43 protein-coding genes and 1 pseudogene are annotated in these 45,479 nt (G+C 70.5%); 17 read left to right on the forward strand and 27 right to left on the reverse strand.

All coding sequences use genetic code 11. The features are described 5' to 3' along the window. The 3 genes and pseudogenes from ACFP6A_RS13825 to ACFP6A_RS13835 form a co-directional block, all read right to left on the reverse strand. Positions 1–473 (reverse strand): annotated as a pseudogene (locus tag ACFP6A_RS13825) (hypothetical protein); the annotation flags it as partial. A 201-nt stretch (positions 474–674) separates the two neighbouring features. Then, complete coding sequence (locus tag ACFP6A_RS13830) at positions 675–995, reverse strand: hypothetical protein (RefSeq protein ID WP_379604461.1); 321 nt, start codon at positions 993–995, stop codon at positions 675–677. A gap of 50 nt (positions 996–1,045) precedes the next feature. Further along, positions 1,046–1,336, reverse strand: coding sequence for a hypothetical protein (locus tag ACFP6A_RS13835; RefSeq protein WP_379604463.1), 291 nt, complete (start codon positions 1,334–1,336; stop codon positions 1,046–1,048). Between the two features lie 102 nt (positions 1,337–1,438). Here ACFP6A_RS13835 and ACFP6A_RS13840 point away from each other — a divergent pair, with 102 nt between their 5' ends. Beyond that, complete coding sequence (locus ACFP6A_RS13840; RefSeq protein ID WP_379604465.1) at positions 1,439–1,693, forward strand: hypothetical protein; 255 nt, start codon at positions 1,439–1,441, stop codon at positions 1,691–1,693. 230 nt (positions 1,694–1,923) lie between these two features. Here ACFP6A_RS13840 and ACFP6A_RS13845 read toward each other — a convergent pair whose 3' ends face one another. After that, entirely contained in the window at positions 1,924–2,658 is a 735-nt protein-coding gene (locus tag ACFP6A_RS13845) for a hypothetical protein (RefSeq protein ID WP_379604466.1), read from the reverse strand. Between the two features lie 859 nt (positions 2,659–3,517). Here ACFP6A_RS13845 and ACFP6A_RS13850 point away from each other — a divergent pair. After that, positions 3,518–4,549, forward strand: a complete 1,032-nt coding sequence (locus ACFP6A_RS13850) for a PIN domain-containing protein (protein ID WP_379604468.1) — start codon at positions 3,518–3,520, stop codon at positions 4,547–4,549. Positions 4,550–4,929: 380 nt separating this feature from the next. Here the strand turns inward: ACFP6A_RS13850 and ACFP6A_RS13855 are convergent, their stop codons facing one another. Genes ACFP6A_RS13855 through ACFP6A_RS13885 form a run of 7 tightly spaced genes read right to left on the reverse strand, consistent with a single transcriptional unit; the run spans position 4,930 to position 12,827 of the window. Next, positions 4,930–6,021 (reverse strand): Lrp/AsnC family transcriptional regulator, encoded by a 1,092-nt coding sequence (locus ACFP6A_RS13855; protein ID WP_379604470.1) that lies wholly within the window; start codon positions 6,019–6,021, stop codon positions 4,930–4,932. Further along, entirely contained in the window at positions 6,018–6,866 is an 849-nt protein-coding gene (locus ACFP6A_RS13860; RefSeq protein ID WP_379604472.1) for an alpha/beta fold hydrolase, read from the reverse strand. The genes ACFP6A_RS13855 and ACFP6A_RS13860 overlap by 4 nt, the downstream gene beginning before the upstream one ends. Positions 6,867–6,913: 47 nt before the next feature. Beyond that, complete coding sequence (locus ACFP6A_RS13865; RefSeq protein ID WP_379604474.1) at positions 6,914–8,089, reverse strand: M24 family metallopeptidase; 1,176 nt, start codon at positions 8,087–8,089, stop codon at positions 6,914–6,916. Beyond that, the gene (locus ACFP6A_RS13870; protein WP_379604476.1) at positions 8,086–9,012 is read right to left on the reverse strand and encodes an ABC transporter permease; all 927 of its coding nucleotides are present in this window, start codon (positions 9,010–9,012) and stop codon (positions 8,086–8,088) included. Before ACFP6A_RS13870 ends, ACFP6A_RS13865 begins: the two co-directional genes overlap by 4 nt. After that, the gene (locus ACFP6A_RS13875) at positions 9,009–9,971 is read right to left on the reverse strand and encodes an ABC transporter permease (RefSeq protein ID WP_379604478.1); all 963 of its coding nucleotides are present in this window, start codon (positions 9,969–9,971) and stop codon (positions 9,009–9,011) included. The genes ACFP6A_RS13870 and ACFP6A_RS13875 overlap by 4 nt, the downstream gene beginning before the upstream one ends. Before the next feature lie 19 nt (positions 9,972–9,990). Beyond that, entirely contained in the window at positions 9,991–11,616 is a 1,626-nt protein-coding gene (locus ACFP6A_RS13880) for an ABC transporter substrate-binding protein (RefSeq protein ID WP_379604480.1), read from the reverse strand. Continuing rightward, positions 11,613–12,827 (reverse strand): dipeptidase, encoded by a 1,215-nt coding sequence (locus ACFP6A_RS13885; protein WP_379604482.1) that lies wholly within the window; start codon positions 12,825–12,827, stop codon positions 11,613–11,615. Before ACFP6A_RS13885 ends, ACFP6A_RS13880 begins: the two co-directional genes overlap by 4 nt. A 162-nt stretch (positions 12,828–12,989) precedes the next feature. Between ACFP6A_RS13885 and ACFP6A_RS13890 the strand changes: the two genes are divergently transcribed. After that, complete coding sequence (locus ACFP6A_RS13890; protein WP_379604484.1) at positions 12,990–13,994, forward strand: ABC transporter ATP-binding protein; 1,005 nt, start codon at positions 12,990–12,992, stop codon at positions 13,992–13,994. 4 nt (positions 13,995–13,998) lie between these two features. Next, positions 13,999–15,033 (forward strand): ABC transporter ATP-binding protein, encoded by a 1,035-nt coding sequence (locus ACFP6A_RS13895; protein WP_379604538.1) that lies wholly within the window; start codon positions 13,999–14,001, stop codon positions 15,031–15,033. 54 nt (positions 15,034–15,087) lie between these two features. Here the strand turns inward: ACFP6A_RS13895 and ACFP6A_RS13900 are convergent, their stop codons facing one another. The 8 genes from ACFP6A_RS13900 to ACFP6A_RS13935 form a co-directional block, all read right to left on the reverse strand. Further along, complete coding sequence (locus ACFP6A_RS13900; RefSeq protein WP_379604486.1) at positions 15,088–16,209, reverse strand: S-layer homology domain-containing protein; 1,122 nt, start codon at positions 16,207–16,209, stop codon at positions 15,088–15,090. A 42-nt stretch (positions 16,210–16,251) separates the two neighbouring features. After that, positions 16,252–17,358, reverse strand: a complete 1,107-nt coding sequence (locus ACFP6A_RS13905) for a hypothetical protein (RefSeq protein ID WP_379604488.1) — start codon at positions 17,356–17,358, stop codon at positions 16,252–16,254. Further along, positions 17,355–18,656 carry a UDP-N-acetyl-D-mannosamine dehydrogenase gene (gene wecC, locus ACFP6A_RS13910; RefSeq protein WP_379604490.1) on the reverse strand — a complete coding sequence of 434 codons (1,302 nt, stop codon included), beginning with the start codon at positions 18,654–18,656 and terminating at the stop codon, positions 17,355–17,357. Before wecC ends, ACFP6A_RS13905 begins: the two co-directional genes overlap by 4 nt. Positions 18,657–18,854: 198 nt before the next feature. Beyond that, the gene (locus ACFP6A_RS13915) at positions 18,855–19,073 is read right to left on the reverse strand and encodes a transposase (protein ID WP_379604492.1); all 219 of its coding nucleotides are present in this window, start codon (positions 19,071–19,073) and stop codon (positions 18,855–18,857) included. A gap of 173 nt (positions 19,074–19,246) precedes the next feature. Beyond that, positions 19,247–21,712, reverse strand: coding sequence for an S-layer homology domain-containing protein (locus ACFP6A_RS13920; RefSeq protein ID WP_379604494.1), 2,466 nt, complete (start codon positions 21,710–21,712; stop codon positions 19,247–19,249). A 364-nt stretch (positions 21,713–22,076) separates the two neighbouring features. Then, positions 22,077–23,576 carry an S-layer homology domain-containing protein gene (locus ACFP6A_RS13925; protein ID WP_379604496.1) on the reverse strand — a complete coding sequence of 500 codons (1,500 nt, stop codon included), beginning with the start codon at positions 23,574–23,576 and terminating at the stop codon, positions 22,077–22,079. A 28-nt stretch (positions 23,577–23,604) separates the two neighbouring features. Next, positions 23,605–24,594, reverse strand: a complete 990-nt coding sequence (locus ACFP6A_RS13930) for an LLM class F420-dependent oxidoreductase (RefSeq protein ID WP_379604497.1) — start codon at positions 24,592–24,594, stop codon at positions 23,605–23,607. Between the two features lie 3 nt (positions 24,595–24,597). After that, positions 24,598–24,885: a hypothetical protein gene (locus ACFP6A_RS13935; RefSeq protein ID WP_379604499.1), complete on the reverse strand. Its 288-nt coding sequence runs from the start codon at positions 24,883–24,885 to the stop codon at positions 24,598–24,600. A 35-nt stretch (positions 24,886–24,920) separates the two neighbouring features. On the opposite strand from ACFP6A_RS13935, the gene ACFP6A_RS13940 reads away from it, so the two are divergent. Further along, positions 24,921–25,340, forward strand: a complete 420-nt coding sequence (locus ACFP6A_RS13940) for a CoA-binding protein (protein WP_379604501.1) — start codon at positions 24,921–24,923, stop codon at positions 25,338–25,340. Positions 25,341–25,381: 41 nt separating this feature from the next. Here ACFP6A_RS13940 and ACFP6A_RS13945 read toward each other — a convergent pair whose 3' ends face one another. Beyond that, positions 25,382–26,356 (reverse strand): LacI family DNA-binding transcriptional regulator, encoded by a 975-nt coding sequence (locus ACFP6A_RS13945; RefSeq protein WP_379604503.1) that lies wholly within the window; start codon positions 26,354–26,356, stop codon positions 25,382–25,384. Between the two features lie 158 nt (positions 26,357–26,514). Here ACFP6A_RS13945 and ACFP6A_RS13950 point away from each other — a divergent pair, with 158 nt between their 5' ends. The 9 genes from ACFP6A_RS13950 to ACFP6A_RS13990 all read left to right on the forward strand — a co-directional run bounded on the left by ACFP6A_RS13950 (position 26,515) and on the right by ACFP6A_RS13990 (position 35,670). After that, the gene (locus ACFP6A_RS13950; RefSeq protein WP_379604505.1) at positions 26,515–27,486 is read left to right on the forward strand and encodes a substrate-binding domain-containing protein; all 972 of its coding nucleotides are present in this window, start codon (positions 26,515–26,517) and stop codon (positions 27,484–27,486) included. Positions 27,487–27,579: 93 nt separating this feature from the next. Then, positions 27,580–28,290 (forward strand): ATP-binding cassette domain-containing protein, encoded by a 711-nt coding sequence (locus ACFP6A_RS13955; protein WP_379604540.1) that lies wholly within the window; start codon positions 27,580–27,582, stop codon positions 28,288–28,290. A gap of 9 nt (positions 28,291–28,299) precedes the next feature. Then, positions 28,300–29,304 carry an ABC transporter permease gene (locus ACFP6A_RS13960; RefSeq protein ID WP_379604507.1) on the forward strand — a complete coding sequence of 335 codons (1,005 nt, stop codon included), beginning with the start codon at positions 28,300–28,302 and terminating at the stop codon, positions 29,302–29,304. Continuing rightward, positions 29,301–30,338, forward strand: coding sequence for a phosphotriesterase (locus ACFP6A_RS13965; protein ID WP_379604509.1), 1,038 nt, complete (start codon positions 29,301–29,303; stop codon positions 30,336–30,338). Before ACFP6A_RS13960 ends, ACFP6A_RS13965 begins: the two co-directional genes overlap by 4 nt. Before the next feature lie 92 nt (positions 30,339–30,430). Next, complete coding sequence (locus tag ACFP6A_RS13970; protein ID WP_379604511.1) at positions 30,431–31,180, forward strand: glutamine amidotransferase; 750 nt, start codon at positions 30,431–30,433, stop codon at positions 31,178–31,180. After that, the gene (locus ACFP6A_RS13975; RefSeq protein ID WP_379604513.1) at positions 31,180–32,121 is read left to right on the forward strand and encodes a nucleoside hydrolase; all 942 of its coding nucleotides are present in this window, start codon (positions 31,180–31,182) and stop codon (positions 32,119–32,121) included. Before ACFP6A_RS13970 ends, ACFP6A_RS13975 begins: the two co-directional genes overlap by 1 nt. Then, on the forward strand, positions 32,118–33,047 hold the full coding sequence (locus ACFP6A_RS13980; protein ID WP_379604514.1) for a ribokinase: 930 nt from the start codon (positions 32,118–32,120) through the stop codon (positions 33,045–33,047). Before ACFP6A_RS13975 ends, ACFP6A_RS13980 begins: the two co-directional genes overlap by 4 nt. Beyond that, entirely contained in the window at positions 33,044–34,327 is a 1,284-nt protein-coding gene (locus tag ACFP6A_RS13985; RefSeq protein ID WP_379604516.1) for a M20 family metallo-hydrolase, read from the forward strand. The genes ACFP6A_RS13980 and ACFP6A_RS13985 overlap by 4 nt, the downstream gene beginning before the upstream one ends. A 152-nt stretch (positions 34,328–34,479) precedes the next feature. Continuing rightward, on the forward strand, positions 34,480–35,670 hold the full coding sequence (locus ACFP6A_RS13990; RefSeq protein WP_379604518.1) for an LCP family protein: 1,191 nt from the start codon (positions 34,480–34,482) through the stop codon (positions 35,668–35,670). 291 nt (positions 35,671–35,961) lie between these two features. Here the strand turns inward: ACFP6A_RS13990 and ACFP6A_RS13995 are convergent, their stop codons facing one another. The 4 genes from ACFP6A_RS13995 to ACFP6A_RS14010 form a co-directional block, all read right to left on the reverse strand. After that, entirely contained in the window at positions 35,962–36,705 is a 744-nt protein-coding gene (locus ACFP6A_RS13995; RefSeq protein WP_379604520.1) for a hypothetical protein, read from the reverse strand. Positions 36,706–37,441: 736 nt separating this feature from the next. Continuing rightward, positions 37,442–37,987 carry a 5-(carboxyamino)imidazole ribonucleotide mutase gene (gene purE / locus ACFP6A_RS14000; protein ID WP_379604522.1) on the reverse strand — a complete coding sequence of 182 codons (546 nt, stop codon included), beginning with the start codon at positions 37,985–37,987 and terminating at the stop codon, positions 37,442–37,444. Further along, positions 37,980–39,074, reverse strand: coding sequence for a 5-(carboxyamino)imidazole ribonucleotide synthase (locus tag ACFP6A_RS14005; RefSeq protein ID WP_379604542.1), 1,095 nt, complete (start codon positions 39,072–39,074; stop codon positions 37,980–37,982). Before ACFP6A_RS14005 ends, purE begins: the two co-directional genes overlap by 8 nt. A 500-nt stretch (positions 39,075–39,574) precedes the next feature. Then, positions 39,575–40,324, reverse strand: a complete 750-nt coding sequence (locus tag ACFP6A_RS14010) for an alpha/beta fold hydrolase (protein ID WP_379604524.1) — start codon at positions 40,322–40,324, stop codon at positions 39,575–39,577. A 99-nt stretch (positions 40,325–40,423) separates the two neighbouring features. On the opposite strand from ACFP6A_RS14010, the gene ACFP6A_RS14015 reads away from it, so the two are divergent. Genes ACFP6A_RS14015 through ACFP6A_RS14025 form a run of 3 tightly spaced genes read left to right on the forward strand, consistent with a single transcriptional unit; the run spans position 40,424 to position 41,850 of the window. Then, a complete protein-coding gene (locus ACFP6A_RS14015) occupies positions 40,424–40,951 on the forward strand; it encodes a GtrA family protein (protein ID WP_379604526.1) in 528 nt (175 codons plus the stop codon). A 51-nt stretch (positions 40,952–41,002) separates the two neighbouring features. Beyond that, positions 41,003–41,410: a nucleotidyltransferase family protein gene (locus ACFP6A_RS14020; protein ID WP_379604528.1), complete on the forward strand. Its 408-nt coding sequence runs from the start codon at positions 41,003–41,005 to the stop codon at positions 41,408–41,410. Next, entirely contained in the window at positions 41,407–41,850 is a 444-nt protein-coding gene (locus tag ACFP6A_RS14025) for a DUF86 domain-containing protein (protein WP_379604530.1), read from the forward strand. The genes ACFP6A_RS14020 and ACFP6A_RS14025 overlap by 4 nt, the downstream gene beginning before the upstream one ends. 220 nt (positions 41,851–42,070) lie before the next feature. Here ACFP6A_RS14025 and ACFP6A_RS14030 read toward each other — a convergent pair whose 3' ends face one another. From ACFP6A_RS14030 to ACFP6A_RS14040, 3 genes are all read right to left on the reverse strand, one after another. Beyond that, positions 42,071–43,306, reverse strand: a complete 1,236-nt coding sequence (locus ACFP6A_RS14030; protein WP_379604532.1) for an ATP-binding protein — start codon at positions 43,304–43,306, stop codon at positions 42,071–42,073. A gap of 3 nt (positions 43,307–43,309) precedes the next feature. Continuing rightward, positions 43,310–43,990, reverse strand: coding sequence for a response regulator transcription factor (locus tag ACFP6A_RS14035; protein ID WP_379604534.1), 681 nt, complete (start codon positions 43,988–43,990; stop codon positions 43,310–43,312). 33 nt (positions 43,991–44,023) lie between these two features. Then, positions 44,024–45,479, reverse strand: a 1,456-nt coding sequence (locus ACFP6A_RS14040) for an SCO7613 C-terminal domain-containing membrane protein (protein ID WP_379604536.1), incomplete at its 5' end; no start/stop codon positions are given.

The raw sequence follows: 45,479 nt of genomic DNA on the forward strand, positions 1-45,479 counted from the left end.
GCAGCCGCCTGGCGGGCCCGCAGACCCGAGATCGCCCGCTCGGTCGCCGCGACCAGCTCCAGCACCGCCCCGTCATCCAGGTCCGCCGGGTCCAGGTGGCCCAGCGCCGCATCCAGCTCCGGGCCGGGCCGCAGACCGGCGAGATACCGGCCCCACCCACCCTCTGGCACGCCCGGCGCGGTCAGCCCGGCCTCCGCCGGCACGATCGGGCCATCCGGCAGCGGGCGCGGCGCCTGGCCCGGCTCCTCGGGGGCCGCCGACTCACCCCCCAACGGGGCGGAGCCCAAGCCAGCACCCGCACCGCCGTCCGGGTCGGCATCCGGGTCGACGTGCCGGTAGGCGTGCGGGTCGACGTGCATGTCAACGTGCAGCTCGGCAGCCGGGTCCACGTGCACGTCGACGTCGAGCAGGGACAGTGCCGCCGCGGCCAGGACCGCGGCGAACCGGTCCTCCACCACCGACAACCCGGCCACGACACCCTCCCTCCGCCACTCGAACTAGTGTTCGAAACTGTAGAGGACGGCACCGACAGCCCGCAACCACGACCTCACATCCCTGTGGATGGCCGCTGCCGCCCCTGGTCATGCGGGTCTACGGCACCCACCCAGTGGCCATGCCCTCGGACGCTCCATCCCTCCCACAGGCCGTGAACGCCAGTACAGCGCCGAGTGCCGTCAGAAGGGTTCACGCGCTCCGAGTAGCTCCTCGACCTGGGCGATCAGTGACTCGGGACGTAGCTGGCTGGTGCGCCAGACGAAGTCCTCATCGATGTCGGGCAGCCGGCGATGAGCGAGATGGTTCCTGAGCCGCCGGAGCGTGTTCCAGGGTTCGTCCCGGTGCCGTTCAACGTCGACGGCTGCCGAGTACGCGACTGCTTCGTTGCCAACGGCGATCCAGAGCCGGTGAAGCACCCACCGGTGACGGTCGTCGGCGAAGTAGCGGTCGCGGCCGCCATCGTCACGAACGTCGATGATGCTGCCGAGCAGTTCCCGCATCTCCAGCAGTGCGTACCGGTCGCGCCGAGCCGGTCCTGGCCGTCTCGGCGTCACAGCGGGGTGGCTGCGAGCAGTTCCGGGCTCACGTTGTCGTGCTCGAGAACGCCATCGCTGTACAACTCGACTTCCGCTCCAACGAGCTCCTGAGCAGCCGTCTCGAAGGCGGCGACGTCGAAGAGATCCCGGTCCTCGCCGATGTGGCCAACCAGCCGGCCAGGTCCGGCGACCCGCAACTGACTGATGCCGTGCTGAGCGGCGAGCGACTGGAGCGCGACGGCGTTGGACCGCAGCACAACTTCCGTGGCGGCAGGCTCGTTACCTTCCCGAGCGATGGTGACCACGGGCCGAGGGTACTCCGACCGGCCAACGGCTGCCCCCGTCCCGTAGTGGCGTGCCCGGTAGAAGACCAACGTGCCGCGGGACAACACCGAAGGGCCGAGGCCGTGGACGCCGGCATCGTCTGGCTGATCGGCACCGCCGAGGACGTCGTCGTCGCCGAGGTCGAGCGACTGCTCACCAACGACGCCGCCCACGCGGCGACGGCCGAGGCGGTCAACCCTTACGGCGACGGCCGGGCCGCGGCGCCCTGCGCCGCCGCGATCAGGCAGCTGCTCGGATGGATGAGCGGTTGCCGGAGGTCAGCCCGCGATAGCCGCCGTCGCCTGACCGCGACATCGCTGCCGATATCGTCCGCTTAGGCAGCGGGCCTCCGTGAAGCCTAGAGCCTCCTCGACAAGCACGTCGTGGATCGACCAGCGATGCAGAGGTCGGTCGCCGCCGTGGACGCCGGTACCGTCCATGGTTATCGGGACCGCCACGGCGACGGCCGGGCCACCGTCCATTGCCTCGTCGCGATCGGGCACTCCCGGGTCGGGTCGACGCAGGTCGTGATGCGTAGACCAAAGCTCCAGCCGCTCGCTGCCCCGCCTCACTCGGCCACTGTCAGGGGCGCGACGTTTCGCCCCGACTCGGCCCTCCAGATCGAGTGGTCGAGCTCCCATGGGGTGCAGCCGAGCCTGTCCGCAGCTTCGGTCACCAGAGCGGTCGCCTCCGGGACGTTGACCCGGCGGCCAAGGACCCGGCCGACCCAGCGCAGCACCATCCGGTCAGCCTTCACGTGCGTGTCGTCACCTGCGAGCATCCAGAAGTAGGCCAACCGAACTCCCTGGCCGTGCCCGGGCACTCGACGCAGGTCGGACTCCAGAGCATCGAGACTGGGTCCGGTCGGGTTGGCCAGTAGGACCGGCACGTCCGCCAGACGCTCGACGCCATGCTCGGCGAGCTTCTGTGCGTACTGACGGGCCGCCTCGGCCTTCAGTACGCGCCGTCCGCGCGTGGCCGTCGGCTGTCGGTTGCTGACAGCGACCGCGAACGCGTCCGGGCCAGAAGCGGAGATCTCGGAGGCCAGCTCTGCGACGGAGCGCTCGCTGGCCGCGAAGTCCCCAGCGGCCACCTCAGGTGCGGGCGCCAGGTGATGCGGTAATGAGGCGATCCTCGCGTACGCGTAACACACGTTGGTCGCGGCGGTGTACCGCGCGCGCATTGCGAACACCGCGTCAAGGACGCACAGACTCAAGTGCGTCCACCGCTTGTCCCGCGAGCGCCTCGGCAGCTGTTCCGCCGCCTTCACCACCGCGGCCACATCATCGTCGGACATACCCATGAGCCCCGTCCTGGCGTTGTCGTGAGAAGCCTGACACACGCCTACGACATCGCGGGGACGCACGCACACCCGGGATAGACCGAAGGCGCCAGAGCACCAGCAGATTCAACCAGCGCTGGACCCGGTGGGTGACTCCACTGAGACACGGTGGCTCCTTACGCCCCCTCACCGAGCACCGGTGAAACGCGTCAAACACCTACCTGCGGGTTTTCACCTGTATGGCCGTCGGTTCCGACCTGCGGCAGGACATGCTTCTGATCCCTGCCGGCAACTGTTCAGCTCGTCGTCCAGCGGTGCGAAGGTGAGCACGGTGGGACCGGCCGGGGCATCCGCGGCGGGGTGGCAGGTCGGTGACGCCGTCGTCGACGTGAACGTCGATCAGCCGGGTGATCAACACGGCCATGCAGTCGTCGCGCACGGTCCTGCCGGGTCAACGTCGAGGCGCAGTTCCGGGACTGGAAAGGTCGCGGACTTGGACGGTCACGGCCCTCCCACCCGCTCACCCGCAACCGAGCAGGCCTGCTGCGGCTCCACCCCGGCAACGGGCGCGCGGGTCCTGGCCGGCTCAGTGCCACCGAAGACTGATCGCGCGCCTTGATCGCCCTGGTATCAACCCGAGCCTGAAACGGCGACCGCCGTCCCGACCCCCTGGCTCCCGACGGTCCCGACCGGCTATACCTGTATACCGGCGACCGCCCTGGCGACTGGGAACATCGGCCGCGAGGAGCTCATCGGCACCGGATAGACAAGGTCCACGTCCATCCAGCCACCACGACAGGTGCCACGTGAGAGCACACGGCAACGGTCCGAACAGTCGTCGTGGTTGCGCAGAGCGAGATTCGCAGGGCACCATTGCGAGATGCGGGATGAGTTTCCGGAGTACTACGGCCCAGACCAGAGCGAAGTTGTGGCTCTGTACCGTGAAGCCGACATCATTCTCGATGCCAACATTCTTCTGGGGCTCTACCGGCGCGACACAGCCCAGCGGGAGGAAATCTTTGACGTTCTCGAGCGCGTGCACGATCGTTTGTGCGTGCCCCATCAAGCCGCCCGCGAGTACCAGGAGAATCGCCTCAATACGATCAAGATCGTGACAAGCTTCCTCCGGCGACTGCGTAAAACAATCTCCGACGCATACGAGGAGGGCGTGAAGCAGGTCCGCGCCCAGTCCAGCCTCAGGGACTTCAAGGAATCATTGGAAAGTCTCCTGCAGAAATCCGCCGAGGAGGCCGACACTGCAATCGACAGGCTGGCAAAGCAGTATGGGGTGCCCCCTGCCACGCTCACGTCCGACGATCTCCGGGACCGACTCGATGCGCTTCTGCACGGTCGCGTCGGTTCGGCCCCGTCCGATGAGGTGCTTGGGCGACGGTTGGACGAGGCCCGCCGACGGGCCGACGCCGGCATCCCTCCGGGGTACGCGGACCGCGCAAAGTCAGGAGACCACGGCTACGGTGACTACCTGCTGTGGGCCGAGGTCTTGGAGCGTGCGGGCGGGCGAGACGTACCGGTCATCTTCGTGACCGACGACAGCAAGGAGGACTGGTGGATCATCGTCGAAGGACTCTGTCTCGGTCCCCGCATCGAGCTGGTGCGCGAATTCACAGCCGTCTGCGAGCGTCGTTACCACCAGGTGCGCCTCGACACGTTCCTCCGCCAAGCACGAACGGCGCTGAACATCCCTGTCTCCGAGGAGACGCTCCGGGACAGCAGTCGCGTGTACTGGCAGTGGATGACTGCTACCCAGTCACCAGTTCAAGCAAAAGACCCGACGTCGGCGCACTACGACAGTGTGGTCGAGCGGATGCCATGGCCATGGCTTGAGCATGGTCCGGGCCAGTCAGCTGACTCACCAGACTCTCCTGCATCACCCCAGGATGGCGAAGCATGACGACCGTTCGTAATCGGGGGTGTACCGGGGCTAGGCGTCGGTCTCAGGACCGGTCGTGGCGATAGAATCTGCCCGCATCGGATGTGGTCACCACCGACCAGGATGTTCACACGAACGGGGCTCACCTCTTAGCCGGCGAGTACCTGGGTCAGGCGTGTCGCGCGTCAGGATTCCTGGCAGGGCGCTCCCTGCTGGCAAGAGGGGCCGGACCAGGTGTTTAGTTTGTTGGCCAGCGAGGTGACCATCGCCGAGGCGGCACGCCAGCCGAGGAGTGCTAGGTCGAGTAAAACCAGACATGCCAACTTCTTGACGCGGGCCGCCGGCCAGGATAAGACCCAGTCACCATTGAGAGCCCTACGTAGGGAACCAGGAACCGGAGCTCAGCTCACAACGTCAGCGCCAGACGGTTCCCTGTCCTGGCCCAAGCGCGGTGCTGAGGAGTCACATGCGTCAGGCGGCTCGTTGGCAGACGACCCGATGCGAGCCACCTCCATCTGCCACCACGGAGTCTCGACGAATCCACGTTTGACCGTGAGCAGCTCTAGAGAGGCCGTCCATCCGGTGACGCCTGGGAGCCCGGCAAGAACGTCCGTGATGAACGTGTACAGCTGCTCAGCGTGACGGGTAATGACCTCAGCCACGAGACCGTTGGTTCCTAGCGTCAACGCCAGGTAGCGCACCTCCGGACGACGCGCCAGCTCACCGGCTACCTCCGTGAGCTGGGCGGGCTCGACGTCGACCCTGAGTTGAACCTCGGCCTCGAACCCGAGCGCCGTCGCCTGGACGAGCGTGACCACGTGTGCCCACTGTCGTGACAGCAGCCTCTCAAAGCGCCGCCGCACGGTGCTCTCGTTCATGCCGACCTTCTTGGCAACATCTGAGAAGCTGGCTCGGGCGTCGACTTGCAGACTGTCAAGAATGGCGGCGTCTGCCTCCTCCAGCCGAACTTCGGCGTACTCCTTCGTCGTCGCGGTCGGTTCGGCGGGCTCCAGGCCCAGCAGTTCCCGGGCCCAGTCGTGACTGACCTTGTAGACGTGAAGGATCAGTTCTCCACTGACCCCCTCCACACCGGGGATCGCCTGGATCTCCTGAACGAGCGCGTGATAGCTGCCCGGGCGCCGCGGCACCATTGCTTCCGCAATGATGTCGTACTGACCAGTCAGCAGAGTGACGAAACGGATGTCGGGGCGTTCCGCAATGCGTCTGGCTACGGTCAGGGCCATCACAGGGCCGCACCGGAGCCGGAGGAAGTAGAACTCGTGAGAGTCGCTCGCCTCGGCCCCCCGCATGACCGCGACTTTGACGACCCCGTCATTCACGAGCTGTTGGACCCGCCGAGCGACGGTGGGGCCGGTCGTGCCGCAGAGCTCGGCGATCGTGGACCAGCTGGCCCTTCCATCGATCTGGAGTGCGGCGACGATCTTGCGATCCAGGTCGTCGAGGGTGTGATGCGACGGACCGGTCGTGGTCATGCTGGTTGCTGTGCCTCCACCTCGGCGAGGAAGGACCTCACGGTGTCCGTCCAGAGCTCGGCCTCCTCGATCTGCGGCGAGTGGCCCGACTTCTCGAAGACGACGAGCCGGGAGTTGGGTATGAGGTCGGCGATCGTCTCACTGCACGAGACCGGGGTGATCCAGTCGGTACGCCCCACGGTGATAAGTGTCGGGCAAGTCAGTGAGGGCAGCTTGTCCTTGACATCGTAGTTGGGGATGTTGTGAGCAAAGGCGTAGTTGTGCGTCTCGTATCGGTAGGGCGTCGTAGCCACTTTTTCCTCGACCTTGGCGGGGTCATAGTTGTAGTCATAGAGCGGAAGGATCTCGCGCCAGCACTCCCGCAGGTCGTCGTTATCGCGGACGCGTCCGTTGTCGATCCGGTCCAGCTTTTCTACATCGACCTGCACCCGGCTCGACTTCAGTGCGTTCTCCCGTGACAACTTCTCATGCTCGTGGTCGGGAGAGGTGTCCCGCAGCACCATGGCGCGCACCCGCTCGGGGTAGCGGATGGCGTACTCCATCGCGATGAAGCCGCCGTATGAGCCACCCGCGACGATGATCTGCTCCGCGCCGATCCACTGACGGAGCCCCTCGACGTCAGCGGCCCACTGATCGTGCGTGAAGGGCGGCTTGCCTTCGGACTCCCCGGATCCGCGAGCGTCGAAGACCAGGACGCGATAGGTGTCGGCTAGGCGGCCAAAGCTCTCCCTCGGCTCCGCCCGAGAGCCCAGCCCTGGTGCTCCGTGGAGGGCTATCAGCACCGGGGCGTCCGGGGGGCCGAGAACCTCCACTGCGAGCTGGTTGCCATTGATCTCGACGAACACTTCGAACTCCTGTCACTAGTGATTCAGACTCGACCGAGTGAAGACGCCTACGCTGGAATAACGCAGTGCTCAAGGGAACGCGGGTAGGAAGTCAGAGGCTCGGCGCCGTCCTCGGTGACGAGCATGCTGTCGGAGATGCGGTAGCCAGCGTGACCAGGAACGTAGATGCCGGGTTCGTTAGAGACCACCATGCCGGCGGCGAGAAGCGTGGCGTCGCCAGCCTCGAGCCACGGCGGCTCATGCATGCCGAGGCCGATACCGTGGCCCTGCCGGTGCAAGACGTACTTGTCAACCCCGGCAGCGGCGAGTTCAGCCTGACAGGCGGCATTGGCGTCACAGCACGCCACGCCAGGCGCGATCGCCTTTGCACCCACAGCCTGCGCCCGGCGCACAGCTTCGTGATACCGGCGCTGTTCAGGGCTGGGTTCACCAATGACGAACGTGCGTTCGCACTCGACATAGCGACCACCGACCGCGCAACCGAGGGAGAGCAGGAACGTGTCACCAATGCGCAGACGGTACCCAGAGGGAAGCCCATGCGGGTAGGAGGAGTTCTCGCCACCATAGACAAGGCCACCAGCGAGCAGGCTGGTGACGACGACGTCCTCGTGCTCGTCGTACATGATCCCCGTGCCCACCCGTCCAACGAGAGCGGCGAGCTCAGCCTCGGTGGGCAGCTGGCCATGCTCCGTCAGGGCGTCGCGGACCGCGGCGACCCCGGTCTCGACCATGATGTCGCTGATCCGGGCCGCCTCCCGATGGAGGACGACCTCCTCCGGCCGCTTGATGTAGCGGGCTTCCATCACGGCATCGGTCGGGACGATCGTCCGGTCGAACGCTTCTCGGACCATCTCTAGACGCAGGTACGACATCGTTCGTGGATGCCCGATCCGGCCACCCCGCATACGGCGATCGAGGGCTACAAAAGGGTTGGTGGTGCCGGGGTACTCGGCGTACTCGACGATCTCGGCCAGCGCGTGCTGCGACCGGGCGTAGGCAGCCTCCAGACGGGGTACGAGAAGGAGTGCGAGGCCGTCAACCGGCAGCCACACGGCCACTGGGCGCTCGGTTGCGTGGTGGAAGAAGCCGGTGAGGTAGGCGACGTCGTCTGGGTCATCGGACAGGATGCCGTCGAGACCCAGTTCGGCGGCACGCGCACGTACGAAGTCCTGGATCTCCGTCAAGACCACGGAGGTCAGACGCTGGCGGAAGGAAGTCGTCACGAACGTGCTCCTCGCCGTGGGTTGCGGGCGTCGTTGTATGCAGTGGCCAGCAGAGTGGCGGACAGCACCAGTGCCAAGATCCCCAAGGAGGGGAAGAACGTGAGCCACCAGGCGCTCGACATCGCGCCCGACAGCTGCGCCTCGTAGAGGATGCGACCCCACGACCAGGTGTTCGGGTCCCCTAGTCCCAAGAACGCGAGACCGGCGGCCGACAACACCGCTCGGGACGCGGTGAGGACGACCGACACCGCGATCACTGGTGTCACAGCTGGCAAGATGTGCCGGCCGATGATCCACCACGGCGACGTCGTCATGAGCCGTGAGGCGTCAACGTAGGGCAGGTTGACCACGGTGAGGGCCTGGGACCGGACGACACGGGCGACCTCTGGCCAAGAGAACGCTGCGATCACGATGATGATCGTCGTCGTGCTCGGCCCGACCAGGGCGGCGACAAGGATCATGAGAGGAAGCACCGGAAGCGACAGCATGAGGTCAATCACCGTGCTCAGCAGCGCGTCAAGGCGCCGGAAGTATGCTGCCAGTACGGCCACCAGCGCGCCGATGACGATTGCCAGGGCCGACGCTGCCGCCGCCACGAGCAGGCTCTGCCGTGTTCCCCAGACGACCTGGGCGAGCACGTCCCGGCCCAGCGCATCAGTGCCGAAGGGGTGTGCTGCAGACGGCCGCGCGAGCTGGTCTGAGCCGTAGCCGGACGGATACTCAGCCAACAAGGGCGCGATCACCGCGACCACCACGAGAGCAATCATGACGCCGAGGGCCAACATGCCGAGCGGCTGGCGGCGAAAAGCCACCCATGTCGCGCGCCGGGCCGTCGGCTGATCGGTAGCAACGGGCTCGGCAGACGGCAACGGGTTCGTCGCACCAGGCCCAGTCGGGCCCGCAGAGTTCGTCGTGGCACTCATGAAGTCTTCACCCGGGGGTCAAGGAAGCCGTAGATGATGTCGGTGACCATGTTGGCCACCACCACAGTCACGGCCAGAAGGAGGAAGGAGCCCTGAAGAACCGGGAAGTCAAGTTGGATGACCGCCTCGTAGATTCCCCGGCCGAGCCCCGGGTAGGCGAACACCGTCTCGGTGAGTACGGCACCACCCACCAACGTCCCAAGCTGGAGGCCGATGAGCGTGGTCGCGGGCAGCAGCGCATTGCGCAGAGCATGCTTCCATAGCACGCGCCGGTACGGCAGACCATTGGCGCGAGCGAGGGTGCAGTAGTCCTCGCCCAGTGCATCGAGAAGTGTGGCTCGCATGGTAAGGACATAACTGCCCAGCTGTATGAGGACCAGCGAGAGACATGGGAGGACGGCGTGGTACAGAACGTTGCCGTACCACGCGGTTCCATAAATTCCGCGGTCGTACGCCCCGCCGATCGGGAACCAGCCGAGCCAGAGTCCGAATACAAAGAGCAGGAAGACCCCGACACTCGGGATGAACAAGGACTGAGCGGTGACGCCCACCATCTGCACGAGACGGTCGAACGTACCTCCGGCTCGGGACGCCGCCAGGACGCCCAAAGGTATTCCGATGATCACGGTGAGCCCGAGGGCACCGCCGGCGAGCAGCAGAGTCCAGGGCAACCGCGCCAAGAGAACGTCGATCACCGGGATCGACTGCGTGAACGACACACCAAGGTTGCCCTGAAGGAGTTCGCCGAGGTAGACGATGTACTGAACGCCCAGGGGCTGGTCGAGCTGGTACTGCTCAAGGAGGGCGGCCCTCTGGGCCTCGGTCATGTTCGGGCTCTGGATTGCCAGGGTCGGGTCCCCTGGCAGGAGCCGGAGCAGGAGGAAGGTGACCGTCACGGCGAACCACACCGTGAGGACGCCCCGTCCTACGCGCCGGAGCACGAACGTGGTGAGAGTCATGAAGGCCGCCCTCCCGGTTTCAGCCCACTCGTGTGGCGCTGGCCAACGAGGTCGGGTTGACGATGGAGAGCAGCTCGCTCGGCTGGACGATGAAGTTGGTCCACTCGTCGCTGTGAGCGATGTAGAGGTTCTGCGTGTACATGATGTTGTCGTACACCTGCTCCCGAACGATCCGCGCCGCCTCTTGGACGAGCGGCAGCTGCTCGTCGAACTCCGGCACCACCCGCGCCCGGTTGATGAGCTCGCTCAGCTCAGGATCGTCGACGTGGGTGTAGTTGATAAAACCGTCCGGAAGGTACGCGAGCGACATGTTGACCCGCGGGTCCTCCATGATTGCGAAGGTCCCGGCGTAGATGTCGTAGTCGCCCTCCTGGGTCTTCGCGAGGTACGTGTTGCGCTCATACCCTTCGAGCTCGATGGTGATACCGGCTTCGGCGGCACCGTCGCGCACGAGGTTGGCCCACTGGGAGACGATCGGGTCCTGCAGCGAGTAGAGCAGGGAGAACGTCAGCCCGTACGTGCCATCAGAGCCTGCCGTGTACCCCGCCTCCTCGAGGAGCGAGCGAGAGAGCTCCGGGTCGTACTCGTACTCCTCCAGCTCCTCGTACCAGTCGGCGAGAACGGGCATGATCGGGTTCGACCCGGTTGAGACGGCCTGGCCATGGAGAACGACCTCGCGGATGGCCTCGTAGTCCACCGCGTGGGCGAGCGCCTGCCGGACGAGGACGTCGTCGAGGGGCTCTCGGTCCATGTTGTAGACCATGTGCGCGTAGCCGAGCCCCGGAATCTCTTCCACGGTGATGCCGTCGGCGTCCTGCAGCTCGGCGACCTGAGCCGGTGGGAGGGCGTTGGCAATGAGATCGATGTCGCCGTTCTGCAGGGCGAGGATCTCAGTGTTGACGTCCGGGTACACCCGGAAGACGATCTCATCCGGTCCGGGTCGCCCCGCCTCGACGAGCGGGTAGTTGTCGACCGCCTCGAGGACATAGTCCTGGCCTCGCTGGACCTCGGTGAGAACGTAGGGACCCGCACTCACCCAGTCGGAGTCGTTGGCGAACTCGGCGACGGAGGGGACGCTCCCGAAAACATGTTCGGGAACGATGTTCGCCCAGAAGCCCACACCCTCGACGAAGGAGGAGTCGGGTTCGGTCAGGTGGACCTCGACACGAGTGTCCGAGACGACCTCGGCCCGGTCGAGGTAGCCGAGCTGGCCGACAAGCGTGCCGGAGGGCTGGTCCTCCTTGGTGGCGTTGAGCGTGAAGGCGACGTCTTCCGCCGTGAGGGGCTCGCCGTCGCTCCACGTCATGTCGTCGCGGATCTCCCAGTACCCGGTGACCTCGTCGACCCAGCCCCAGTCGACGGCGAGCGCCGGCTCCTTGGCACCCTGCTCGTTGATGTGCAGCAGCCGGGGGTACATGAGCCCGGTGACCCAGGAATCGGTCCGGGAGTTGCCGATGAGCGGGTTGAAGTTCACCACGTCTGTTGTCGTGGCCACGGTGAGAGTGCCCCCGGAGGTGTCGCCGGCACCCTGCGTGGCGCCGTCGTCGGCGCCGTCGTCCCCCGGACCGGATGGGGCGCAGGCCCCGAGAGCAAGTGTGGCGGCAGCAGCCAGTGCCACCAGCCGTGGCAGCGTAGAGCGCTTCATCGGGCCCAGACCTCCTCGAGGACGCGGATGGTGTTCTGCCCGACGACGAGACGAATCTCGTCGTCGGAGTAGCCGTGCTTGACGAGCCAGCCGATGATGTTGAAGAAGGCCTCGGCCGGGTTCTCGACGCCGTCGACGTAGTCGACCAGTGGGTGGTCCACATGAGAGTGCGCCTGTGCGATCGAAAGGTTGTCTGCGAACGCCTGGTGCAGGCCGACGTGGTCGCCGAAGAGCGTGTCGGGACCGAAGCTCACGTGCTCGATGCCGACGAGCTCGACGCAGTAGGTGAAGTGGTCCATGACCGACTCAAGGCTGTGTCGAGGGTGCTCGGGTGACAGCGTGGTGTGCGGGGCGGCCTCGATCCCGATGACTCCGCCGCGCTCGGCGCAGGCGCGGATGACCTCGTCCGGCTTCATCCGGTTGGTCGGCCAGACGGACCGCGCGCCGGCGTGAGTGATGAACACGGGCACCTTCGAGGCTTGGATCGTCTCGAGCGAGGTCCGGTCACCGCTGTGCGACACGTCGATCGCGATCCCGAGCTTGTTCATCCGGTCCACGGCCCGCTCACCGAAGTAGGTGAGGCCGCCGTCACCGCGCTCCTTGAGCCCACTTCCCAGCATGTTGGCCTCGGAGTAGGCGATCCCCATCTGGCGCACGCCGAAGCCGTAGAGGACGTCGAGGCGGTCCACCTCGTTCTCGATCATCGTCGCAGCTTCGAGCGCGAAGATGTGGGCGATGCGTCCGGTCTCGGCTGCGTGCCGGATGTCGGCGAGCGTCTCGGCCTTGACCACGAAGTCCTGGTGGGCCAGGTCCGCCATGCGGACGCCGAGATCGAACAGGACGTCCTGGTACTTCCAGCCCGCGTCGGAGCTGATGCAGCAGGTGCCGTCCATGCCGTTGTCGAACACCGCGGTCAGACCCGACCTCGCCAGGCCCAGGTAGCCGGTGGGTTCGCGGCCCTGGCGGATGTGCTCGCGCACCCGTCCCATGTCATCGGGGAAGACCTGCACGTGCTCGTGCAGCGAGATGACAGTCTCCTCGGTGAGCAGGCGCGTCGTGCGCTCCTTCTCGGCCTCGGAGAGCTCGAGGCCGGCGTAGGGGGGCACGCGGCCCAGCTGCTCGGCGTAGCGGAACTCTCGGTAGTCAACGCCGGGTTCCAAGTACTCGTAGGCGGTGTAGCCGGTGTACCGGCCGGCGGGCTTCTCTAGCACGGGGTGCCGATCCTCTCCACGGGGTTGTCGGGCGCCAGACCTCTGGGGCGACACCGGACTCTGGCGCGCTCAGGCACCCCTGTCAACTCTCACGTTCAAATTCAGTGATCCGGTGGCCGTAGACGATGGTTTTCGGCGAGCGGCTGTGGCAGTCTTGGGCACATGGAGAACCCGACCGTGGACGCCCAGGTCCTGACCGTACGTGGCCTCTCGGTGACCTTCGGCCAGGGCAGGCACGCCGTCCCGGCTGTCCGCGAGGTGGACTTGGACGTCCAGCGCGGCCAGCTCGTCGCCCTGCTTGGCGAGTCCGGGTCCGGCAAGTCCGCGACCGCGAGGGCGCTCATGGGCCTGGACGAGGGCAACGCGACAGTCACCGCGAGACAGCTCACCCTCAGCGGGACGGACCTGCGAACGGCCACCCAGACGGAGTTGCGCAAGATTCGCGGCGCACGAATGAGCCTCATCCTGCAGGATGCGCTGTCCTCACTGAACCCCGTGCTCTCGATCGGCGACCAGATCGGCGAGGTCATCCGGGTGCACACCAACCAGTCCCGTAAGCAGGCCTCCGCCCACGCGGAGGAGCTGCTGCGGCTGGTGGGCATCCCGGACGCAGCACGCCGGGTCAAGGACTACCCGCACCAGTTCTCGGGCGGGATGCGCCAGCGCATCCTCATCGCCATGGGGATCGCCCTGCAGCCGGAGCTGCTCGTCGCGGACGAACCCACGACCGCCCTCGACGTGACTGTCCAGGCACAGATCCTCGAACTACTCGACCGGCTCCGTCGCGAACTCGGCATGGCCGTGCTGCTGATCACCCACGACCTCGGCGTCGTCGCCGAGGTCGCCGACCACGTCGTCGTCATGTACGCGGGCCGGGTGGTGGAGGAAGCCCCCGCCGAGAAGGTCTTTGCCAACCCGGCCCACCCGTACACCAAGGCGCTGCTGGAGTCGGTGCCACGGCCCCGGCTGCGGGGAGGAAGCCTGCCGGCGATCCCAGGCTCGCCGCCGAGCCCCAACCAGGCGCCACCGGGCTGTCCGTTCCATCCCCGGTGTGCGTACGCCGTCGAGCGCTGCCGCCACGAGCGTCCGGTGCTACGTACCGTGCTGCCCGGTGTCGAGGCGGCGTGCCACCGAAGCGAGGAGGTGCTCCGTGACCGTGTCGCCTGAAACCATGAACGACCTGCAGGCTGGCGAGGGCAGGCAGGAGGTGCTCGTCGGGAGGGACCTGGTCAAGCACTTCCACAGCGGCTCCCCGGCGTCGAGGCGCAAGGTCCACGCCGTCGACGGCGTGAGCCTGTCACTTCGGGCGGGCGAGGTGCTCGGCATCGTCGGGGAGTCTGGGTGCGGCAAGTCCACCCTCGGTCGGATGCTCGTCGGGCTCGAGCGGCCGACGTCAGGGACGCTGGTCTATCACGGCCGAGACGTGACCCGAGGTCGTCGTCGCGACCGGCAGTGGCTACGCAAGGGCGTCCAGATGATCTTCCAGGACCCGTACACGTCGCTGGACCCGCGAATGACAGTGGCCGACATCATCGCCGAACCGCTCGCCGCCGCCCACGTCGGGACAGCCCGGTCGCGGCGCGAGCGGGTCGTCGAGCTCCTTGAGCTGGTCGGGCTCTCCAAGGACATGCTGCATCGTTATCCGCATCAGTTCTCGGGAGGCCAGCGGCAGCGTCTGGGCATCGCGCGCGCACTGGCACTCGAGCCGGACGTCCTGGTGTGTGACGAAGCGGTGTCCGCCCTGGACGTCTCCGTCCAGGCCCAGGTCGTCAACCTGCTCAAGGACCTCCAGGCGCGGCTAGGGGTGGCGATGGTCTTCATCGCCCATGACCTCGGAGTCGTGCACCACATCGCCGACCAGGTGGCCGTCATGTACCTGGGGCACATCGTGGAGACAGGAAGCGTCGAGGCGATCTATGCCGCTCCGGCGCATCCGTACACCCAGGCTTTGCTGTCCGCGTCTCCCACGGTCGATCTCAGCAACCGCGGCGTGTTGGGCCGTCGGCGGATTCTGGGCGGGGAACCACCGTCGCCCCTTGACCCGCCCAGCGGATGCCGGTTCCGCACTCGCTGCTGGTTGGCCGAGGAGCGGTGCGCCGAAGAGGTGCCGTTGCTCCGGCGTCCGACGACAGACACCCACGGTCTTCAGGTCGCGTGCCACTTCGCCGAGCGTGCACAGGTGGAGGCGAACGCCGACGCCAGGTGACGTGCGTCTACCAGGAGGGCGGACCCCCACGGCAGGCATGAGGCGAGTCAGCCCTCAGTCCGACTGCGTCGTCGCGTAGTACCTCGTCCCCACCCCGTTCGGCCCCGGCACGGCGACGATCCCGACCCCCATCTTCGTCGCCTTCGCGCGCAGGATGTTCGCGTCGTGACCAGGGCTGTCCCGCCACGCCTCGAACAGCTGGGTGTAGTCGTAGTGGTAGGCGACGTTCTCCGCCCACGACGTGAACGGGCAGGTCGGCTTGGAGTGCGACAGTGCCCCGTCGCCGGAGAGCTTCGCCGACCACGTCCGGGCCGCCTCGGTCAGGCACGGGTCGGCAACGAGGGTCCGCAGCCCCTTGGACGCACGGTAGGCGTTGATCTCGTCGAGCACGTGCTGCTCCATCGCAGTGAGCACCGACGTGCTCTGCGCCACCGGCGCGGGCGCGACCGGCCGAGGGGCGGGAGGCGGCGGGGGCGGGACGTCGGCGACTCCGTCGGTGACGTGGACGTCGAGGAGCCGGGTGAGGAACGCGGCCATGTGGTCGCGGCGCACATCGTCGCCGGGTGCGAACGTGGTCCCGCTCGTGCCGCCGACGATGCCGGCCGCAGCAGCACGGTCGATGTCGCCGCTGAGCGGCAGGTGGTCGTCGTCGACGAAGGCGTCTGGCGCGGGGGGTAGCGGGTCGCGTCCCGCCTGGGCAGCTCGCAGGTCGTGGGCGCGGACGAGCATGACGGCCATCTCGACGCGGCTGATCCGGTCGTTGGGGCGGACGGTGCCGTCGCCGCCGCCGCGGATGACGCCGAGCTCGGCCAGCCGATCGAGGGAGCCCCGGTGCGGGGACGTCGCGTCGTCGCTGAACCAGTCCTTCGTCGCAGCGGGCACGGTGCCGCCCGACTTCTCGATGGCGCGCAGGACGAAGGTCGCCATCTCGCCACGGCGCACACTGTCAAGCGGTCCGTAGGACCCGTTCTGCCGGCCCTCTGCGACCTGCCAGTACCGCGCACACCCGACCTCGTCGGCGAAGGCGGACGACGGAGGGACGTCCCAGAACCACGGGTCAGCCGCCTCGGCGGGGCACGCCGCCTGCGGCTCACGCGGCTCGACGGCAGCCGCCGGGCCGGTGAACGCCCCCGCGGACAGGGCCAGCAAGCCGAGGGTGAGCAGCGCGCGTCGCATGCCCAGGTTGTCGACACACAGGCGGCCGGGCTTGAGCCCGGGTCACGACCAGCGCGTCGTCACCGATCGCCACCGTCGGCGCCTTGCCGGGCGCTGGAAGGACTCGTAGTACACAGCCCGTTCGCTGCGGGACGCCGACAGCAGCGTCGACCCGTCACGGATCACCGATTCCACCATCGCGGCCCGTGAGTGTGTGGTGTGCATCACATCGAACCACTCCCGGCCGGTGAGCGACAGTTCTGCCCGCCGCCGGACGTCGTCCCGCAGGGCGGCGACGGCGTCCCGCAGCTCCTCGGCCGTGCGCACCTCGACCGTGGGGACGCCGGCTGGTCCGGGGCCGTCCGGCCGGACGTCGACGACGGGCAGGCCGACGGCGGCCATCTGCACGACCCGTGACGGCAGGCTGTACCAGCCGAGCTCCGCCAGACCGGGGTAGTCGTACGGGGTGCCCGCGTAGTCGGCGAACCGCTGGGGGATGGACACCCCGACGGCGAACGCCGGCAGCACCCGGGCGACGTCGGCGTCGCTCTCGAGCCGGCCGGCGTGGATGCCGGCCGGGTCCTGCGGGACGCGCCCGTAGATCACGAGGTCTGCCCCCGAGCGTGCCAGGAACTCATAGCGCCACCGCTTCGCCGCGGTCTGCGTGTTGCCGAGGAAGACGGCGGCTGCCGGAGTGCTCCGGCCGGCACTACGGGCGCGGTAGGCGTGCGGGAAGGCCTCCGGGTCGGCGTAGAAGGGGAAGGTGAGCCCGCGGACGCCGGTCCGCTCCTCGTACAGCGCGAGGACGTCCTCGCCACCGGTGTGCAAGGTGACGTCGTACAACGGTGCGGCCGGCCCGGTGGACAGGCCGAACAGGACGGGGTCGTCGGAGAACCAGGCGAGCAGGCGGACGCCGGCTCGGCGGAGCCGCCCGAGGTTCGCCGGGGTGAGGGCGGCGACGCGGAAGGTGAGCAGGGCGTTCGGGCGCCAGGCGAGCACCTCGTCGACGGCGGCATCGAGCCGGGCGACGTCCTGCGGCGCGGTCGGCAGCGCGTACCCCTTCCACAACTGGCCGGTCCAGCGAACCTCGTGGCCGCGGCGCTCCAGGGCGTCGCGCAGGCCGGTGGCGACGTGTGGCTCCTGGATGCCGTCGAACAGGACGATCCTCACGCGCTCCCCCGCCACAGGCCGCGGGTGTCCACGATCCGCCTACCCACCAGGTCAGTGGCCGGGACGTCGCGGAACTCGTCGTGGTCGACGAGCAGGACGACGACGTCCGCCCGGCCAAGGGCGGTGGGCAGGTCGACGAGCTCGATCCCCTTGAGGCCGGCAAGTTCGGCGGGCAGGGCCCGCACGTGCGGCTCGACGACGTCGATGGGCCCGTCGACGAGGCCGCGCAGCCGTTCGACGACGTCGACGGCGGGGCTCTCCCGCAGGTCGTCGACGTTGGCCTTGAACGCCAGGCCCAGGACGGCGACCCGCACCGGCCGGCCGCCGCGGCCGGCCGCGGCCCCCTCGCCGTCCGCGGCAGCCTCAGCGACAAGGGTGGCGACGTGCGCGGCTACCCGCCCCGGCTGCCCGTCGTTGATCTGGCGGGCGGTGCGGATGAGGGTGGCGTCCTCGGGGGCGGCGGCGACGACGAACCACGGGTCGACGGCGATGCAGTGCCCGCCGACGCCGGGCCCGGGGCGCAGGATGTTGACCCGCGGGTGCCGGTTGGCCAGGTCGATCATCTCCCACGGGTCGACGCCGAGCCGCTCGCACACCCGGGCGAGCTCGTTGGCGAAGGCGATGTTGACGTCCCGGTAGGCGTTCTCGGCCAACTTGGAGAGTTCAGCGGTGCGGGCGTCGGTGAGCAGCAGCCGCCCCTGGACGATGAGCCGGTACACGGCCGCGGCCCGCTCGGCGGCCTCCGGGGTGACGCCGCCGATGACCCGGTCGTTCGTCACGATCTCGATCATGATCCGGCCGGGCAGCACCCGCTCCGGGCAGTGGGCCAGCAGCACCGGGTCCCCGCTCCGGTCGGCGGTGACGCCGGCGACGGCGAGGTCGGGGCGGGCTCCGGCGAGCCAGCGTCCGATCTGCTCGGTGGTGCCGGGCGGGGACGTGGACTCCAGGATGACGAGCTCCCCGCCGCGCAGCCGGGGGGCGAGCGCCTCGGTGGCGGCGCGGACGGCGGACAGGTCCGCCGTCCGGTCGGCCTGCAGCGGGGTGGGGACGGCGAGGATGTAGGTGTCCGCGGCGGGGACGTCGGTGCTCGCCGAGAGCCGGCCGAGCCGGACGGCGCCGCTGACGGCGACGCCGAGGTCGGGTTCGACGAACGGCACCTCGCCGCGGTTAACGGCCTCGACGGTGGCCGGGTTGACGTCGACGCCGACGACGTCGAGGCCCTGGGTGGCGAACGCGGCGGCGGTGGGCAGGCCGATGTAGCCCAGGCCGATGACGGCGAGACGACCGCTGGGATCCACGGGGCCGCACCCTATCGCCGGGTCACTCCACGAGCGTGGCGTGCAGCAGGGTGACCATGTCGGCGCGGATGAGGCTGCGGGTCGGGGAGAACCTCGTGCCGCTGGTGCCGCTGGTGATGCCGGTGTGCTGGGCTCAGGCGATCGCGCCGGCGGCGTACCCGTCGGGGGGGCACGTCGGTGAACGCGGCGATGCCGGCGCTACTCACGGGCCTCCCTCTCCAGCTCGCGTAACCGCGCCCGCTCCGGCACCGACAACTCCTCACTCACGGGATGCTGTTCACGGTACTTCGCCACCCGGTTACTCAACGTCCCCGCATTGATACCAAGATCCCGGGCCACCTCCGCAATCGGCCTGCTCGACTCCACCACCTGCTTCACCGTGTCAGCCTCGAGCACATCAAGCGGCTGCTCGGCCACGCCTCGATCACCACCACCACCAGCCGGTACCTACATCTCGACCTGGATGACCTGAGCGTTGCGGTCACCACACATTCGACGCGCGTAGCCGCAGGCCCTTGACACACCGGAAGCCCCGGCCCCCAACTTTCGGGGACCGGGGCTCCAGCACAGATGCTCAGCTATCGCATCCGTTAGCTCTGCGTGAAGCTGATTGGGTCAACGAGAGTCTGACCGTCATTGTCCTCAGCCGTCGCGTCGAACGTAACGGAGTCGCCTGTGGCCAGCGTGCCGTTGAGCACGAGCGTCAGAGTCATCCCGTCCGCCGAGAGCGTGGCCGACGTCACCGCGGTGGCGGAGCCGGTAGCCGTGACGGTGTAGTTGCCCTCGCTCAGGATCCCCGTGGTGGAGTCCAGAGCCTCGTTGTACACGAACGTGACCGTCGGGTCGGCACCGGTGGCGTCGTAGGTGGCGCTGAGCAGCTCAGCGCCATCGTCCTCCACGGTGACATCGAGCCAGTTGTTGGCGCCGCCGAGGGTCGTGGCGACGCCATCAACGCTTTCGATGCCCGCAACGTCGGTCACGGTCAGCGGGTAGGTCAGGTCATCGGTACCGACGAGGTCGGCGGTCAGCGTGATCGTGACGACGTCACCGTCGGCAGCGATCGTGGCGTTGACGCCGTTCTCGATGATGGCAGAACCACCAGCGGTACCGCTCACCTGGAGCGACGCGCCGGCACTGACAACGGCGTCATCGTCGAAGTACAGCTTCAGGACGTCACCGTCGGTGGCTTCACCGGCGGCGTCGTTGGTGTCAGCTGTTACATCGGTCTCGACAACGGCACCATCAGTGATCGTCGCGATGTCGGCGTCCGGCGCCGGAATCACGATCGGGTCGCTGATGTCACTGTTGCCATCGTCCTCGCCCGAAGTGCCACCAACTGCGGTGACCTCGTAGGTAATGCCCGCGTTGTCGTCCGGAACGTTGGTGTCGGTGTACGAAGTACCCGTCACCTCGGTCGCGACCGTGGTCGTTACAGGGCCACCCTCGGTCGTGGTCCGCTCGACCGTGTACACGGCGTCTGCCTGGGGCGATGCGGTCCAGGTGACCTCGACCGTGTTGTCGTCAGTCGTCGCAGCGTCGCCTTCAGAAGTGATCGTCGCGGTGACGTCGGACGGAGCCGGAACCTCGTCGTCGGTGGTGTTGAAGATCGACACACCATCGGCGTCGTAGGTCACGGTGATGACGTCGCCAGCGGTTAGCCACCCCTCAAACACGTCGATACCGACATCCGCACCCCCGTTGTAGCGGAAGATGTCGTCACTGTCGTAGAAGAACGTGTTAGTGCCGTCGTCGAAGTAACCCAGGTCCGCATTCACACCGCTGACTGTCACGGGCGTCGCGGTGCTGATGTCCCCGGATTCAGGCAGGATGTAGTTGGTCACGCCACTGACACCGAAAGGTTCGGTCGGGGCGCCGTCGGCGTCCACATCCAGCGAACCGTCCTCGTCCGCGTCGAACCAGACGATGAGCGCAACTTCCTCACCGGCAGTCTGCGAGTCGATGACAACGTCGATCGCGTCGCCCGAGTCAGGCGTCACCGTGGTGGACTCGACCTGACCAGCGGCAGCGCCGTCGACCAGTTCGATGTACGCCGCATTGGTGGAAGCCAGATCGGCTTCGCCGTCCGTCGAGTTCAGCGTCACAACACCATCGGTCGTGGTCACCTCGGAGGCGTCAACGACGATGAGCTGGTGCTCAGCGTCCGCAACCGGGTTCTCGATGGTGAAGGTGCGACGACCGGTGTTGTCCACGGCAGAGGTGGACACGTCGAGCGCGACCTCATCCTGCGGGTTCACCATGAAGGTTTGGTTCGTCATGGGAGCGACGAGGCTGTCGACCCGGCCGGCGACGATGTTCTCGTCGAGGTGACGCATGATGAAGAACGCCATCTGATACCGCTCGACGTTCTCGTACGGCGAGAAGTTGTCGCTGCCGGTGCCCTCGACGATGCCCACGCTCTGCAGGGCGTAGATGTCCTCGGAGCGCTCCATCGTGGCCGGGACGTCGGTGAAGACGACGTCGGCCTCGTCGGCGTCGTAAGCGGCCTCCGCGCCGAGCTCGTCGGCGACGAAGTTCTGGACGCGGTTGATGAAGGACGCCATGTCGCGGCGCAGCACCGGCTCGTAGGGCTTGAACTCGGTGGGCGTCTTGCCCTCAGTGATCTGCAGCTCAGCGAGCAGGTCGATCGCGGCCTGCCGCTCCTCGCTCAGGGTCGCGGTGTCCTCAAAGCCGGCGTCCGGGACGTCGGCCGGGAGGGTCACGTCCGAGTTGTCGGCGATGTAGTCGAGCTGGCGGGCGAGGAAGACGGCCATGTCAACACGCTGGACGTCCTCGTAGGGCGAGAAGCGCGTGGCCGAGGTGCCCTCGGTGATGCCGTAGTTGAACAGGCACGCGATCGCGTCCTGGGCGGTCTCGCTCGACATCGCGGCGACGTCGACGAAGGGGTGCTCGGTCAGGCCCTCGCAGGTGGCGCTCAGGTCCGTACGGACCGGTGCGGCCTGCGCGACGCCCGCCATTGGCGCGAGCAGCGCGGTGGCGCCTACCAGCGCGAGGGAGCGCTTAAAGAAAGCGCTGCCCTGTCGGGTGGTGAAACTCATGAAAATGGCCTCCTAGCCATCCACCGGTGGATGTTCGCCCCCGCAGGGGCCCCCTCCCGACCCAGGTGGGGCGGGATTCGGTCCAGGACACCTCGCACGTCAGTCACCGCGGCGCCGGACTAGAACGCGCGACCTCGGCAGGCTGCCGAGTCGCAAGCTCCGCCCCCGTCGCAGGGGAGATGACGTCCGTGGAGCCAGTGGACGCCCGTGACTCTAGCGACACGGGTAGTCACGGGCAACAGTGCCGCACGTCACCGCCAAGTCGGGACCAGTTCGTGACCAAAGTTCCAGGTGAGTCCGGACAGGCACGGGCCGCCGGGGTGAGCCTCGGCGGCCGCTGTCCCGGCGGCTCGTCGTCCCGGCGTCACCCCATGTCGACGATGAGGTTCGCTGTCTCGCCCTCAGCCACCTCGACGTCCGCGTCGAAGCCGTTCGCGGCCTGGATGGTCTCGAGGCTGTAGGTGCGGGTGTAGTCGGCGACGTGGACGTCATTTGCTCCGAACAGGTTGCCGGCCACCGTGGAGCCGGTGGAGTTGAGACCGACTCCCTCGCCGTTGCTACCGAAGACGTTCTCCCGGATCGTGCTGTCGGCGTCGTTGACGCTGCCAGCGGTGTTCTGCTGGAAGACGTTGCGGTCGATGACGTAGTCGGCGCTGGGGTTGGCGTAGACACCGGTGACGTTGAAGTAGAACTCGTTGTTGAGCAGCCGGACCCCCTCCACCGCGCCGCCGGTCTCGTTCTCCACTCCACGGCCGGCGAAGGTGCCCTCGTCCCCGCCGACGAAGACCGTGTTCGTGATCTCCACGCCGGTGACGTCAGCGAGGTAGACCCCAGCGGTGACACCGGCGGCAGTCACATAGTCGGTGAGGAGGAGGCCGTCAAGCGTGACATCCGCCGCACTGCGGACCTCGAACGAACCGTGCACGACAGTCTCCCCGCGACCGGTGACGACGACGCCGTCATCGTCCAGGAGTATCCGCTCGGTCTCGGTGAACTCGCCCATCGTGACGAGCACGTCGCCGGAGGCGGCGGCGGCCACGGCGTCCGACAGGTCGCCGTAGGCAAGGACCTGCGTGCTGTTCCACACCACGTCCTGGCCGACCGCCAAGGACCGACCGGACTCGATGTTCTCGTCGAGGTGACGGGTCAGGAAGAAGGCCATTTGCGCGCGGGTCACCGGAGCGTAGGGGGCATAAGTGGTCGTGCTAGTGCCCTCGACGATGCCCACGCTCTCCAGGGCGTAGACATCGTCACGGCGCGGGACGCCCATCGTGAGGTCGTCGAACTCGGCGGTCGAGTCGTCCGCGGAATACGCGGCCGTGCCGTCCGCAAGCTGATCGGCCACATACGCCTGGACACGGACGATAAAGGAAGCCATGTCAAGGCGGGTGACGATGGCGTGCGGGTCGAACTCCGTGTCGTTCCGGCCGTCGGTGATCCCGGCTGCGACGAGAGCATCGATGGCGGTCTGCGCCTCCTCGGAGAGACCGTCGACGTCCTCGAAGGTGTTGCCGGCGCCGTGCGGCATGGCGATGGCTGTGTTCGCGGCCGCGAGGTGCGCCAGCTCGCGGTGCAGGAACAGGGCCATCTGGTAACGCTTCACCCCTTGCGCTGGGGCGTACTGGCTGTCACTCACGCCCTCAGTGAGGGCGTAGGCGACGAGGCAGTTCACGGCGTCTTCTCCGTCTGCAGTGAGGTAGGCGATGTCGGTGAACCCGGCGTCGGCGGTGTTGCCGGTGCACGCGTCGTCGATCCCACGGGCCTCAGCGGCGGCCGGGCCGGCGACGGCGCCCAGGCCGCTGAGGGCCAGGGCCGTGGCACCGAGGACGGCGGCGGAGCGGCGGGGCAGGCGGGGCAGGGTCATGGCGGGCCTCCTCGGCCGGGTCGGGGATTCAGGACCGGAACTGCGGCACGACCTCGCGCTCGAACAGCTCGATGCCGCTGGTGTCGTCGGCCGCCTCGATGAAGTAGGTGATCGCGTACGTCATCCCGGCGTCCTGCAGGGCGGCCAGCCGCTCGCAGATCTGCTCGGGGGTGCCCACGAGCGGGCCGGTGCGGAAGGAGTCGACGGCCCGCTCGAGCCTGTCCTCCTTGAGGTAGGGGCGGTAGCGCTCGCGGATGGCGTCCAGGCGCTCGGCCACCTCGGCGTCGTCCCGGCCGATGACGACGTTGTAGTTGGCCGACCGGGTGATCGCCTCGAAGTCCCGGCCGACGGCCCGGCAGTGCTCGGCGAGCACCTGCGACTTGTGGGTGAACCCCTCGAGCGTGCCGTCGAAGTTCGTGTAGTCGGCGTACTTGGCCGCGGTGCGCAGGGTCCTGCGCTCCCCGCCGCCGGCGATCCACAGCGGCGGGCCGCCGTCCTGCAGCGGCAGCGGCCGGCCGATCGCGCCGTCCACGTCGAAGCGCTCGCCGTGCAGGGTGGCCCGGCCGTCCCGCCACATCTGCAGGAAGATCTGGACGCCCTCGTCCAAGGCGCGCAGCCGGTCCCCCGCCCCGGGGAACCCGTAGCCGTAGGCGCGCCACTCGTGCTCGTACCAGCCGGCGCCGATGCCCATCTCCAGGCGGCCGCCGCTGACGTGGTCGACGGTCGCGGCGACCTTGGCCAGGTAGGCGGGGTTGCGGTAGCCCATCGACGTGCACATCTGGCCGAGCCGGACCCGCTCGGTCGACGCCGCGAACGCCGCCATCAGGCTCCACGCCTCGTGGGTGGCCTCGTCGGCGGGCACCGGGACGGTGTGGAAGTGGTCGTAGACCCAGATCGACTCCCACGGCCCCGCCTCGGCCCGGCGGGCGAGGTCACGCATCCGCGGCCACTGCTCGGCGTCCGGGACGTTCGTGAGGTCGAGCCGCCAGCCCTGGGGGATGAACAGACCGAACCGCACGGCTCAGCCCTCCTTCGTGGTGTCGGGTGCGGCGTGCTTGCCGGCGCGGGGCACGCGCATGCCGCCGTGGGCGACGACACGGGTGAACTCCTCCAGGGCGGCCGCCGGGTTGCCGCCCTGCTTGACGGCCCGCTGGCCGACCATGGCGACGAGGGACTTCGCCAGGGTGTCGGCGAGGAACTCCTTGGCCTCGGCGTCCAGCCTCTTCCAGAAGGCGGGGAACTCCTCGTCCCGGCCACCGGCGGTGCGCAGCGCCTGCGCGAGCAGCTTCTGGGCCTCTTCGTTCTGCATGGCGCCCGACGCTACCCCGTGCTGAAGTGGGTCGCATGGCTCACGTCAACGACCCGGACGTCGTCCGCCGGCTGCTCACCGACACCCGCCGGTGGGCCGTCGTCGGGCTGTCCTCCAACCGCAGCCGCACCGCGTACTCGATCGCCGGCTACCTGCGTGACTCGCTCGGCAAGGAGATCGTGCCGGTGCACCCCAAGGCCGAGGAGGTGCTCGGCGAGACCGGGTACGCCTCGCTCGGGGACGTCCCGGGCGAGATCGACGTCGTCGACGTGTTCGTCCGCAGCGACCTGGCGGGGGAGGTCGTGGACGACGCCATCGCCGTTGGAGCCAAGGCGGTGTGGCTGCAGCTCGGGGTGGTCGACGAGGACGCCGCGGCGCGGGCCGCTGCTGCGGGGCTGGACGTCGTCATGGACACCTGCCCGGCGATCGAGGGGCCGCGGCTCGGGCTGGGGTGATACTGGCCGCGGCTCTGCGAGCGGCGTGTCTGCGGCGGCGATCAGTCCGCGGGGCTGGACGGACCGACGACGAGCGTGGGGGCCGGCCGGACGTCGGAGTGCTCCGGGGTGCCGGCGCTGACGACGTCGAGGATCGCCTGCGCGATCGCCTCGACCGGCTGGCGGACCGTCGTGAGCTCCGGGTGCGCCAGCGGGGTGACGCCCACCCCGTCGAACCCGATCACCCGGAAGTCCCCCGGCACCCGGAACCCGCGCGACTGCAGCCGGGACAGCAGGCCGAGCGCGATGACGTCGGCCGCGGCGACGAGGGTGCCGCTCGTCCACCCGTCGTCCAGCAGCCGGTCGGCGGCCTGCTGCCCCCAGCGCACGTCGAAGTCCCCCAGCAGCACCGGAGCGTCGGGGAAGTGCCGGCGGAACCCCTCGAGCCGCTCACGCGCCGAGGACGACCGGGTCCCCGCGCCGACGAACACGACCGGCTGGACGGCGAGGTCGACGTGGGCCCGCACGTGCTCGGCGATGAGGTCCATCCCGGCCGCGTTGTCGCACCCGACGTACACCGCGTCGGACGACGCCACCCGCCGGTCGAGCTGGACGGTCACCACCTCGGCGGTCGCGGCGTCCAGGCTCGCGCGGCTGCCCTCCTCGTCGCAGGGGATCAGCACGAGCGACTGCATCTGCCGGCCGAGGAAGGACTGCACCCCCCGGTACTCGGCGTCGACGTCCCCGCCGGCGCTGGCGACGAGCAGCTCGTACCCCGACGGCTCCACCACCCGGCTCAGGTGCTCCGCCAGGGCGGCGAAGAACGGGTTCTCTAGGTCCGGCACGACCAGGCCGATGACGCTCATCCGCTGCTGGCGCAGCGCCCGGCCGAGGAGGTTCACCCGGTAGCCGAGCTCGGCCGCCGCCGCGAGCACCCGGTCGCGCAGGTCCGGCGACATGGGGCGGCTGCCGGTCAGGGCCCGGGACGCCGTCGCCGTCGACACCCCCGCCCGGTCCGCAACGTCCCGGATCGTCACCCGAGAGCCCGTTCCCCGTCCCGCCACGTGCCGTACCCCTCTCGGTAATCCTTTACCGGACTGTAACCACGGCCGTCTTCCGTCCCCGGCGCTCACGAGGCTAACGTGGCGACTCCGGTTGGTAATCGTTTACCCACACCCCGCACCGTGGAGGCCCCATGTCCCAGCACCCGCGTCCCAGCATCCGCCTCGGCCTCGGTCTGGGGGTGGCCGCCTCGGTCCTGCTAGCAGGCTGCAGCACCGGGACCGAGGAGCCGGCTCCCGCCGACGACACCCAGGCGGCCGGCGGCGGCGACTCCTGCACCATCGGGATGACCCAGATCAACCAGACCGCCGTGTTCTTCACTCAGATGAACGAGGGCGCCCAGGCGGCGGCCGACGAGGTCGGCTGCGAGCTCGTCATCGCCAACGCCAACAACGACTCGGCCCGGCAGAGCTCGGACATCGAGAACTTCGTCTCCCAGGACGTCGACGGGATCATCGTCGTCGCCATCGACGTCAACGGTGTCAAGCCGGCCGTCGAGGCCGCCCAGGCCCAGGGCATCCCGGTCGTCGCCATCGACGCCGAGCTCGAGGGCGTCGAGACGTTCGTCGGCGTGGACAACGAGGCGGCAGGGGCCGAGGCCGGCCAGTGGGTCGTCGACGAGGGCCTCGCCGAGGGCGCCCGCTACGGCGTCGTCGACGCCAAGAACTCGTTCATCCAGAACCAGCGGGAGGACAGCTTCCGCGCGGTGGTCGACGCGGCCGGCGCCATCTACACCCAGTCGGTCAACGGGGACAACGTCCAGGAGACCGCCGCCAACGCGGCCCAGGACCTCGTCACCGCCCAGCCCGACCTCGACTTCGTCTACACCACCGGTGAGCCGGCCACCGTCGGCGCCGTGGCGGCGCTCGAAGGCAACACCGACACCGTGATCATCGGGTGGGACCTCACCAAGGAGGTCATCGCCGGCATCGACAGCGGTCTGGTCCGCGCCGTCATCCAGCAGGACCCGTACCAGGAGGGCGTCGAGGCGGTCAACGAGATGAAGGCGATCCTCGACGGTGCGGAGCCCAAGGGCTTCATCCCGGTGCCGATCACCATCGTCACCACCGAGAACGTCGACGAGTACCGCGAGATCTTCAACTGACCGCGGGCCCCTCACCGGCCCTGGCCCCGACCCGGAGGACTGACCGTGACGCAGCAGACCGCCGACGCCGCCCGACCCCCGGCGCGCGTCGAGATGGTGGACATCCACAAGCGCTTCGGCGCCCTGGAGGTGCTGCGCGGTGTCAACCTGCGGGTCGGGGCCGGTGAGGTGATCGGACTCGTCGGCGACAACGGCGCCGGCAAGTCCACGCTGATGAAGATGCTGGCCGGAGCGGTCACCCCCGACTCCGGGCGGATCCTCATCGACGGCGTGGAGATGACCCGCGCCGGCCCGCGCGCCGCCCGCGAGCACGGGATCGAGATGGTCTACCAGGACCTCGCGCTGTGCAACGACCTCGACGTCGCGGCCAACCTGTTCCTCGGCCGGGAGATCTACCGGCCGCTGACCCGCCGCCTGGACCACAAGCGGATGCACACCGAAGCCGCCGAGGACCTGCGCCGGCTGCACATCCGGGTCAGCGACACCAGCCAGGAGGTCGGCACCCTGTCCGGCGGCCAGCGTCAGGCGGTCGCCATCGCCCGCGCCGTCACCTTCGACCCCAAGGTGCTCGTCCTGGACGAGCCGACCGCCGCGCTGGCCGCCAAGGAGGTCGAGATGGTCCTGCAGCTCATCCGGGACGTCTCCGCCCGCGGGGTCTCCGTCGTCCTCATCACCCACCGCCTGCAGGACCTGTTCGAGGTGTGCGACCGCTTCGTCGTCCTCTACGAGGGGGTCCAGCACCGGGAGCTGTACCCCGACCAGACCGACCTGTCCGAGCTCGTGACCGCGATGATGGGGAAGTGACCTGAGCCGATGACCACCACCGCCACGCCGCCGGCCAGCACCAGCCGCCGCGCCCGAGGCACCGGCTCGGCGTTCGTCGCCCGGCACTTCGGCGTCCTGTCGATCAGCGTCGTGTTCGTCGTCCTGTTCGCGTTCTTCTCCCTGCAGGCCGACGCCTTCCTCAGCGTCAACAACATCGTCAACGTGCTGCGCCAGATCGCCCCCACGGTGATCGTCGCGATGGCGATGACGTTCGTCATCACCACCGGGCAGATCGACCTGTCCGTCGGGTCGGTGCTCGGCCTGTCCGCCGCGGCGCTGGGACTGTGGGCCGCCACCGGCAACCCGGTGCTCGCCGTCCTGGCGACCCTCGTGCTCGGCCTCGTCCTCGGTCTGCTCAACGGCGCCCTGGCCGCCTACGGCCGGATGCAGTCGTTCATCGTCACGCTGGCGGCCCTGACCGCGGTGCGCGGGGTCGCCCTGCTCATCACCGAGGGCTACAGCACGCCGATCACCTCGGACTGGATCGTCCCGCTCGGGCAGGGCAAGCTCCTCGGCCTCTACACCCCCACCTGGATCGCGATCGCCGCGGTCGCGGGCGCCTGGTACCTGTTCTCCCAGACCCGGTTCGGCCGCTACGTCGTCGCGGTCGGCTCCAACGCTGAGTCGCTGCGCCGCTCCGGCGTCGACATCCGCCGCATCCAGATGGCCGTGCTCGGGATGACCGGCTTCGCCGCCGCCCTGGCCGGGGTCATCACCGCCGCCCGGCTGTCCAGCGGCTCCCCCAACTCCGGGACGATGTTCGAGCTCGAGGTGATCACAGCCGTCGTCCTGGGCGGCACGAGCCTGATGGGCGGGCGTGGCTCGATCATCGGCTCGGCGATCGGCGCCCTCACCCTCGGGATCATCAGCAACGGCCTCGTCCTGCTACGGGTCGACGTCTACTGGGTGCCGATCGTCCAAGGCCTCATCCTCGTCGTCGCCATCCTGCTCAACAGCAAGATCTTCAGCCGGTTCTCGGGGGTGGTCCGATGACCTCGGTGATGACGGTGACCGGGCCCGTCGACGCGGCTGACCTCGGCGTCACCCTGCCCCACGAGCACGTCCTCAACGACGTCACCTCCTGGTGGCAGCCGACGTCCTCACGCGGGTGGGACCCGCAGGACCTGGCCGACCGGCCGGTCACCGAGGACATCCTGTGGGACCTGCGCCACGACCCGTTCGCCAACCTCGACAACTGCCGCCTGGACGACGTCGACGTCGCCGTCGCCGAGGTGGCCCGGTTCGCGGCCCTCGGCGGACGGACCATCGTCGAGGCCTCCGGGCTGGGCACCGGCCGGGACCTGGCCGGCCTGGCCGCGGTGAGCCGGCGCACCGGGGTGACCATCGTCGCCGGCACCGGGTACTACCTGGAGTCCAGCCACCCGGCGGAGGTCGCCGGCATGGACGCCGAGGCGATCGCCGCGCGGATCGTCGAGGACCTCCGCACCGGCGAGGACGGCGCCCGACCCGGGATCATCGGCGAGATCGGCGTCAGCGCTGACTTCACCGACGCCGAGCGGCGCAGCCTGGACGGCGCCCTGCTCGCCCAGCGGGAGACCGGACTACCGGTCCAGGTGCACCTGCCGGGCTGGTTCCGCCGGGGCCACGACGTGCTCGACGCCGCCGAGCGGGTCGGCGTGCCCGCCGACCGGGTCGTGCTGTGCCACATGGGGCCCTCCGGCGAGGACCTCGACTACCAGGAGCAGCTGCTGCGCCGCGGCGCCTGGGTGCAGTACGACATGATCGGGATGGAGGTGTTCTACGCCGACCAGGGGGTGCAGTGCCCCTCCGACGAGCAGAACGCCGCCTGGCTCGCCCGGCTCGTCGACCGAGGCCACCTCGACCAGCTGCTGGTCTCCCAGGACGTGTTCCTCAAGTCGCTGCTGCGCTCCCACGGCGGGCCGGGCTACGCCCACCTGCTGCAGTACTTCGTGCCGCGGCTGCACCGGCACGGCCTCGACGAGACCGTCACCGACCGGCTGCTCGTCGACAACCCACGAGCACTGTTCGAGGGCCGGGGGTCCTGACGCGAGGGGCGCTGAACGAGACCTGGCCGTGCAGCCTGGACCCTGGAACCGAAGCCCGGAACCGACAACCGACATCGACCTGAGGAGGCCCCGTGCCGCGCGTCCTGCTGGCCGGCGAGAGCTGGATCGTCCACGAGACCCACCAGAAGGGTTTCGACCACTTCACCAGCACCGTCTTCGACACCGGCGCCGACGCGTTCATCGCCGCCGCGGCCACCGAAGGGATCTACGTCGAGCAGATGTACGGCCACGACGTGCCGGCGCTGTTCCCGCGGACGGCGCAGGCGCTGGCGCAGTACGACGTCATCATCCTCTCCGACATCGGCTACAACTCCTTCGTCCTCACCCCCGAGACGTGGAAGCACGGCCAGCGCAGCGACAACCCGCTCATCGCGCTGCGGGAGTGGACCCGCGGCGGCGGAGGGCTGATGATGGCCGGCGGCTACCTCAGCTTCCAGGGCATCGGTGGGGTGGCGAACTTCCGCCGCAGCCCGATCGCCGACGTCCTGCCGGTGCGGATGATCGCCGGCGACGACCGGGTCGAGGCCCCGCAGGGCGCCCGGGTGCAGGTCGCCGACACCGCCCACCCGCTGGCCGCGCTGTGCGCCGGCGCCCCGGTCCTGCTCGGCTACAACGAGGTGACGGTGCACGACGAGGGCACCGTCGTCGTCACCGTTGACGACGACGTCCTGCTCGCTACCCGGGAGGTCGGCGAGGGCCGCTCCCTGGCGTGGACCTCTGACATCGGCCCACACTGGTGCCCGCAGGAGTTCCTCGACTGGCAAGGGTTCGCACCGCTCGTCGGCGGGATGCTCCGCTGGCTGGCCGGGGAGGACGTGTGATGCCCGTCCCGATCGTCATCGACTGCGACCCCGGCCACGACGACGCCGTCGCCCTGCTGCTCGCCGCCGGCTCCCCCGAGGTCGACCTGCTGGCCGTGACCACCTGCTTCGGCAACTGCGCCGTCGAGGACGCCACCCGCAACGCGGTCCAGGTGCTGACCCTGGCCGGGGTCACCGACGTCCCGGTCGCCCAGGGAGCAGCCGCCCCGCTGGCCGGCCAGCCGGCACTGGGCAACTACGTGCACGGTGCCAGCGGACTGGACGGACCGCCGATGCCCGCCCCCGCCTTCGATCCGGTCGCCGAGGACGCCGTCACCCTGCTCGCCCGCACCCTGCGCGAGTCCGACGAGCCGGTGACCCTCGTCGTCACCGGCCCCATGACGAACGTCGGGCGGCTGCTGCGCGACCAGCCCGACATCGCGCCGTCCGTGCGAGAGGTCATCTTCATGGGCGGGTCCACCGAACGCGGCAACCACACCCCGACCGCGGAGTTCAACGCGTTCGCCGACCCCGAGGCCCTCGACGTCGTCCTCACCTCCGGCGTACCGGTCCGGATGGTCGGGCTCAACCTCACCCACCAGGCGCTGGCCACCCCCGAGGTGGTCCAGCGGATGGCCGCCATGGAGCACCGCGTCGGGCAGACCTGCGCCGCGTGGATGGGCTTCTTCGGTGGCTCCTACCAACGGATCTGGGAGTTCGAGGCGCCCCCCGTGCACGACCCGTGCACCGTCGCCGCACTCGTCGATCCCGCGACGATCCAGTGGCGCGAGGCGTTCGTCGCCGTCGAGCTCACCGGGACCTGGACCCGCGGCACGACCGTCGTCGACCTCTACCGTCGCTACCCCGACCGGACGCCGAACGCCCGAGTCGCGATGACCCTGGACGCCGGCCGCTACTGGGACCTCGTGCTGCGGGCGCTGGACCGGCTGGGTCGGCGATGACCGGCGAGCGCACCGGCGGCGTCTGCGTCGTCGGGTCGCTGAACATCGACAGCACCCTGGTCGTCAGTGCCCTGCCGACCGCTGGCCAGACCGTGCTGGCCCGCGAACGGCACACCTCCCCCGGCGGCAAGGGCGCCAACCAGGCCGTCGCGGCGGCCGCCGTCGGCAGCCGGGTCCGCTTCGTCGGCGCCATCGGCGACGACGCCGACGGCCGGCTCGGCCTGGCGACACTCGCTGGCCGAGGGATCGACGTCTCCGACGTCCTGGTCCTGGAGGCCGTCCCCACCGGCACCGCAGTCGTCGTCGTCGACGACCGCGGCGAGAACCTCATCGTCGTCGACGCCGGCGCCAACGGTCGGCTCGACGACGCGTGGACGGCGCGGGCTGTCACCGCCGGTGACGACGCCGTCCTGCTCGCCCAGCTCGAGGTGCCCGTCGACGCGCTGCTCGCCGCAGCCGGTGCCTGGCAGGGCCGCTGGTTCGTGCTCAACCCGGCCCCGATGGGCGACGCGGGTGAGATCGCGAGGCTGCTGCCGGCCGTCGACGTCCTCGTGCCGAACCGGACCGAGCTCGGCGAGCTCGTCGGTCGCCCCACCCCGCACACGACGGAGGAGGTGCAGGCCTGCGCCGAGGCGCTCGCCTTCGAGGGGACTCTCGTCGTCACCCTCGGCGGCGACGGCGCGGCGGTGTTCGCCCCCGGCGGCCGGCTCGTCGAGCACGTGCCCGCGCCGACGGTCGACGTGGTCGACACAAGCGGCGCCGGCGACGCCTTCTGCGGGGTGCTCGCCCACGAACTGACCCGGACAGGCGGTGACGTCGTACCCGCCGTCCGGGTCGCAGTCGAGCTGGCCGCGGCCAGCACGCGGCACCTGGGCGCCCAGGTGCCGCCGTCGTTCGGGTCGGCGTCCGAGACCGTGCCGTCGTGACCCGGACCGTCGTCGGCCGTGGCGGCCTCGACCCCGAAGCCAGCTGGCTGGCCGCCGGCCTGGACCACCTCGCCGGGATCGTCGACCCCGACCTGCCCGGCTGGTCCCGGGTCGGGTTCAGCGAGCAGGACGTCGCCGGCCGGGCGTGGGTGGCGGCGCAGATGCGCGAGGCCGGGCTGGAGACCCACGTGGACGCCGTCGGCACCGTCATCGGGGTCCTGCCGGGGTCGTCCCCGTCGGCGCCCGCGATCGTCGTCGGCAGCCACAGCGACACCGTGCCCGGCGGCGGGCGCTTCGACGGGGTCGTCGGCGTGCTCGGCGCGATCGAGGTCGCCCGCGCGCTGCGGCGCAGCGGCACCCGGCTCACCCACGAACTGCGCGTCGTCGACTTCGCCAACGAGGAGGGCAACCCGCAGGGGGTCAAGCTCGTCGGCTCCCGGGCGATCGCCGGCGGGCTCGGACCGGACCTGCTCGGCGCCACCGACGACACCGGGACGACGCTCGCCGACCTCATCGCCGGCGCAGGGCACGACCCCGCCGCGGTCGCCTCCTGCCGGTGGCGGCCCGGTGAGGTAGCCGCCTACCTCGAGCTGCACGTCGAGCAGGGACCCGTGCTGGAGCAGCAGGGCGCCAGCATCGGCGTCGTCACCCGGGTGTGCGGGATCAGCACGTTCGTCCTGGACGTCCACGGCCGCCGGGACCACGCCGGCACGATGCCGATGGACCGGCGCAGCGACGCGATGTGCTGCGCCGCCGACGCCGTCCTGGCCGTGCAGCGGATCGCGGCCGCCGGGGCGGACACGGTCGGGACCGTCGGCGCGCTCACCACGACGAGCCCGCTGACGAACACGATCAGCGAGCAGGCGCGCCTCACCGGCGAGTTTCGCAGCCCGCGGCTCGACGTGCTGCGCGAGCTGCAGCGGCAGTACGCCGAGGCGGTGGCGCAGGCCGACGCGCGGCACCGGACGACCAGCGACCTCACCTGGGGGCACACCGACCCCCCGACCGTGCTCGACGCGGCACTGTCCGACGTCGTCGCCGGCTCGGCCGCGGCCGTCGGGCACGACGCCGTCCGGCTCTACTCCGGCGCCACCCATGACAGTGTCGAGATGGCGCGTCTGGGCCCGGCCGCGATGGTGTTCGTGCCATCCCGGGACGGGCGCAGCCACTGCCCGCAGGAGTGGACCGACCTGGACGACGTCGAGCACGGCGTGCGGGTCCTGCTGCAGGCGGTGCTCGACGTCGACGCCCTGCCCGCGGGCGCGGGTCGACCTGGGTGAGCCGGCTGCCGGTGCCGGCGGCGTGGTTGTCGGCAGCGCGTCTGTCGGCGGCGCGTCTGTCGGCGGCGCGTCTGTGGGCGGCGTGTCTGTGGGCGGCGTGTCCGTGGGTGCTGGGCCGGTGAGACGGCGGCCAGGGCATACCGTGGGCCACCGTGTCCGAGGAGCCGCGGTGGGGTGAGGCCCACGAGTACCGCGCCAGGCCCAGGCTGCGCCGGGCGCCTGCTCCGCGGCCGGGTGCACGCGGCGGTCGAGGCGACCAGGCGGCTGCGGGACGTGGTGACCAGGCGGCTGCGGGACGTCCCGAGGAGCCGGCCCCGCGACGTCCGGCGCCCGTCACGCCCCGCGAGGAGACCTGGTGGGACGAGGCCGACACCCCTCCCCCGCCGCCACCAGCGCGGCGGCGACGCGGCGGGTTCGGCACGTTCCTCGTCGTCCTGCTCATCCTGCTGATCGGCTACCCGGTGGCGCTCGGGCTCGTCGGGTACACCGCGGTCGACCGGGTCGGGCCGCTCGGGCTGGCCGCGTCCACGCCCGGGCACACCACGCTGCTCGTCGGGTCGGACAGCCGGGAGGGCACCGACATCGGCGGCGGGGGCGGAGCGCGCACCGACACCATCCTGCTGCTGCACCGGATGGGGCTGACCGGGCCGTCCGTGCTCGTCAGCGTGCCGCGGGACTCCTACGTGCCCATCCCCGGCTACGGCTCCAACAAGATCAACGCCGCGTACGCGTTCGGCGGGCCGGCGCTGCTCGCGCAGACCATCGAGGGCGCCACCGGGATCGCCGTCGACAGCTACGTGGAGACCGACCTCGCCTCGTTCCCCGACATCGTCGATGCCGTCGGCGGGGTCGAGCTGTGCCCGCAGGAGCCGATCCAGGACCCGCTGGCCGGGCACCTCGACATCGCCGCCGGCTGCCAGACGATGGACGGCCAGACCGCCCTCGGCTACGCCCGCACCCGGCAGGGCCCGGACGGCGACCTCGGGCGGGTGCAGCGGCAGCGCGAGCTCATCGCCGCCATCGCCGCGCAGGCCGCGTCCCCGGCGACGCTGCTCAACCCGCTCGAGGCGTTCCCGCTGGCGCGCTCGGCCGGGTCCGCGCTCGCCGTCGACGACGGCACCGGGCCGATCGACCTGGCGCAGTTCGGGATGGGGCTGCTGCAGACCACCGGCGGCGACGCGCTGAGCCTCACCGTGCCGGTCGGCGGGCTGAGCCGCCGCGAGGGCGCTGGGTCTGTCGTGGACTGGGACACCGAGCAGGCGGACCGCCTGTTCAGCGCCCTGCTCGCCGGGGACGAGCAGACCGTGCGGGAGATCGCCGAGGCCCAGCCCCAAGCCCGCTGACCCTCAGCCCTCGCCTCCCTCCCGGTGATCATGCAATCCCGCCACCCTCGGGCGCGCGCCGCCCGGCCAGCTCGCAGAATGCTGGGTTGTTGGCGCAACACGCCGGTCAAGCCGTGCCGAGCGCAGCATTCTGTGGTGGCGGAGCGCTCCTCCCCTCGGTGATCATGCAATCCCGCCACCCTCTGGCGGGCCCGGCCAGCTCACAGACTGCTGGGTTGTTGGCGCGACATGCCGGCCAAGCCCTGCTCAACGCAGCATTCTGTGGTGGCGGCGCGCTCCTCCCCTCGGTGATCATGCAATCCCGCCACCCTCGGCGTGCCCTGCCCCCAGGGCGCTGCGTTCGTGACGCGACTCACCGGGAAGGCTTCGGGGAGCCCAGCCAGCGGACGGAGCATTCCTCGGGCGACCAGGGCGACGCTCCCAGAACTGGTCAAAAGCCTCGATGCTGGCCCGCGTCCACAGCGGGCCCATCTTCACCTGTACCGCCGGACGGGGAAACCCCTTGTGCCCATGGTGCAGCTGGTGGACGCGCTGCCGGGAAACGCCGAGGACTTCCGCCGCCTCGGCGGCGCCGACGAGCGGCGGGATGGTGGGCACGTCGAGACGCCGGTCGGCCTCCTCGACGGTGACTGCCTCGAGCGCGACGTCGCGCACCGGGACGAGGCCGACACCGGCAAGCGCCTTGGTGAAGACCTGATGGCCACGAGCAGCGGCGTCCACCGCGCTGCGATGGTCCAGGATCGTGAGCACCGCGGAGATCCGCGAACCCTGGACGGACAGCGCCGCGTCGTGGTCGGCCAGGCTCTCGAGCAGATCGTCGACGTGATCCTCAGTGACGTCCTGGTCGACGTCCAGGTCGATCGTGATAGTCCAGTCCATGTCGCCCTCCCTCGGGCGTTCGTCGTTGCGTCGTTCGGGCCCCGGGCCGGGCTCTAGGCCGGCTTGACGGCTGTCCGGCCCGGCGACTACTGCTACGGCGGCCACGGCCAGATGAAGCCGCTGCGCCTCAACTGAGCGATCAGGTTCTGCTGCCACCGCGGCCCTCCTGGCGTGCCGGGCAGGGGCACGCCAGGCTTCGTGCGGTCCGGTGGGTAGGCCATGTCGTGGTTTCCTCTACGGCCTGGTTCGATGCGCCACTGCTGCTCGATGAGCGCCTTGCGGATTCTCTTGAGGTCGTGAGCCATCACCATCCCCGATTCCCTTGCGATGCGTCAAGCGTGTCGAAGACGCTGACACAGCGTCAAGAGTTGGCCTGGCACCTCGTACCGGCCAACCCGTGCCGGCGCTCACGTTCAAGTCACAGGCGCCACAGGGGTCACAGCCGGTGACGGAGCCGAGGGTGCTGGTGACGTTGCGCTGTTCCCTTACCGCGTAAGCACAGGCATCCTGGTCAGTGCCCCGCCGGGGGTGGCCTCCCACCGGAGGACGCAATACCAGGGCCCTGGTCGACCGGACTGCCGCGCCGACCGGGGCTTCTGGTTGCCACGGTGGCTCTGCACGCGAGGTCGGAGCCTATCCCCACCGCCGACGCACGCCGCCGCGCCGCACGGGGAAGCCCGGGGGGCAAGCTGGTGTTGAACCAAGACAGTCCCTGCGGGCTCAAGGGCCACCGGTACGGCCTCCTAGCGCCCCTGACCCCGCAGGGACCCTCACCGTCCCACTGCTCGCCGGGACGCCGCAACAGAGACCCGCAACAGTCGGGCGCCCTGTGTTGTCACCGGTCCCGCCTACCGTGCCGCCATGGACGTGTGCATGTCCGCCCGACCGGCGATCAGGCCTGGAACCCCGTCGCCGGCCGGGCCAGCCGGGACCGCAGCCGCTCCCCCTTGGCCGCCGCCTCCTCCCGCAGCCCCGCCTGAAACGCCGTCATCCGCTCGCGCAGCGCGTCGTCCGAGGCGGCGAGGATCCGCACCGCGAGCAGTCCCGCGTTGCGCGCCCCGCCCACCGACACCGTCGCGACCGGCACCCCGGCTGGCATCTGGACGATCGACAGCAACGAGTCCAGACCGTCGAGGTGCCGCAACGGCACCGGCACCCCGATCACCGGCAGCGGCGTCACCGACGCGAGCATCCCCGGCAGGTGCGCGGCTCCCCCTGCCCCGGCGACGATCACCTGCAGGCCCCGCCCCGCGGCGTCCCGGCCGTAGGCGATCATCTCGGCCGGCATCCGGTGCGCGGAGACGACGTCCACCTCGTGCGGGACGCCGAACTCGGCCAGCGCGGTCGCGGCCGCCTCCATCACCGGCCAGTCGGAGTCCGAGCCCATGACGACGCCGACCCGCGGCTGCTGCTCGGCCCGCGGCTGCTGCTCACTCATCGATCACTCCTCGGATGAAGTCGGCGGCGTGCCGGGCCCGCGCCCGGACGTCGTCCAGGTCCTCGCCGTAGACGGTGACGTGCCCGACCTTGCGACCAGGCCGCACCGCCTTGCCGTACAGGTGCACCTTGACGCCCGGGTCGCGAGCCATCACGTGCAGGTAGGAGCGGTAGAGGTCCTCGTACTGCCCGCCGAGGACGTTGACCATGACCGTCCAGCGGGCCCGCGGCGTCGTCACGCCGAGCGGCAGGTCCAGGACCGCGCGCAGGTGCTGCTCGAACTGGGACGTCACCGACCCGTCGATGGTCCAGTGCCCGGAGTTGTGCGGGCGCATCGCCAGCTCGTTGACCAGCACCCGGCCCTGGTCGGTCTCGAACAGCTCGACGGCCAGGACGCCGGTGACGCCGAGCTCCCCGGCGACCCGCAGGGCGACCGTCGTCGCCTCGCCGGCGGTGTCGTCGTCCAGACCCGGTGCCGGCGCGATCACCTCGTCGCACACGCCGTCCACCTGAATGGACTCCACCACCGGCCACGCCGCCGCCTGCCCGGACGGGCTGCGGGCGACGAGCGCGGCGAGCTCGCGCCGGTAGGCGACCTTCTCCTCGGCGAGCAGCGGGCTGCCGGCGGACCGCTCCAGCCAGTCGGCGGCGTCGTCCGCGCCGGCGACGACCCGCACACCCTTGCCGTCGTAGCCGCCGCGGGAAGTCTTCAGCACGACGGGCCAGCCGACCTCGTCGCCGAACGCGGTGAGCTCGGCGGCGTCGTGGACGGCGGCCCAGCGCGGGCAGGGCAGGCCGAGGTCGGTGAGCCGGCGGCGCATGACGAGCTTGTCCTGGGCGTGGACGAGGGCCTGCGGGCCAGGCCGGACGGCGTGGCCGGCGTCGGCGAGCGCGTGCAGGTGCTCAGTGGGCACGTGCTCGTGGTCGAAGGTGACCGCCGCAGTGCCCTCGGCGAGTAACTGGAGGGCGGTCAGGTCGGTGTGGTGGCCGACCGTGGTCTGCGGGATGACCTGGGCGGCGGCGTCGTCGGGGTCGACGGTGAGCAGCCGCAGCCGGACGCCGAGCTCGACGGCCGCGGTCTGCATCATCCGGGCGAGCTGGCCGCCGCCGACGACCGCCACCGTCGGAAACCCCCCGACCCCTCCCCCGTGATCATGCAATCCCGCCACCCCCTCGGCGTGATCATGCAATCCCGCCACCCCCTCGGCGTGATCATGCAATCCCGCCACCCTCAACCCCTCCCGCCTGCCCGCAGAATGCTGGGTTGTTGGCGCAACACGCCGGCACGGGGGCCCAAAATCCAGCATTCTGCACGCCCCGGACGCCGCGAACCCACCCCGTGATCATGCAATCCCGCCACCCTCAGCCCCTCCCGCCTGCCCGCAGAATGCTAGGTTGTTGGCGCAACACGCCGGCACGGGGGCCCAAAACCCAGCATTTTGCGCGCCCCGGACGCCCCAGACCCACCCCGTGATCATGCAATTCCGCCACCTGGGGGGTCGGCTGCTCGGGCACAGCGGGGCAGCCTACTGGGGTCAGCGCGGCCTGCCGCGCAGCCTACTGGGGTCCGCGCGGCCTACCGCGTGGCCTACCGGGCGCCACGCGGCACCCGGTCGGCGATGACCGCGGCGAGCCGCTCCGGCTCGCTCCACATCGGCCAGTGGCCCGTGGGCAGGTCGACGAGCTCGAGCGCCCGGTACTCCAGCAGCCCGGCGAGAAACGGCACGCCCTGCTCGGCGTAGGAGCGGTACTCCGCCGCCGGGAACGCCGTGCACACGATGGTGCTCGGCACGTCCAGGCGCCTCGGACTGGTGAGCGCCACCCGGTCGCGCAACGACGCGGCCGGCTGCGGCACCGCCCGCTGCCGGAACGCAGCGAGTTGCTCGTCGGTCAGCCCCCGCATCGACCCCTGCGCCATCTCCTCGTCCCACTGGACCGCCAGCGGGTACTCGGGCCCCTCGACGTCCGGATTCATCACGAACCCGTCGGACGCCGGCGCGGTGTCCACCCAGACGACGTGGGCCACCTCGTCCACGTGCCGGTCCAGCGCCACCGTGGCCGCCGCGGCGGCGCCGCTGTGCGCGACGAGCACGGTGGCCACGCCGTCGGCGCCGCCGGTGAGCGCGTCCTCGATCGCGCAGACCTGGTCCTCCAGCGTGACCGAGCCGCGGTCGGGGTGATCCGGCTCCAGTCCGGGCAGAGTGAGCGCCACCGGGTCGAGGCCGGCCGCGGCCAGGTGCGGCGCTACGTCGTCCCAGGCCCAGGCCCCCAGCCAGAAGCCGGGGACGAGGACGACGCGGGGCGCGGGTCCGGGACGTGCGGGTGCGACGTCGGTCATGGAGGCAGCGTGGCAGCGCCTCGCCGGCCTGGCCAGGGGGCTGGCCAGGGCCTGGCCAGGGGCACGAACTCGTGACGGACCGCGATTAGGCTCGCGCGCGTGCTTGCCGCCCTTCACCGGCTCCTGGACTCGCTGCGCGCCGCGATCACGCTGGTCTGGCGCGAGGTGCTGAAGTTCGGGATGGTCGGCGCGGTCGCCTACGTGGTCGACGTCAGCGTGTTCAACGTGCTGCGGCTCGGGCCGCTATCAGACGCGCCGCTGGGCGCGAAGGCGTCCTCGGTGGCGGTCGCGACCGTCGTCGCCTGGCTGGGCAACCGGTACTGGACGTTCCGCCGCCGGCGCCGCGCGTCGGCCCGCCGCGAGCTCGTGCTGTTCGTCGTCATGAACGCGATCGGCATGGGCATCGCGCTGGTCTGCCTGTGGATCTCGCACTACGTCCTGGGGTTCACCAGCCCGCTGGCGGACAACATCGCAGCGAACGTCGTCGGGCTGGCACTGGGCACGGCGTTCCGGTTCTACGCCTACCGCACGTGGGTGTTCAGCGAGGAGCACGCCGTCCTGGACGACGTCCGGCCGGTGGACGCCGCCAGCGCGGCGGCCGAGGTGAGCGTCACCACCGAGAGATGAACCGGGCCGCACGGGGCGGGTCTGTGCGCGGTGACGGCTACGGTGGGCGGTGTGGCAGTGCAGCAGGCGGTGGAGACGCTCCTGCGAGCAGCGGACGACGGCTCGCTGGCCAGGCTGTGCGAGCGCCACGACGTGGAGATCCTGACCCTCTTCGGTAGCGCCCGCACGGATCCGGCGTCCGCGCGGGACGTCGACATCGGCGTCCGGTTCCGCGGGCGGGCGACGCCGGACCCGGTGCCGCTGATCGGTGACCTGATGGACCTGCTGTCCACCGACGCCGTCGACGTCCTGCTGGTGGACCGGGCCACGCCCACCGGCAGGTTCGCCGCCCTCGTCGAGGCGATGCCGCTGTACGAGACGGCCGACGGGGTGTGGGCGAACGCCCAGATGGCCGCCGCTCTCGAGTTCTACGAGACGGAGTGGCTACGACGCCTCGACCTCGAACAGCTGGCCCGATGACGCCGTCGGCGCTGCAGGCGGCGACCGTCCAGGCCAAGTTGCGGCTGATGCGCGAGCTGCTCGACGACCTCAGCAGCATCGGCGACGTGACACCGGAGATGCTCGAGCGCGAGCGGCTCGTTCGACGCGCGGTAGAGCGGGTGCTTACCCAGCTGGTCAATCTGGCTGTGTCCGTCAACTCCCATGTGGTGACGGCGTCGCGTGGGCGGGCACCAGCGAACTACCGGGCATCCTTCAACGATGCCGCCGAGCTGGGCATGCTGCCGCGGGAGCTGGCCGAGACGCTGAAGCCGTCCGTGGGAATGCGCAACGTGCTCGTCCATGAGTACGCCGCAGTGGACCTGGCTCGAGTTGCCCGGGCGGTGCCGACTGCGTTGGAGTCGTACGGGGCGTACGTCAGGGAAGTTGCCCGCTGGCTGGCCGACCGAACGACTGGGTGACGGGCTGGCCGTCTCAGGGCGGGGTGGGCTGTTCGGCGTCCTGGCGCTGTTCGACGTCCTGGCTCTCCGCCACAGAATGCTGCGTTCGTCACTGCTTTCGCGGCGTGTTGCGCCAACAACCCAGCATTCTGCGGGCAGGCGGGAGGGGCAGGGCCGCGGCAGGGTGGCGGGATTGCATGATCACCGACAGGGGTTACGGGGGGCGGGAGGGCGGCGAGCGTCAGGGGGCGGCGCGGAGGAAGAGGGCGAACACCGGCGGCCGGGGGCGCAGCAGCTCCAGGCGCCCACCGTCGGCGGTGACGAGGTCCCGCGCGAGCGCCAGCCCGAGCCCGGTCGAGCGGGCACTGGACACCTTGCGCTCGAACACCCGCACCCCGAGCGAGTCCGGGATCCCCGGCCCCTCGTCGGCGACCTCGACGACCACCGAGCTGCCGCTCTGCCGCACCCGCACGGACGTCGTCCCGGCGCCGTGCTGCAGGGAGTTCTCCAGCAGGGTCGCCAGCGCCTGGGCGAGTGGTCCGGCGCTGGCCAGCACGACGACGTCCCGTGGCACCTCGACGTCCAGCCGCCGGCCCGCGGCCCGGTACTGCGGCAGCCACTCCTCGCGCTGCTGGTCGAGCACGTCGCCGAGCACCAGCGGCGCGGGCGCCGCGCGGGCCTGCCGGTTGCGGTCCAGCAGGTCGTCGACGACCTGCACGAGCCGCTCGACCTGGTCCAGCGCGATCCGGGCCTCCTCGCGCACGGCCGGCTCGTCGGTCGCCGCGGCGATCTCCTCCAACCGCATCGACACCGCCGTCAGCGGGGTGCGCAGCTGGTGGGAGGCGTCGGAGGCGAACTCCCGCTCGGCGGCGAGCCGGGCGGCCATCCGCTCGGCGCTCGCGGCGATCTCGGCCGCGACCAGGTCCACCTCCGGGACGCCGCTGCGCTGCGTCGACGGCCGGATCTGCCCGGAGCCGAGCCGCTGGGCGTTGCGGGCCAGGTCCACCAGCGGCTCGGTGAGCCGCCGGGCCTGCACCAGACCGAGCGCGACCCCGGCCACGATCGCGCCGACCGACACGACGAGCACGAGCACGACCACCTGCAGCGCCGCGGACACCACCGACGAGCGCGGCACGTCGACCCGCGCGGACAACCGGTCGGTCGTCGTCTCCCCCCGCAGGTACGGCGGGTCGGGCTCCCCGGCGGTCACCAGACCGCCGTCCGGCAGGGTCACGGTGACGTACGCCGTCCACTCCCGCTCCGCGTTCACGTACGGCTCGAGGACGTCGGGGGTCACCTCCTGGTCGAACTCCAGCCGCCGCTCGACGGTGCGCAGCAGCGCGTCGGAGCGGTCCTGGGCGCTGCGCAGCGCCTGGTCACGCACCAGCGCGACACCGACGATCCCCAGCGGGATGCCGAGCAGCAGGACGGCGAGCACCACCGAGGCGACGGTGGCCTGCAGGATGCGGGCCCGCACCGGCTACTCCCGCTCGAAGCGGAAGCCCACGCCTCGCACGGTGGAGATGAACCGGGGGTTCGTCGCGTCGTCCCCGAGCTTGCGGCGCAGCCACGACACGTGCATGTCGAGGGTCTTCGTCGAGGTCCACCACTCGGTGTCCCACACCTCGCGCATCAGCTCGTCGCGGGTGACCACGGACCCGGCCTCGCGCAGCAGCACCCGCAGCAGGTCGAACTCCTTGGCGGTGAGCTGCAGCTCGGTGTCCCCGACCCACGCCCGGCGGGCGTCGCCGTCCAGCCGGACGCCGTGCACCTCGGTGAGCGAGGACTCCCCCGCCTCGGCCCCGCCGCGACGCAGCAGCGCCCGCACCCGGGCGAGCAGTTCGGCGAGCCGGAACGGCTTGGTGACGTAGTCGTCGGCGCCGGCGTCCAGGCCGACGACGGTGTCGACCTCGTCGGCGCGAGCGGTGAGCACGAGCACGGGGGCGGTGACCCCGTCGGAGCGGATCCGCCGGCACACGTCGAGCCCGTCGATGTCCGGCAGCCCGAGGTCCAGGACGACGAGGTCGACCCCGCTGGAGGCGACGTCGATCGCGCCCTGCCCGGTGTCGCGGACCTCGACGTCGTAGCCCTCCCGGCCCAGGGCGCGGGCCAGCGGCTCCGCGATCGCCGGGTCGTCCTCGGCCAGCAGCACCCTCGTCACACTCGGCATCGTAGGTGGCGCCGCTCGCGGCGGTCAGCGCATCGCCGCCACGCGTGTCTGCAGCGCCCGCAGGTCGCGCACCCGCCGCTCGTAGCGGGCGCCCAGCGCGAGCAGCGCCGCCCCGGCCAGCCCGAGGGAGACCCAGCGCGGCACGGCCTCGTAGAACCCGACCAGCGCCGGCCACGTCTGCACCGCGGCGTGCAGGACGAGGACGCCGCCGCCGAGCAGCAGCGGCGCCTGCCACCCCAGCGCGGCCCCGGCGGCGACCACCGCGGCCGCCACCACGGCCAGCCCCGCCACCCGCCACGCGACGGGGTCGGTCCACGAGAGCAGCAGCGGCGGCCCGAGCAGCAGGAGCAGGCCCGGGCCGAGGCTCGGCCACGACCGGGACGGCGCCTCGCGCCGCATCCGCAGGGTGCCGACGACCAGCAGCCCCAGCGCCAGCAGCGCGACGGGCGCCTCGTCGAGGTCGGTCGCCCCCCGCGCGACGAGGACGCCCAGCGCCGCGAGCGCGAACCCGGCGACCGTGAGCCGGTGCGGTGGCCAGGCCCTCGCGCCGGCGGCGACCGTGCCGGCCCCGACGAGCGCGCCGGCCAGCACCACGGCGAGGCTGCGGGTGGCCGGCTGCGCTCCGGCGGACGCGGCCAGCAGCGTCGGCAGACCTGCGACGGCCACCGCGGCCGGCAGCGCCCACGACGCGCCGGGCACGGGGTGCGGGTCGGGGCGGGAGAGCAGCCCGGCGACGGCGACCACGGCCGCTGCGGGCACGGCCCACGCCTCGGGGGGCACGGCCGCGCCGTCCCCAGCGACCGTCAGCGCCCGCGCCCACGGCCCGGCCAGAGCGGCGGCCGCGGCGAGGCCGAGGCACAGCCGGGTCACCGGCAGGTCCGCGCGCGGGGCCCACGCGGCCAGCGCCAGCAGGCCGGTAGCCAGCGCCAGGACGACGACGGGCCGCCAGAGCGGCCCGGTCACCCCGGCGGCCGCGGTGGGCAGCACGGCCAGGGCGGCGCCGGCCACCAGGGCGGGTTCCCGTTCGCTCCAGGCGCGCCGCACCGCGACGACGGCGAGCAGCGCCGCCGCGGTCGGCAGCGTCCACCACTCGACGGTCCCAACGCGCTCGGCGGCCAGCCGCGACCACCAGGCCAGGGTGCCGAGGGCCAGCGCTACCCAGCCCGCGGCGCGCCGGTCGGGCGTGCTGGCCTCGACCAGCGCCCCCACGGCCAGGACGGCGAGCACGAGCCACGCGTCGTCGCCCACCGGGTCGGTGGCCGCGCCGAGCAGCGCCAGGACGCCGACGACGACCGCGGCGGCCTCGACGTGCCGGCGCAGCGGAGAGCCGGCGCGGGCCAACCACACCGACGCCACGAGCGCGACGGTCGAGGCGACCGCGACGGTGCTGCCCAGCCCCACCGGCGCGCCGGCGCCCCACCCCCGGACGACGGCGGCCGCGAGCAGCGCCCCGGCGACGACCGCCGCCGCGGCCGCGGCG

The sequence above is a fragment of the Quadrisphaera sp. GCM10027208 genome, assembly GCF_042658805.1.
GTDB lineage: Bacteria > Actinomycetota > Actinomycetes > Actinomycetales > SCSIO-59966 > SCSIO-59966.

What these genes read in the sequence shown, in the direction of transcription:
- ACFP6A_RS13830 (WP_379604461.1), bottom strand. Translation starts at nt 995, where the DNA reads ATGCGGGAACTGCTCGGCAGCATCATCGACGTTCGTGACGATGGCGGC.
- ACFP6A_RS13845 (WP_379604466.1), bottom strand. Translation starts at nt 2,658, where the DNA reads ATGGGTATGTCCGACGATGATGTGGCCGCGGTGGTGAAGGCGGCGGAA.
- ACFP6A_RS13850 (WP_379604468.1), top strand. Translation starts at nt 3,518, where the DNA reads ATGCGGGATGAGTTTCCGGAGTACTACGGCCCAGACCAGAGCGAAGTT.
- ACFP6A_RS13855 (WP_379604470.1), bottom strand. Translation starts at nt 6,021, where the DNA reads ATGACCACGACCGGTCCGTCGCATCACACCCTCGACGACCTGGATCGC.
- ACFP6A_RS13870 (WP_379604476.1), bottom strand. Translation starts at nt 9,012, where the DNA reads ATGAGTGCCACGACGAACTCTGCGGGCCCGACTGGGCCTGGTGCGACG.
- ACFP6A_RS13875 (WP_379604478.1), bottom strand. Translation starts at nt 9,971, where the DNA reads ATGACTCTCACCACGTTCGTGCTCCGGCGCGTAGGACGGGGCGTCCTC.
- ACFP6A_RS13880 (WP_379604480.1), bottom strand. Translation starts at nt 11,616, where the DNA reads ATGAAGCGCTCTACGCTGCCACGGCTGGTGGCACTGGCTGCTGCCGCC.
- ACFP6A_RS13890 (WP_379604484.1), top strand. Translation starts at nt 12,990, where the DNA reads ATGGAGAACCCGACCGTGGACGCCCAGGTCCTGACCGTACGTGGCCTC.
- ACFP6A_RS13895 (WP_379604538.1), top strand. Translation starts at nt 13,999, where the DNA reads ATGAACGACCTGCAGGCTGGCGAGGGCAGGCAGGAGGTGCTCGTCGGG.
- ACFP6A_RS13900 (WP_379604486.1), bottom strand. Translation starts at nt 16,209, where the DNA reads ATGCGACGCGCGCTGCTCACCCTCGGCTTGCTGGCCCTGTCCGCGGGG.
- ACFP6A_RS13920 (WP_379604494.1), bottom strand. Translation starts at nt 21,712, where the DNA reads ATGAGTTTCACCACCCGACAGGGCAGCGCTTTCTTTAAGCGCTCCCTC.
- ACFP6A_RS13925 (WP_379604496.1), bottom strand. Translation starts at nt 23,576, where the DNA reads ATGACCCTGCCCCGCCTGCCCCGCCGCTCCGCCGCCGTCCTCGGTGCC.
- ACFP6A_RS13935 (WP_379604499.1), bottom strand. Translation starts at nt 24,885, where the DNA reads ATGCAGAACGAAGAGGCCCAGAAGCTGCTCGCGCAGGCGCTGCGCACC.
- ACFP6A_RS13940 (WP_379604501.1), top strand. Translation starts at nt 24,921, where the DNA reads ATGGCTCACGTCAACGACCCGGACGTCGTCCGCCGGCTGCTCACCGAC.
- ACFP6A_RS13950 (WP_379604505.1), top strand. Translation starts at nt 26,515, where the DNA reads ATGTCCCAGCACCCGCGTCCCAGCATCCGCCTCGGCCTCGGTCTGGGG.
- ACFP6A_RS13955 (WP_379604540.1), top strand. Translation starts at nt 27,580, where the DNA reads ATGGTGGACATCCACAAGCGCTTCGGCGCCCTGGAGGTGCTGCGCGGT.
- ACFP6A_RS13960 (WP_379604507.1), top strand. Translation starts at nt 28,300, where the DNA reads ATGACCACCACCGCCACGCCGCCGGCCAGCACCAGCCGCCGCGCCCGA.
- ACFP6A_RS13965 (WP_379604509.1), top strand. Translation starts at nt 29,301, where the DNA reads ATGACCTCGGTGATGACGGTGACCGGGCCCGTCGACGCGGCTGACCTC.
- ACFP6A_RS13975 (WP_379604513.1), top strand. Translation starts at nt 31,180, where the DNA reads ATGCCCGTCCCGATCGTCATCGACTGCGACCCCGGCCACGACGACGCC.
- ACFP6A_RS13980 (WP_379604514.1), top strand. Translation starts at nt 32,118, where the DNA reads ATGACCGGCGAGCGCACCGGCGGCGTCTGCGTCGTCGGGTCGCTGAAC.
- purE (WP_379604522.1), bottom strand. Translation starts at nt 37,987, where the DNA reads ATGAGTGAGCAGCAGCCGCGGGCCGAGCAGCAGCCGCGGGTCGGCGTC.
- ACFP6A_RS14005 (WP_379604542.1), bottom strand. Translation starts at nt 39,074, where the DNA reads ATGATGCAGACCGCGGCCGTCGAGCTCGGCGTCCGGCTGCGGCTGCTC.
- ACFP6A_RS14010 (WP_379604524.1), bottom strand. Translation starts at nt 40,324, where the DNA reads ATGACCGACGTCGCACCCGCACGTCCCGGACCCGCGCCCCGCGTCGTC.
- ACFP6A_RS14025 (WP_379604530.1), top strand. Translation starts at nt 41,407, where the DNA reads ATGACGCCGTCGGCGCTGCAGGCGGCGACCGTCCAGGCCAAGTTGCGG.